The sequence below is a fragment of the Streptomyces sp. NPDC059534 genome (assembly GCF_042743475.1).
Classification (GTDB): Bacteria; Actinomycetota; Actinomycetes; order Streptomycetales; family Streptomycetaceae; genus Streptomyces.
The window spans coordinates 105,410-161,406 of record NZ_JBHWAQ010000019.1 but is presented as its reverse complement, the minus strand read 5'-3'; the positions used below and the strand labels follow the sequence as shown (position 1 = coordinate 161,406).

The window sequence follows — 55,997 nt, the reverse complement described above, 5'->3', positions numbered from 1 at the left end:
CGGCGGCGGGCGGCGGCTGCGGCTCGCACGGCTCGGCGGAGGGCACCGGCTGCGGCACGCAGACGTCCGCCGAGGGCGCGGGCTGCGGCTCGCACGCCGGTGGCGGCTGCGGCCCCTGCGGCGGTCACGCGGCGGAGCCGGCCGAGGCCCCCGCGGCCGAGGCGGACACCGCTCCGAACGGCGCCCGGCCCGATCTCGTGGCGGTACGCCGCCGGGGCGCCGGCACCGACCTGGCCCCGAATGCGTAACGACGAACTCCTCGCCCTGGACCGGGCGCACGTCTGGCACCCGTACGGCCCCATGCCGGGCCGCGCGGAACCGCTGGTCGTCGCGTCCGCGTCCGGTGTGCGTCTGCGGCTCGCCGAACCCGCCGAGGGTCAGGACGAGTTGGTCGACGGCATGTCGTCGTGGTGGTCGGCGATCCACGGCTACAACCATCCCGTGCTCAACGAGGCGGTACGCGGCCAGCTCGACCGGATGAGCCACGTCATGTTCGGCGGGCTCACCCACGAGCCCGCCGTCCGGCTCGCCGCCCGGCTCGTCGAGATCACCCCCGAGCCGCTGCGGCACGTCTTCCTCAGCGACTCGGGCTCCGTCTCCGTCGAGGTGGCGGCCAAGATGTGCCTGCAGTACTGGCGCTCCCTCGGCCGTCCCGAGAAGCAGCGGCTGCTGACCTGGCGCGGCGGGTACCACGGGGACACCTGGCAGCCGATGTCGGTCTGCGACCCCCAGGGCGGGATGCACGAGCTGTGGGCGGGGGTGCTCCAGCGGCAGGTCTTCGTGGACGCGCCGCCGACCGCGTACGAGGAGTCGTACGCCGAGCTGCTGCGGACGGAGATCGGGCGCCACGCGCACGAGCTGGCCGCCGTGGTGGTGGAGCCCGTGGTGCAGGGCGCGGGCGGGATGCGTTTCCACGACCCGGCCTACCTGCGGGTGCTGCGCGAGGCGTGCGACGCGCACGACGTGCTGCTCGTCTTCGACGAGATCGCGACCGGGTTCGGGCGCACGGGCAGCCTGTTCGCCGCCGATCAGGCGGGCGTCTCCCCCGATGTGATGTGCGTGGGCAAGGCGCTGACCGGCGGTTACCTGTCGATGGCGGCGACGCTCTGCACGGGCCGCGTCGCCGACGGGATCTCGCAGGGCGAGGTGCCGATCCTGGCCCACGGGCCGACCTTCATGGGCAACCCGCTCGCCTCGGCCGTGGCCCTCGCCTCGCTCGACCTGCTGCTCTCCCAGGACTGGGAGGTCGAGGTCAAGCGGATCGAGACCGGGCTGCGGGAGGGCCTCGCGCCGGCGGCCGACCTGCCGGGCGTGCGCGAGGTACGGGTGCTCGGCGCGATCGGCGTCGTCCAGCTCGACCACGAGGTCGACATGGCGGCGGCGACGCGCGCGGCGGTCCGGGAGGGCGTGTGGCTGCGCCCGTTCCGGGACCTGATCTACACGATGCCGCCGTACGTGACCGGCGGCGACGACCTGGCCCGGATCTGCGCGGCGGTCCTCGCGGCCGCGGCGGCGGGCTGACCGGCCCGCACGGGTTGAACCGCCCGCGCGGGCCGAACGGGTTGAACGGGTTGAACGGGTTGAACGGAAGGAGCGGGGCAGCAGTGGGAATCATCGTCGTCAGCGGTACGGGGACGGAGATCGGCAAGACCGTCGTCACCGCGGCGGTCGCCGCCGTGGCCACCGCCGCGGGGCGGTCGGTCGCCGTCCTGAAACCCGCGCAGACGGGAGTCGGGCCGGACGAGCGGGGCGACGCGGACGAGGTCGTCCGGCTTTCCGGCGCCGTGACCTCGGCCGAACTGGGCCGCTTCCCGGAGCCGCTGGCCCCGGGCACGGCCGCCCTGCGGGCCGGGATGGCCCCGGTCGGGCCCCGCGAGGTCGCCGACGCCGCCCGGAAGCTGGCCGCCGATCACGACCTGGTGCTCGTGGAGGGCGCCGGCGGGCTCCTCGTCCGCTTCGACGAGGAGGGCGGCACGCTCGCCGACGTGGCCGCGCTCCTCGGCGCCCCGGTCCTCGTGGTGGTCCCGGCCGGTCTCGGGACCCTCAACACCGCCGCCCTGACGGGCGAGGCACTGCGGGCGCGCGGCATCGACCAGCTCGGCGTCGTCGTCGGCAGCTGGCCGGCCGCGCCCGACCTCGCGGCGCGCTGCAACCTCGCCGACCTGCCGCTGTCGGCGGACGCGCCCCTGCTCGGAGCGGTTCCGGAGGGCTCGGGATCGCTCGCTCCGGCGGAGTTCCGGGCGGCGGCGGGCGGTTGGCTGGCCCCGGCGCTCGGCGGCGCCTGGGACGCGGCGGCGTTCGCCGACGCGGTCGGGGTCTGAAATCCGCACGGCCCCGGCGACGGTGACTCCGTAGGCTGGGGCCATGCGCGCTCACGTTCAGGAGATCGTCTTCGACTGTGCCGGTCCGGCCGCCCTCGTCCGGTTCTGGGCCGGGCTCCTCGGGGGCGATCCGGTCGACCGGAGTGACGACTGGTCGTACGTCGATCCGCCGGAGTTCGTCCGGCTCGCCTTCCAGCGCGTGCCCGAGGGCAAGGCGGTGAAGAACCGGGTCCATCTCGACCTGGAGGTCCCGGACCCGGACCGGGCGGCCGAGGAGGCGCTTGCGGCCGGCGCGGTCAGGGTCGGCGGGCTCGTGACCGACGAGCAGGGCTCCTTCCAGGTCATGCGGGACCCGGAGGGCAACGAGTTCTGCTTCGTGACCGGGTGAGGGGCGTACGGTGACCCCGCCACGGCCCGGAACCCGGGCACCCCGCGTCCATCACCCCCTGTTCGCCCGGTTCTACGCGCGCGTGAGCGTGTCGGCCGAAGGACGCGGCGGACTCGGCGCCCTGCGCGAGGAGCTGCTCTCCGGCCTCGCCGGCCGGGTCGTCGAGATCGGGGCCGGGAACGGACTGAACTTCGCGCACTACCCTGCCGGGGTCACCGAGGTCGTGGCCGTCGAGCCCGAGCCCCGTCTGCGGCGCCTCGCCGAGGAGGCCGCGCGGCGGGCCCCCGTCCCGGTGACCGTGCTGCCCGGCACCGCGGAGGCGCTCCCGGCGGAGGACGGTTCCTTCGACGCGGCCGTCGCCTCGCTCGTCCTGTGCACGGTACGGAGCGTGCCGCAGGCCCTCGGGGAGGTGCGCCGGGTGCTGCGGCCGGGCGGCGAGCTCCGTTTCCTCGAACACGGAGCGGCCGACTCCCCCGGGCTCGCACGGGTGCAGCGGGGTCTCGACCGCACGGTGTGGCCCCTCCTCTTCGGTGGCTGCCACACCTCGCGCGCCCCGCTCGCCGAGCTCGCGGCGGCCGGCCTCACCCTCGTGTCGTCCCGCTCCTTCGACCTGCCGGAGACCGGCCCGCGACTGCCGTCCTCACCCTGCTTCCTGGGCGTGGCACGGGTCTGAGGTCGTGTCCGGAAAGTCCCGCCCGGCCTGCGACGCCCGGCAGGCCACCGTGCGGCTGTCCCGCCACACGGAACTCCCTGGCACGACCTCGCTTCGCCATGGTGGGATCTCGCCATGATCGATCTGCAGATACGTGCCGCCACCTCCGCCGACGCCGAGGACGTCCTGACCTTCTGGAAGGAGTCGGCCGAGGGCACCTCGATCTCGGACGACGTGAACGGAGTGACCCGGCTCGTCGAGCGCGACCCGGAGGCCCTCATCCTCGCCGTGGCCGACGGCCGGATCGTCGGGTCGGTGATCGCCGGCTGGGACGGCTGGCGCGCCTCCCTCTACCGGCTCGCCGTCCTGCCCTCCCACCGCAGGCGGGGCATCTCCACCGCGCTCCTGCGAGCCGCCGACGAACGGTTCGTCGCGCTCGGCGGCCGCCGCGCGGACGCCATGGTCCTGGAGGCGAACGAGACGGGACAGCGGCTGTGGACGGCCGCCGGATACCAGCGGGAAGACCGCTGGCGCCGCTGGGTCAAGCCGCTCACGGGGTGAGCCCCGGCCGGGAGCGCGGGGGGCGACCACTGCGGTCCCTGCTGCGGCCCGGGCTGCGGTCCGGCCGCGGTCCCTGCTCCGGGAGCGCGGGGGTGATCGCCACCACACTCGGGTTCAGCCCACCGGGGTGATCACCCCGTGCTTTGCCCGTCCTTTACCATGGTGTCTCATCCCGACGACCGAAAGGTGTGAGCGTCCGCCCATGGGCGAGCCTCCCAGTAGCACTGGTTCCGACAGTTCCGGCTTCGACGGCCGACACCGAGCGATCCTTCTCCCCCTGGCTGATCATGGGACGGAGGTGAACCGATGACCGAAGTGCTCCTGCTCCTCCTAGCGCTCCTCCTCTCCCTCGCGTGCGGCGCCTTCGTCGCGGCCGAGTTCTCGCTCACCACCGTCGAGCGCGGCGAGCTCGAAGCCGCCGCGCGGCGCGGCGAACGCGGAGCGGGCAGCGCCCTGAAGGCCGTGCGGTCGCTGACCTTCCAGCTCTCGGGCGCCCAGCTGGGCATCACCGTCACCAACCTCGTGATCGGCATGCTCGCCGAGCCGTCGATCGCCAAGCTGCTCCGCGGCCCGATGGAGGCCATCGGCCTCTCCCCGACGGTCGCCTCCTCGGTGGCGCTCGTCCTGGGCACGGCGCTGTCGACCGTCGTCCTGATGGTGGTCGGCGAGCTGGTCCCGAAGAACTGGGCGATCTCCTCGCCCCTCGCGGTCGCGAAGGCGGTCGCCACCCCGCAGCGGGTGTTCACCGCCTCGTTCAAGCCGCTGATCAGCCACCTCAACAACACCGCGAACCGCATCCTGCACCGCCTCGGCATGGAACCGACCGAGGAGCTCGCCTCCGCGCGCTCCCCCCAGGAGCTGGTGGCGCTCGCCCGGCACTCCGCCAAGAAGGGCGCGCTGGAGGCGGACACGGCCGAGCTGTTCGTCCGTACGCTCAACCTGGCCGAGCTGACCGCCGAGAACGTGATGACGCCCCGCGTGCAGGTCACCGCCCTCGATGTGCAGGCCACCGCCGAGGACGTGGCGAACGCGACCCGCGCCACGGGTCTCTCCCGCTTCCCGGTCTACCGCGGCAGCCTCGACTCGGTCGTCGGCATCGCGCACATCAAGGACGTACTCGCGATACCGGCCGCCGAACGGCCGCGCCACCGCATCGCCGAGCTGCTGCGCGAGCCGCTGCTCGTCCCCGAGACCCTGACCGTGGACCGTCTCCTCGACCGGCTGTCGGGCAAGCAGACGATGGCCGTCGTCATCGACGAGTACGGCGGTACGGCCGGTGTCGTCACCCTGGAGGACATCGTCGAGGAGGTCGTCGGCGAGGTCCGCGACGAGCACGACCCGCACGAGACGCCGGACCTGGCACGGGCGGGCGAGGACGCGGACGGGCGCGAGCTCTGGTCCGCGGACGGCGCGGCCCGTACGGACCAGGTCGAGACGATCGGCCTGCGCGTGCCGGACGGGCCGTACGAGACCCTCGCGGGTGTCCTCGCGACCGAGCTGGGCCGCATCCCGGCCGTCGGCGACACCGTGGAGCTGGCCGGCTGGCGGCTCGACGTCGTGGACGCCTCGGGCCGGCGCGCCGCGCGCGTGCTGATGCACGCCCCCGCGCAGCACACCGCCGGCGAGGCCGGCGACGAGACCGGGGAGGCCCGCCGATGATCGCCGTCCAGCTGTTGATCGGTCTGCTCACGCTGGTCGTCAACGCCTTCTTCGTCGGCGCCGAGTTCGCCCTGATCTCGGTCCGCCGCAGTCAGATCGAGCCGCTCGCCGAGGCCGGGAACCGGCGCGCGCGCAGCGTCATCTGGGGCCTGGAGCACGTCTCCGCGATGCTCGCCGCCGCGCAGCTCGGCATCACGCTGTGCACCCTGGTGCTCGGCATCGTCGCCGAGCCGGCCATCGCGCACCTGCTCGAACCGGTCTTCGACACGCTCGGCGTCCCGGACGGCCTGGTGCACCCGATCTCGTTCGTGATCGCCCTGTCGGTCGCGACGTACCTGCACATGCTGCTCGGCGAGATGGTGCCGAAGAACATCGCGCTCGCCGAGCCGGCGCGCTCGGCCCTGCTGCTCGGCCCGCCGCTGGTGACCCTCGCGCGGGCGCTGCGGCCGGTGATCTTCACGATCAACTCGTTCGCCAACGCCCTGCTCAGGCTGTTGCGCGTGGAGGTCAAGGACGAGGTCTCGGCGACCTTCTCCGACGACGAGCTGGCCCGGATGGTCACCGACGCGGGTGACGCCGGACTCCTCGACGACCGGGCCGCCGAGCGGCTCCACGACGCGCTGGAGCTGGGCCGCCGTCCCGTGCGGGACGTCGTGATGCCGGCCGGGAAGGTGGTGTACGCGCAGGTGGGCACCACCCCTGAGGAGCTGGAGGCGCTCTCCGCGCGGACGGGCTTCTCCCGCTTCCCGGTGGTGGACTCCGAGCGCCGGATCCTCGGCTATCTGCACGTCAAGGACGCCCTGGACGTCTCCCCGCGCGACGAGCCGTTCCCCGTGTCGGCGCTGCGTCCGATCGCCCGCGTCCGGGCGGCCACGCTGCTGGACGACGTCCTGACGGCGATGCGTCGCAGCCGGACCCACCTGGCGGCCGTCCTCGACGAGGACGAGAAGCCGGCCGGCCTCGTGACGATGGAGGACGTCCTTCGCGAACTGGTGGGGCGCCCGGCGGCGCCGTGACGCCACACGACGGACCGAGGGTCTGTCGTCGTCGCGGGGCAGACGGGAAGGTGACGACAGGCCCGAGGGGCCCCGGGAGCGATCCCGGGGCCCCTCGGGCGTGTCAGAGCGCGGTGGCGGCCAGCCAGTCGTCGAGCAGGTCGCGGTCGCCGGTGAGCGTGAAGCGCGGGTCGTCGGCCGCGTACCGACGGTGCAGGAGCAGCAGCAGCTCCCCTGCGTCCGCCTCGACGACGGCGGTCGGCGTGCTCGGGCCGCTGCCCCGGGTCCAGGTGAAGCCGCCCCCGCCGAGGGTCAGGGTCCGTACGGCGCCGGTGTCGCGGGCCGCGAGGCGCAGGACGGCGCCCTCGCGGTCGAGGTGGGCGACGGGTTCGGCGACCCACGGGAGGTAGGGAGCGTCGGCGAGGAACTGGTCGATCGCGTCCGCTGCCGTGGCGGGGTCCACCGGGGTGGGCGCTCCGCCGAGGGCGATCTCGGCGTCGGCGAGGTGCACGACCGCCTCGTTGAGCAGGCGCCGCGGGTAGGACCGGGCGTGCGGGTCCGCTCCCGGCGACCAGACCGGGAGGTCCGGGTCGGTCGCGCGCAGGGTCGCGAGGACCTGTTCGGCGCCCTCGGTCAGCCATCCGGCGTACCCGGCGGGGTCCGCCGGCAGGTCGAGCGGAACGTCCTTCACGTGGACGCGGACGGTGGCCCGGGTGCGTACAAGCCGCTCGGTCCAGCGGTGCAGGGCGCCGACGTGCCGGGTCAGGTCCGCCAGGGTCCAGCCGGGGCAGGTGGGCACCGGGGTCGCCGGGTCGGCGTCCCTGACGAGCGCGGCGAAGCGCCGCACATGAGCGGCGACGGCGTCGCACGCGGCGGCGTGGGCGATGGCCGTGGCGGGGTGAGCGGTGGCCGCGGCTGCGTGGGCGCCGGGCGTGCCGGGATGAGCGGTGGCCGTGGCCGCGGGGGCCGCGTCGGACGTGGCGGCTCGTGCGGCAGCGGGTCCCGCGAGGGACACGGCGGGGACGACGACTGCGGCCGGGGCCTGCCGGACGACGACCGTGGTGGCGTCGAACTGGTCCGGGACCCGGAGCAGCGCGTCGCGACGGGGGCCTTCCGGGCGGCGCAGGGCGGCCTGGCGGACGAGGCCGTCGAGGGTGCGGCGGTCGGCCGGTGGAAGGACGGAAAGGGTGTGGGCCGTGGACTCCAGCCACGTCGTCGCCGTGTCGGGGTCGAGAACCTCGTCGCCGGAGGTCTCGACCGCCGCCACCAGCTCGGCCAGCGCTTCGGCCAGCGTGCCCAGCAGCGCGTCGCTCATCGGGTTTCCCCTCCCGGGTGCTCCACGGCATCCCGCGCATACCGCGCGGTATGATCACTCCGCCATGGAGATCAATGCCACGTACAACAGTCTCGTCGCCCTCGGCGACAGCTTCACCGAGGGTATGTCGGACCAGAAGCCCGACGGCTCCTACCGGGGGTGGGCCGACGTCCTCGCGGGCCGGCTCGCCGCCCGTACGCCCGACTTCCGCTACGCCAATCTCGCCGTGCGCGGGAAGCTCATCGGACAGATCGTCGAGGAGCAAGTCGGCCTGGCCGCAACGATGAAGGCCGATGTGGTGACCCTCGTCGGCGGGCTCAACGACACCCTGCGGCCCAAGGTCGACATGGTCCGCGTACGGGACCTGCTGACCGAGGCAGTGGAACGCCTCACACCGTCCTGCGGGCAGCTGGTCCTCATGCGCAGCCCCGGCCGCAACGGCCCCGTCATGGAGCGCTTCCGCCCCCGGATGGAGGAGCTGTTCGCCCACATCGACGGGCTCGCCGCCCGGCACGGCGCACTGGTCGTCGACCTCTACGGCGCTCCGCCGCTCGGCGATCCCCGGCTGTGGGACGTGGACCGGCTCCACCTCACCGCGGAGGGGCACCGGCGGGTGGCCGAGGCCGTCTGGCAGACCCTCGGCCTGGCGCCGGAGGAGGACTGGCGGACCCCCCTGGCGCCGTCCGCGCCGCCCGGGTGGGCGAGCCGCCGGCTCGCGGACGCCCGGTTCGCCAAGGAGCACCTGGGTCCGTGGATCGGCCGCCGGCTGACCGGCCGATCCTCCGGCGACGGCCGGGCGCCCAAGCGCCCCGAGCTGCTGCCGTACGAGTTTCCGGCCGCTCCGTGACGGACGCGGTCACGAGACGCGGCTGACCTGCTGCGGCTCACGAGACGCGGCTGACCGGCCGCGGCTCACGGGCGCGCGTGACCTGCGTCTCGTAGCAAGCTCCACATCGGACCGTGGCGCTGGCCTGCAGAAACCGCCAGTAGACTCTCTCCACGTGACTGCTGTGACTGCGAAGCCCCGCATCCCCAACGTTCTGGCCGGCCGCTACGCCTCCGCGGAGCTCGCCGTCCTCTGGTCCCCCGAGCAGAAGGTGAAGCTGGAGCGTCAGCTGTGGCTCGCCGTGCTCCGCGCGCAGAAGGACCTCGGGATCGAGGTTCCGGACGCCGCCCTCGCCGACTACGAGCGCGTGCTCGACCAGGTCGACCTCGGTTCCATCGCCGAGCGCGAGAAGGTCACCCGCCACGACGTGAAGGCCCGGATCGAGGAGTTCAACGCCCTCGCCGGCCACGAGCACGTCCACAAGGGCATGACCTCGCGCGACCTCACCGAGAACGTCGAGCAGCTGCAGATCCGGCTCTCCCTGGAGCTGATGCGGGACCGTACGGTCGCCGTCCTGGCCCGCCTCGGCAAGCTGTCCGCCGAGTACGCGGAGCTGGTCATGGCCGGCCGCTCGCACAACGTCGCCGCCCAGGCGACCACCCTCGGCAAGCGCTTCGCGACGGCGGCGGACGAGCTGCTCGTGGCCTACGCGCGCCTGGAGGAGCTGCTCGGCCGCTACCCGCTGCGCGGCATCAAGGGCCCGGTCGGCACCGCGCAGGACATGCTGGACCTGCTCGGCGGCGACGCCGGCAAGCTGGCCGACCTGGAGCAGCGGATCGCCGGTCACCTCGGCTTCGCCCACGCCTTCACCTCGGTCGGCCAGGTCTACCCGCGCTCGCTCGACTACGACGTGGTCACCTCGCTGGTGCAGCTGGCCGCCGCCCCGTCGTCGATCGCCAAGACGATCCGCCTGATGGCGGGCCACGAGCTGGTCACCGAGGGCTTCAAGCCCGGCCAGGTCGGCTCCTCGGCGATGCCGCACAAGATGAACACCCGCTCCTGCGAGCGCGTCAACGGCCTCATGGTCATCCTGCGCGGCTACGCGTCGATGACCGGCGAGCTGGCCGGCGACCAGTGGAACGAGGGCGACGTGTCCTGCTCCGTGGTCCGCCGCGTCGCGCTGCCGGACGCCTTCTTCGCGCTGGACGGTCTCCTGGAGACCTTCCTGACCGTGCTCGACGAGTTCGGCGCCTTCCCGGCCGTCGTCGCCCGCGAGCTCGACCGCTACCTGCCGTTCCTGGCGACCACCAAGGTCCTCATGGGCGCCGTGCGCGCCGGTGTCGGCCGCGAGGTGGCCCACGAGGCCATCAAGGAGAACGCCGTCGCCTCCGCCCTCGCCATGCGCGAGCAGGGCGCCGAGCGCAACGAGCTCCTCGACAAGCTGGCCGCCGACGAGCGCATCCCGCTCGACCGCGCGCAGCTCGACGAGCTGATGGCCGACAAGCTGTCCTTCACGGGCGCCGCCGCCGACCAGGTCGCGGTCGTGGTCGCACGGATCGAGGAGATCCTCAAGCAGCACCCGGAGGCCGCCGCCTACGCCCCCGGCGCGATCCTCTGACCCGGACTCCCCGGTTCACCCAGCAGCAGCTGGAGGCCGCCCGCGACCGCGTCGTTCCCGACGTGGCCGCGGGCGGCCTTTCCGTACTGTTCTGCGGGATCAACCCGGGTCTGATGACAGCGGCGACGGGCCACCACTTTGCCCGGCCGGGCAACCGGTTCTGGCCGGTGCTGCACCTGTCCGGGTTCACGCCGAGGCTGCTGCGGCCCGACGAGCAGGAGGAGCTCCTGACGTACGGCCTCGGGATCACGAACGTGGTGGCGCGGCCGACCGCACGGGCGGACGAGCTGAGCCGGGAGGAGTACGTCGAGGGCGGGCGGATCCTGGCCGGCAAGGTGGAGCGGCTCGCGCCGCGCTGGCTCGCGGTCGTCGGTGTCACCGCGTACCGGGTGGCCTTCGGCGAGCCGAAGGCCGCGATCGGGCCGCAGGAGCGCATGATCGGATCCACCCGGATCTGGGCGCTGCCCAATCCGAGCGGCCTCAACGCGCACTGGACGGCGGCGACGATGGCCGAGGAGTACGCCCGTCTCCGGGAGGCCGCCGAGGTGCCCGGCCCGTAGCGAAGGAGTGCCGTGGAGTGGGGTGACTACCGGCCGTTCCAGCCGCTGGAGGACGGCCCGATGGGGGACATGCCCCCGGTGACCGCCCACCGGGAGTACGAGCACCGGATGGCGACGAAGGACGAACGGCTCACGGCCCTCACCGCCCTGGTCGGGGCGAACGGACTGCGGCTCGGCACGACGGACGAGGATCTCGACGCGCTGGAGGGCTGGTACCTCGCCGAGGTCGAGCCGGACGCGGAGCGATCGGCCCGGCCGCGCCCGCTGTGGATCGCCGTCGCCTACGACCTGGGTCTGCACCTCGGGGACACGATCGTCGCGCGGGCCCCGGGACTCTCCTGGACCTTCTACCGGTCCCGGGCGGGGGCACGGGACGTCTCCCACCAGCATCCGGTGATCATGGGGTTCACCCGGCTCCGCAACAAGCGCTACAACGTCGATCCGTTCCTCTTCGCGGCCGGCACCGGCGGCAGCTCGCTCGGCGGCCATGACGCGCGCGGGAGCTTCCGTACCTTCGTCGACTCGGCGGTCGGCTACGCCTGAGGGCTGCCGTCCCCGTCCGGGAGCGGCTCCGCCGGCGGGTCGACCGTCGTGACCACGGCGAGGAGCTGGAACGGCAGTTCCTTGTCCCACTGGGAGACGCCCAGACCGATCCAGGCGCCGTCGGCCTCCCACAGGTACAGGTCCGGGGTGTGGCCGCTGAGCGTGGACCAGGGCTCGGGTATCGACTCGCCCTCCATGGACCGCTCCAGGACGGGCCCGAGGGGGAGCCGTCGGGGCGGGCCCCAGCGCGCGGCGAGGAGGACGGCGAGCCCCTCCCGTTCCGCTTCGTACTGGTCCCCGACGGCTTCCCGGCGCGTGCCGTCGTCCTCCCAGAACTCCTCGCTGGTCGCCAGTTCGGCCAGGTGGAAGCCCCGGCTCCCGTCGAAGCTGCGGGCGCGGAGTAAGTCGATCGTCGCCAGATGGCGGGCCGTGGTGGTCATGGGGCCAGTAAAGCGCGCGGCACTGACAGTTGGCGCCGTGTCAGGAGCGTCGGAGGGGTCGGGCCGGGGGCGGCGCTCGCCGCGACCCGGCCCATTGAGTACCATCCGCCGAAGAGGTGCACGAGCTGGGAGGACACACTGTGGGGCGGCTGACCGGCGGGGATCCGTCTCTGCTGCGGCGGATCAACTCCGCGGTGGTACTCCATGCGCTGCGTGGCGCCGACGCGCCCACGCTCACGGACCTGACCCGGATCACGGGGCTGTCGCGGCCCACGGTCGAGGGGGTCGTCGAGGGTCTCATGGAGGGCGGGCTCGTCGTCGAGTCGGCGCCCGAGGAGGGCGAGGCCAGGCGGCAGGGCCGTCCGGCGCGGAGGTTCCGCTTCCGTGCGGAGGCGGGTCATCTGCTCGGCATCGAGATCGGCCCGCACCGGGTGGCCGCGCTGCTCTCCGGTCTGGACGGGCGGATCATCGGCGCGGGGTCCCGCGAGGTGTCGGAGACGGCGCCCGAGGACGAGCGCCTGGACAAGGTGCGTACGGTCGTGGCCGACGTGCTGCGCAGGGCCGGGGTCGCCCGCTCCAATCTGCGGGCCGTCGGCGTCGGCACCCCCGGCATCGTGGAGGCCGACGGCACGGTGCGCCTGGGCACGGCGCTGCCGGGCTGGACGGGCCTCGCGCTCGGCGAGCGGCTGCGGCGGTCCTTCCGCTGCCCCGTGATCGTGGAGAACGACGCGAACGCGGCCGCCGTCGCCGAGCACTGGAAGGGCGCCGCGACCGACTCCGACGACATCGTCTTCGTGCTCGCCGGGCTGAGCCCGGGCGCCGGGTCGCTCATCGGCGGCCGGCTGCACCGGGGGTACGGCGGGGCGGCCGGCGAGATCGGCGCCCTGCACCTGCTGGGCCGCGGGGTCACCCCCGAGCACCTGCTGTCGACCACCGACGAACCGCTGCACCCGCTGGACGAGCAGGCGGTCGCCGAGGTCTTCGCGCTGGCCCGCAAGGGCGACGCACGCGCGGAGGCGGCGGTGGAGCGGTTCATCCAGCGGCTCGTGCACGACGTGGCGGCGCTGGTCCTGGCGATCGACCCCGAGCTGGTCGTGGTCGGCGGCTGGGCGGCCGGCCTCGACGGCGTCCTGCCGCCGCTCCGCGAGGAGCTGGCCCGGTTCTGCCTGCGTCCGCCGCGGGTGGTGCTGTCCCTCCTCGGCGAGGCCGCCGTAGGCACCGGCGCCCTGCGGCTCGCCCTCGACCACGTCGAGGAGCAGCTCTTCGCGGTCGACGGAACGGTGACGGCCCGCCGCTAGAGGGTGTCCTGCCCGGCCTGATCGGGCCGGCCGCAGCGGCCGGCCCCAAGGCCCCCCAACGGGTCCTCGCGGCGGGCCGGTGCGTACGCAACGGTGACGGCCCGCCGTCAGGACTTCCTGGCGGCGGGCCGGTGCGCACGGGGTGCGGTGGTGCGGGTGCTACGAGGCCATGACCAGGTCGCCGGAGTCGCCGAAGGTGAGGCGGCAGGTGTCGGCGCGGTAGGTGGCCACGGAGACGGCGGCGGTACGCCCTCCGGAGAGGTAGCGGGTCGTGACGACGAGGACGGGAGCGCCGGGCAGCCGGTCGAGCTCCTTGGCGTCGTCGGCGCGGGCGGAGCCGAGCTCCACGGCGCGGTCCTGGCCGTCGAGGGCGAGGTGCTGGAGTTCGCGCAGTACGGCGCGGGCGCGGGCCGGTCCGGCGGGCAGGTCGATCGCGGTCAGGCCGGGGACCGAGCCCGCGGGCACGTAGAGCAGTTCCGCGGCGACCGGCTGGCCCTGGGAGTTGCGGAGGCGGCGGACGACGTGCACCCGCTCCTCGGCGACCGTCTCCAGGACGCGCGCGACGGCGGCCGGGGCCACGTCGGAGGCCGAGTCCAGGGACTGCCAGGCGTCGTCGCCGACACCCGGCCAGACGTGCTGGGTGGTGGAGACGTCCACGCCGACGCGCGGCGGGGCGACCGTGGTGCCGACGCCGCGGCGGCGCTGGAGCCGGCCTTCCAGCTCCAGCTGCTCCAGGGCCTGGCGCAGCGTGGCACGGGCGACGCCGAAGCGTGCCGCGAGCTCGCGCTCGTTGGGAAGGATCTCCCCGACCGCGAAGTCCGAGTCGAGTGCTTCGCCGATCACTGTCTTGAGGTGCTGGTACTTCGGTTCCGGTACCGATGCCAGCTGCGTGGTCCCCACCCTGATCCTCCGCAATTCGCCGTGTCCCGCGGCGTTTCCGCGCCCTTGTTTATTAAAGGTTCCTGCACTAACTCTGCGACCATAAGGCGAGCCACCCCCTTGGTCAAGACCAATCCTCCGTCGAACGCCCCCGAATGTGACCGTCTGACCTGGATCGTTCACAGGACGTTCGCGCCCGCGTGAGGCCCGCGCAGCACGGTGCCCCGTCTCCCGGGGCGGGGGACGGGGCACGGGCGGTGCGGTCAGAGGCCGGCGAGGCCCTGGAACTTGTCGGGGTTGCGGAGGATGTATACGCACTGGATGTGTCCGTCGCGCACCTCGACCTGGAAGACCGTGTCGGGCCGTCCGTCGGCGAGGGCGACCACCGCGGGACCGCCGTTGAGCTCGGCGAATCGGATCTCGTACTGGGTGTCGTCGCCCTGGGCGATGGCGGCGAGGAAGCGGCCGACCTTGTCGGCGCCGTCGATGACCCGCAGCGGCGCCTTGGACTTGCCGCCGCTGTCGCCGACGAGACGCACGTCGGGGGCGAGCAGGGCGAGGAGCCCGCCGAGGTCGCCGCCGGCCGCGGCGGCGAGGAACCGCTCGGTGAGGTCGCGGCGCTCGTTCGGGTCGACGTCGTAGCGGGGCTTGCCCTCGTCGACGTGGCGGCGGGCCCGTCCGGCGAGCTGGCGTACGGCCGTCTCGGTGCGGTCGAGGGCGGTGGCGATCTCCCCGTAGGGGAAGCCGAACGCCTCGCGGAGCACGAAGACGGCCCGCTCCAGGGGCGAGAGGGATTCGAGGACGACGAGGACGGCGAGCGAGACGGAGTCGGCGAGCAGGGCGCGCTCGGCGGAGTCGGGGGCGGACGGGCCGAAGTCGGTGACGACGGGTTCGGGCAGCCACGGGCCGACGTAGGACTCGCGGCGGCTCTGGACGTGACGCAGCCGGTCGATGGCGAGCCGGGTGGTGATCCGTACGAGGAAGGCGCGCGGCTCGCGGACGGCCGCCCGGTCCTCGGCGGTCCAGCGCAGCCATGCCTCCTGGACGACGTCCTCCGCGTCGGCGGCTCGGCCGAGCATCCGGTAGGCGACGCCGAGGAGTATCGGGCGGTGCTCTTCGAAGAGAGCGGTCAGGGAGTCGGTCTGCGTATCGGTGGGCACGGGCCCATCCCAGCCGACGACCCTCCTCCTGTCCAGTTTCGGACACGGTCTTGAAGTACTGGCTACCGAACGGTAATTGTCTTGCTGACAAGGCGTCCAAGGAACCTCGCACGCCAGGTGTTCAGGACAGGGAGCCGGTATGCCCGCACGGATCGCGTTCACGATCGAGACCCCCATGGGTCCCCGCACGACGTCGATGACGTACGAGCGGAGGGGCGCGGGGGAACCGCTGCTGCTGCTCCACGGCATCGGGCACCACTGGCAGGCATGGGAGCCCGTCCTCGACGTCCTGGCCGCCGACCGTGACGTGATCGCCGTCGACCTGCCCGGCTTCGGCGCCTCCGAGGCCCTGCCGGACGGCTCCCCGTACGACCTGTCCACCGTGGTCCCGGTGCTCGGCGCCTTCTGCGAGGCCGTCGGCGCGGAGCACCCGCACGTGGCGGGGAACTCGCTCGGCGGGCTGCTCGCCCTGGAGCTCGGCCGGGAGAAGCGGGTCCGGTCGGTCACCGCCCTCTCCCCCGCCGGCTTCTGGTCCGAGGGCGAGCGCCGCTACGCCTTCGGGACGCTGCGCGCCATGCGGGGCGCCGCCCGGTCCCTGCCGGTGCCGGTGATCGAGCGCCTCTCCCGTACGTCCGCCGGGCGCACCGCGCTCACCAGCACCATCTACGCGCGGCCCGGCCGCCGGTCACCCGAGGCGGTCGTCGCCGAGACCCTCGCGCTGCGCGAGGCCACCGGCTTCCACCAGACCCTGGCCGCGGGCCGGGGCGTGCTGTTCCGCGACGACGTCCCCTCGGTCCCCGTCACGGTCGCCTGGGGCACCCGCGACCGGCTGCTCCTGCGCCGCCAGGGCGTCCGCGCCAAGCACACCCTGCCCGGCGCGCGGCTCGTCCGGCTGCCCGGCTGCGGTCACGTGCCCATGAACGACGACCCGGCTCTCGTCGCGCGCGTGATCCTGGACGGCAGCCGCTGACCCCGGCCGGCGTCCACGGCTGAACAGGCCGGTGCCCAGGGCCGCACCGGCCCCCACCAGCAGGCTGCCGGCCGCCTGGGGAAGGCCGAAGACGGCGTGCCCGACCAGGGCGGCGCTCAGCGCGGCCGCGACCGGGATCGCGCCGGTATAGAGAGTGGCCCTCTCCATGCCGACCCGCTGGACGCCCATGTAGAAGAGGACGAACCCGACGACGGTGGCCAGCGCCGCCTGCCAGACCAGGGCGCCCGCCTCCACGGCCGTCGGCATCCGCACCAGACCCGCCCCGTCCACCACGAGACCCACGAGCGCCGCCTCCGCCGCGCCCACCCCGCAGACGGCGGCCGTCAGCAGCTTCGGCCCGAGCAGCCTCAGGACCGGCACGGCGAGCACGGTGAACCCCACCTCGCCGGCGAGGGCCGCCACCGACCAGCCGATCCCGGCCGGGTCCGTCCGTCCCCAGCCCTGCACGGTGAACGCGCCGGCGGCGACGAGCAGCGCCCCGTACAGCACGGCCGGCGCGGGCCTGCGGCCCTCGGTCAGCGGGACGAGGACGGCGACGACCACCGGGGCGCAGCCCACCAGCACGCCCGGGACGGCCGGCTCGGCGGTCCGCTCGGCGGCGAGCACGGCGAGGTTGAACCCCACCATGCCGACCGCCGCGAGAGCCACGAGGCGCAGCCAGTGACGGACGGTCAGGAGCCGCAGCGGGGCGAGTCCTCCCCGGCCGAGCAACGGAAGAAGGAGCAGACAGGCGGCCCCGTAGCGCAGCGCCTGCCCACCCGCGTACGGATAGGCGCCGAGCAGGCTGTTCGCGGTGAAGGAGGCCCCGACGAGGGCGTAGGCGAGGGTGACGAGCAGGACCCCGCGCAGGGAGTTCGCGTTCATGCTCCCGACGCTAGGAAGCGGAGCGGTCCCCGTTAAGGTCCACTTCCGCGCCGTCATCGAGGACCACTTCGGGCGCCCCGTCCGGCCGGGGCCGGAGCTGTAGGTTCGCGTTTCCCATGTCCCTTTCTCCCTACGCCTGGCCCGTGTCCGGCCCAAAGGACAGCAGAGGCCCTGGGCACTTCGGGACAGCCGAAAGGGCGCCCGGCCTGGAACTTCAGGCCGGGCGCCCTTTCGTCGGGGCGTGCGCGTCAGGACGCGGAGGCGCTGTTCGCCGCGGGTGTGCCGGCCAGGATCGTCTCCTCCACCGCTTCGTACCGCATGCGCTGGTCGGCCGGGTCACGTTCGTGGAGCACCGTGCCGAGCCAGCCCGCGAGGAAGCCCAGCGGGGCCGAGAGAATGCCCGACGTGGTGAACGGGAACCAGTTGAAGTCCTGGTCCGGGAAGATCGCCTGGGGCGATCCGGACACCAGGTTGCTGCCGGTCATGAGGATGATCGCGGAGACGCTGCCCACGATGAGGGTGAGGAGCAGTCCCGTACGGGAGTAGCGGCGCCAGAAGAGGCTGTAGACGAGGGCCGGTGCGACCGCGGACGCGCCGATGCAGAACGACAGGGTCAGCAGTGCCTGAAGGTTCAGATGCCGTGCACCGGCGGCGATCGCGATCGCCACGAACCCGACGCCCGCCGCGGCGGTCCGGGCGATGGCCATCTCTGCGGAGCCCTTCAGTCGCGCCTTGCGGCGCAACCCGTGCGTGATGAGGTCGTGCGCCAGGGTGTTGGCACAGGCGAGGGTGATCCCGGCGACCGAGGCCAGCAGGGTGAGGAAGATGGCTGTCGACACGGCCGTGAACAGCAGTGTCTCGAAGGTCGTCTGGTCCGTGCCCATGACGGCCTGGCTGACCATGAGGAACGCTGTCTTGCCCTGCGGGTCGCCGGCGACGATCCCCTGGTGGCCGACGATCGCCGCCGCGCCGAAGCCGATGACGGCGATCAGCAGACAGGTCACGACGACGGTCGACACCGCCCAGGACATCGAGCGCCGCACGGCTGCCGCGCTGCGCGCGGTGAACATGCGCATGGTGATCTGCGGCAGCACCGCGGCGCCGAGCACGACCGTCAACTGAGTGCTGATCATGTCGAGTTCGTTGCCGCCGAACTGCAGACCGGAGGCGAGATAGGCGTCTCCCGCCCCGCTGCCACGCTTGGCTGCGTCCAGCAGGGAGGGCAGGCTGAAGTCGAAGCGGTTGAGGATGAGCGCGGCGATCGCGAGGGACGCGCCGAGCAGGGCGACGGTCTTGACGATCTGGATGAAGGCGGTGCCCTTCATGCCGCCGATCGCCGCGTACGCGATCATCAGCAGGCCCAGGAACACGATCGCCCCGGTCTTGAAGCCGTCGGAGTCGAAGCCGAGGACGACGGAGAGGAGATCGCCGGCGCCCGCGAGCTGGAAGACCACCAGCGGCAGCAGTGCGGTCAGGGTGACCGCGGCCGTGGTGATCCGCACGGCGGGGCCGGGGAGACGCCGGGTGAGGACGTCGCCGATCGTGAACCGGCCGGCGTTACGCAGCGGTTCGGCGAGCAGGAACATCATCAGGACCAGCGAGAGCGCGGTGCTCAGGGCGAGCGTGACGCCGTCGTAGCCGACGAGCGCGATGATGCCGATGGTGCCGAGCACGGTGCCGGCGGAGATGTAGTCGCCGGCGATCGCGAGGCCGCTCTGCACGGGGGAGAGCGAGCGGTAGCCGGTGTAGAAATCGCCCAGGTCGTCACGATCGGGGCCGGTCATCACGCACAGCAGCAGCGTGACGGTGATGACCGCGATGAACGCCATCAGCGACATGGTCTGGGCCTCGGAGCTGAAGCTGGTCATGCGCGCGCACCTTCGGTGGGCTGCTGCCACACGGGACGTCCGGAGCGGCTCTGGCGTTCCGGCCGGGGCGCGGCTGCCGCGGCCGCCTGCTCGGCGCGTTCGCGGATCGCCGCGGCGAGCGGGTCGACGTGGTTGCGCGCGATCCGCTCGTACAGCGCGATGGCAGCCAGCGCCACGGGCAGCTGGAGGAGCCCCAGGACCAGACCGGTGGTGAGGCCACCGGTGAGGGTGCCGGTCATCATCGAGGGGGCGTAGCCGGACAGGAAAAGGAAGATGACGAAGTAGCCGAGCGCGGTGAAGGTGGCGACGCGGCGGAGCCTGCGGTAAGCCGATCCGAGCCGGTGCAGGTCATCACGATCGTCGGTGGCGGCGGGCGGTTGCGGGGACGCGTCCCAGGGCTGCTGCGCGGAGTCCCAGCCCTGCGGCGAGGAGTCCCACGCTCGCGGGGCCGAGTCCCAGGCTGCCTGCGGATCGGTGTCCCAGGACGGCGATCCACCCTCCCAGGACTGCGACGCCGCCTCTTGGCGGTGCCGCCCGGCATTCCGGTGCTGGGGTACGGGCGGTGGGCCGGGGAAAGGCTGGTGGTACGACATCGATCTTGCTCCTTGCCACCCCGGGGGACGGGCGGTTGGCGCTGGTGGTCCGCGTACGTTACTCATGGGTATAGCCCCCGCGTAAGGGGGTTTCCGACCGCTCGGTATGTCGGTTCGGTGACGATCCTGTGTGCGCGGCGACGGAACCCGCGGTAACCCCGTCGTGGATCTTTCCGCAGGTCACGGGTGAGTCTCGGGCCACCCCTGGGGCCGGGCGGGCCTTGCCGGCACCCCGCGGCCTGATCGTGCCGGGCCTTGCGGGCCGGGGCGGTCCGGGGCCGCGGAGGTCGGCAGGCCGCGGGCCCCCCGGGTCGTGGCCCCGGTGAGGTCGGCCCCGGTCAGGCGAGCGCCGCGCAGGTCCGCGCGGGTGAGGTTCGCTCCCTTCAGGTCGGCTTCGGTCAGGTTCACTCCGCGCAGGTCGGCCTCCGTGAGGTCGGCTTCGCTCAGGTCGGCGCGGGTCAGGTCGGCGCTCTCGGTGACGGTGCCGGAGAAGATCCTCGCCTGGAGGGACGGATCCGCCGCGCTGAGCTTGGCGCCGCGGAGACGGGCCCCCGCCAGGGACGCGTCCGTCAGGTCGGCGTCGGCCAGGACGGCCCCCGTCAGGTTCGCTCCGGCGAGGCTCGCCCGGGTGAGGTCCGCGTCCCAGAGCAAGGCGCCGGACAGGTCGCACGGTGTCACGACCCGGTTGGGCAGTTCCAAGCGTCCCAGGGACGACTCCCGCAGGAGCGCGCCGCTGAGGTCCGCGCCGCTCAGGTCCGAGTCCAGGACGTTCGCGAGGGACAGGTCCGCCAGGCTCAGGTCGGCGTCGCTCAGGTCGACCCGCAGGAGCTGCGACTGGCGGAGGGTGGCCTCGGCGACGAACGCGTTCCTCAGGTCCACTCCCGTCAGGGAGGCGTGGCGCAGGTCCGCCCGTTCGAGGTTCACGTAGGCGAGCGGCACCCGCGCGCGCGGGAAGGCGCCGCCCTCGGGGAACTGCGCGAGGTCCCTGGAGGTCCAGGCGGTGAGGAACAGTCCCCGGAGGTCCGCCCCGTTCCAGTCGACCTGCGTGTCCCCGTCGCGGCCGGGCGAGCGGTGGGCCAGCACGTTCACCACCGCCGCCACGTCCGTGGCGGGGCGCACGATGGTCGGGTCCTGCCCCGACGGCGGTTCCTCCGGCTCCTTGACGAAGCCGGTCGCGGGAACGCTCGCGTGCCGCCGTACGTAGGCGGAGAGGACCAGGACGACCCTGGGCTGGTCCCGCCGCGAGTCCTGCATGATGCGTTCCAGCGCGTAGATCCCGCCGAAACGCACGTCGAGCGACGGCGAACCGAGGTTGGCGATCGCGTCGTTGAACCGGCTGGTGAGCTGGCCCTGCTCGGCGACCCGCACCTCCCGCCAGGTGAAGAGCAGCGCCACGAGGGCCGCGAGACCGGGCAGGATCGCCACGGCGAGCACGGGCCACTGCGACCGGCCGCGACCGTCGCCGCCGGGGGTGCCCGGGGCGCGGCGGAGCCTGCGCCGGGCCTCGCGCAGGTACGCGGTCCGGGGCGACCCTCCGCCGGGGGTTCGTCCGCTCACCCGTCCATCGGAGTCGACGCGGCTCGGAACGGGCCGACGCCACACCGCCGGTGCACCCGATCGCCGTAGATGCCGAATCATGGAGCTCCGCCGGGACGCACGGGGACCCGGCGCGAAGAGCGAGGGGGCCCTACCGAATGACGAGCCACGGAAAGGCGGCCTGGGAGCTGCTGCTCCCCGCCGCGGGAGCTCCTGCCCGGGGGCGCGGCCGGGCGCTCCAGGAGGCGCTGCGCGAGGCGGTGCGGTCGGGGCGGCTCGCGGCCGGGACCCGGCTGCCGTCGACCCGGGAGCTCGCCACCGACCTGGGCGTCTCGCGCGGCCTGGTCACCGAGGCGTACGAACAGCTCACCGCCGAGGGGTACCTGCGCAGCGACCGGGGCGCGGGAACCTGGGTGGGCGGCGCGGCCAGGGCGGCGGTGCGCGGTGTCCGCGATCCGGCGGCGGGCGCCTCGGGCGTACGGGTGGACTTCCGTCCGGGGACCCCGGACCTGTCGCTGTTCCCCCGAGCCGCGTGGGGGGCCGCGCAGCGGTCCGTTCTGGCTCGGCTGCCCCATCCGGCGCTCGGCTACCCCGATCCCCGCGGACTGCCCGAGCTGCGCGAGGCGCTGGCCGGGATGCTGGCGCGGCGGCGGGGCGTGGTGGCCGATCCGGAGCGGCTCGTGGTCTGCTCGGGCGTGGCGCAGGCGTCGACCCTGCTGGGCTTCGTCCTCCGGGCCCGGGGCCTGTCCGAGATCGGCGTCGAGGACCCCGGCAGTCCCGAGCACGCGCGGCTGTTCGCCTCCACCGGGATGGACACGGTCTGGCTCCCGCTGGACGAGGAGGGGCTGCGTCCCGGGCCGCTCGCCGCTTCGCGCGTGCGGGCGGTGGTGGTCACGCCCTCGCACCAGTTCCCCTCCGGGATCAGCTGGTCGGCCGGACGGCGCGCCGCGCTCCTCGACTGGGCGCGGGCGGTGGACGGGTACGTCCTGGAGGACGACTACGACGGCGACTTCCGGTACGACCGCGCGCCGGTGGGCGCGCTCCAGGGGCTCGATCCGGAGCGGGTCGTCTACACGGGCTCGGTCAGCAAGTCGCTGGCACCTGGGCTGCGGCTGGGCTGGATGCTCGTCCCGGCGGAGCTGCTCGGCGACGTCGTCGAGCGGAAGCGGACGATGGACCTCGGCAATCCGGTGCTCGACCAGGCGGTGCTCGCGGAGTTCGTGACGCGGGGCGGGTACGACCGGCAGCTGCGCCGCTGCCAACGCGCCTACCGGGAGCGGCGCGACGCGCTCCTCGGCGCCCTCGCGGAGCACCTGCCCGGCACCCGGGTGAGCGGCGTCGCCGCCGGACTCCACGTCATCGCGCGCGTACCGGGGCGGTTCGGGCCCCCGGAGCGCTTCCTGACCCGGGCGGCGGAGGCCGGGGTGGCCCTGCGCCGCCTGGAGGAGTACGGCACCGCGCGCCCGGAGGACGGGGACGTACGGCTCGTCATCGGGTACGCGCATCTGGCACCGTCCGCGATCGCGACCGGGATACGGCTGGCGGCGGAGGCGGCCGGGGCGTGACGCGACGGTGGGGCGGGATCGCGGGTGCGGCACACGCGGGCGCGTGCGCGCGTTCCTGCGTGCGTGCCCTGCGTGCCCTGCGTGCCCTGCGCGCTCGGGTGCCCGGGTGCCCGGGTGCCTCCGTGCCTCCGTGCCCGCGTGCGGGTGATCTGTTCACGCGGGGTTCGTGTGGGCGCCGTTCCCGGCCGTTAGGCATGGGGCGGCGCACCACGACCGCCCGGAAACGATCTCGGAGGCCACCCATGTCCCACCCCGTGCCCGACTCCCCCTCGCCCGCCCGGCGCGGTCTGCTGCGGGGCTCTCTGGCCGCCTCGGCCGCCCTCGCGCTCGGCGGGACCGGCCTCGCGGCGGCGCCGGCGTTCGCGCTCTCCGGCCGCCCCCGGGCCGGCTGGGGCGTCCAGACGGGCGACGTCACGGCCTCCTCCGGTCTGGTGTGGGTGCGGTCGGACCGGCCGGCGCGCATGGTCGTCGAGACCTCGGCGACCGAGTCCTTCCGACGGGTACGCCGCCACCACGGGCCGCTGATCGGCGCGGGCACGGACTTCACCGGTACCACCGCCCTGCGCGGTCTGCCGGCCGGCGAGCAGATCCACTACCGGGTCACCCTCGCCGACCCGGACGACCCGCGCCGCACCTCCGAGCCGGTCCTCGGCAGTTTCCGTACGGCACCGGACCGGCGGCGCGACGGGGTCCGCTTCCTGTGGTCGGGCGACATCGCGGGCCAGGGCTGGGGCATCAACCCGGACATCGGCGGCTTCCGCGCGTACGAGGAGATGCGCCGGCTCGACCCGGACTTCTTCCTGTGCAGCGGCGACTCGATCTACGCCGACGGGGTCGTCCAGCCGAGCGTGACCCTGCCCGACGGGCGGATCTGGCGGAACGTCACGACCCCCGAGAAGTCGAAGGTCGCCGAGACGCTCGACGAGTACCGGGGCAATTTCCGGTACAACCTCCTCGACCACAACGTCCGCGCCTTCCACGCGCAGGTGCCGTCGGTGGTGCAGTGGGACGACCACGAGGTGCGCAACAACTGGTACCCGGGGCAGATCCTGGACGACGCGCGCTACACGGAGAAGGACGTGGACGTCCTCGCCTCGCGCGCGCTGCGCGCCTTCGGCGAGTACACGCCGGTGTCCACCCTCCACGCGCGCGGTGGCGGGCGCGACGGCCGGATGCACCGGGTGGTGCGGTACGGGCCGCTGCTCGACGTGTTCGTCCTCGACATGCGCTCGCACCGGAACGCCAACTCCCCCGGCCGGCAGGCCGACGACACCACCGGCATCCTGGGCGCCGAGCAGCTGGCCTGGCTGAAGAGGGAGCTGTCGGCGTCCACGGCGGTGTGGAAGGTGCTCGCCGCCGACATGCCGCTCGGCCTGGTCGTCCCGGACGGCGCGGCGAACTTCGAGGCCGTCGCGCAGGGCGATCCGGGCGCACCGCTGGGCCGCGAGCTCCAGATCGCGGAGCTGCTGCGGTACATCAAGCACCGGCGCGTCACCGGCACCCTGTGGCTCACGGCGGACGTGCACTACACCTCCGCCCAGCACTACGCGCCGGAGCGCGCGGCGTTCCAGGACTTCGCCCCCTTCTGGGAGTTCGTGTCCGGGCCGCTGGCGGCGGGCGGCTTCCCGGCGAACGTGCTGGACGCGACCTTCGGGCCGGAGCGGGTGTTCGTCCGGGCGCCGGAGCGGGCGAACGTGTCGCCGATGGAGAGCCCGCAGTACTTCGGGGAGGTCGACATCGACGGGCACAGCGGCGAGCTGACGGTGCGCCTGCGGGCCGAGGGCGGCACGGTGCTGTTCACGAAGGTCCTGCGGCCGGGGCTCGTGGGGCAGTAGCGAGGCTGCCGGGGCCCGGCCCGCCCCGGGGAGCGCCGTCCGCGCGTCAGGAGTGGTCCGGAGGGCCCGGCACGGCCGAGTGTCAGTGCCGGGCCCTACCGTCGTTTCCATGACGCGATCCGTACAGGCGCTCGCCTACGCCCGCCCTTCCGCGCTGGAGTCCACGGACTCCGGCCGGAGGCTCGGCCTGGAGACGGCGCAAGGACTCACCCCCCGGGGTGCCGAGGCCCGTCCGGGCTTCTTCTCCGGCTTCCTGGCCGAGCCGCAGGCCGCCGCCGGAGGGCTGCTCGCCGTCGCCGACGTGGCCGCGGCCCGCTACCACCAGCGGACGCGGCCCGGTTCGCTGGACCCGGTGGTGACGGGGAACGGGGACCGGCTGCGGTTCGAGTCCTTCTCCGGCTGTGGCGGGGTGTACGCGCGCCTGGACGTGCTCGACGAGGGGCTCGGCGGTACGGAGACGGGTCACGGCACGACCCATGTGGACGTCAACGACCCGCTGCGCGAGGCCCTGTCCCGGATGACCGGGGACGAGCCGCTGCATCTGCGGGTCGGCCCGGAGGAGCTGGCGGTGACCACCCTCGCGGGTGCGGTCGTGGAGAAGAAGGTGCCGCTGCCGGACCGCTGGCTGCGGGGCTTCGCCGAGGCGCAGGTCGCCTCGGCCCGGTTCGATCTGCGGGCCGAGCTGACCGGCCCGGAGGCCGTCCGGTTCCTGCGCTCCCTGCCGCGCGCGCAGAGCCGGGGGCGCGCACCGCTGTGGATCGTGCCGTCGGGCCGGGCCCTGCGTCCGACGACGCGGCCGGGCCCGGGCGCGGTGTGCCTGCCGGGGCCGGACCGGCTGGTCGCCCTGGAGCGCGTCCTGCGGCACGCCACGGGGCTGCGGGTGTACGGGCCGGTGCCGGACGGCGCGGCCGCGGCGAGCGCCTGGGAGGTGACCCTGCCGGGCATGCGGCTCACCCTGACGCTGTCGCCCGACCCGGCGCGGGGCTTCTCCGGCGAGGGCGGGGTCCTGGAGGCCCTGGCGACGGAGGAGGCGGCACAGGACGCCGAACTGGTCGCGGTGCTGCTGGCGTGGGAGCCGAGGATCGACCCGGCGGAGCTCGCGGCGCGGGCCGGGCTCACGGTCGACCGGGTGCGCGCGGCGCTCACCCGGCTCGGCACCGCCGGCCGCGTGGGGTACGACGTGGCGGACGCGTCCTTCTTCCACCGCGAGCTGCCCTACGACGCGGACCGCGCCGAGCGGCACAACCCGCGCCTGGTGGACGCGCGGCGGCTGGTGGCAAAGGGCGCGGTCGAACTCGACGGCCGCCTGGCGACGGTGACGTCGGAGGAACGGCGGTACCGGGTAAGGGAGTCGGACGGCGTACTGAGCTGCACCTGCCGGTGGTGGGCCGACCACCAGGGGCGGCGCGGTCCGTGCAAGCACGCGCTCGCCGTGCGGATGGTCCGGAGCGGCGCGGTCGTCGCCGACACGGCGCCGGGAGCGGTGCGATGACCGGGGGCGGGATGGATCCGCAGGGCACAGGGCACGGGACGGAGCCTCAGGAGACGGGGCCTGAGGTGCGGACGCGGGGGACGGAGCCGCGGCCGACCGGGGACGGAGCGGGCGTGCGGGGGACGGAGAACGCCATGGGTACGGGCAAGGCCGAGGGGTCGGCAAGGGGCGAGGGAAGCGAGAGGGCCATGGGGACCGAGAAAGCTGTGGGGACCGAGAAGCATGTGGGGACCGAGAAGGCCGTGGGGACCGAGAAGGCCGTGGGCATCGAGAAGCTGATCGAGGCGGTTCGGGCGGGAAGCGCCGAGGAGGTGCCCGGCCTGCTGGAGCCGCTGGGGGCGGCCGAGCGGAAGGCGGCGCTGACGCGGCTGAAGGCACTGCGCACCGAGGTGAAGGGCTGGGACGGAGGACGCGAGAGGGAAGCGGTCCGCGTGCGGCGCGCGCTGTACGCCGCGGGGGCCGGCTGTCACCCGGGGGCGGCGGCCGCGGCGACCTGGCTCGGCGGGCGCGATCTGCTGGCCTGGCGCTCGCAGGACGGGCCGCTGGTCCTGCAGGTGCTGGCCGACCGCCCGCCGGAGTGGCTGGCCGAGCTGGCCGGCCGGCTCGCCGAGCGGCCGACCGTGGCCGAGGACGGCTACGGGCTGATCCGCGGCCTGGTGGAGCGGTCCGGCTGCGCGGTGCCGGCGTCCGACGGCTATGTCCGTGCCTGGGCGCGCGAGGTCACCCCCGGCAGCCGATGGATGCGGCGGGGCGACGGCTCTCCCCCGCTCCTGGAGCGGCTGCGGGCGGATCCGCAGACACCGGTCCTCGCTCTCCACGCCGTGACCATGCCGGAGCCCCCGGAGCAGGTGACCTGGACGGCCGAGGCGGACTCGCCGAGGCACTGGCCCACGGCGATCGCGACGCTCGTCGGCGAGGGCCGGCTGGACCGGAGCGAGGTCGTGGACGCCGCCGTCTCCCGGCTGCTGCGGGGCGGTCGCCTCCACGATCTGCGGTTCCCGCTGGACGTGCTGCGGCTGGTCGCACCGCCCCTGGACGAGTTCCGGGAGCGGGTCGCGGACCTGATCGGGATCGCGGCGGACGCTCCGTCGCCGGTCGCGGGGTACGCGCAGGAGGTCCTGGGGGACCTGGCGGCGGCCGGATCGCTGTCGGTCGCCGCGCTGGCCGAGCTGACGAGTGCGGTGCTCTTCCGTACCGAGAAGAAGCTGATGCAGGCGCAACTGGTCCTGGTCGGCAAGGTACTGGCGCGGGAGCCCGGCGCGGCCGACGCGCTGCTGCCCGCCGTGGCGGAGCTCTTCGGGCACGAGGACACCGCACTCCAGGGCCGGGCGCTGAAGCTGGTGGGCCGCCATCTGCCGTCGGTGGACGCTGCGGTACGAGGGGAGCTGGCCGGTCAGGCGGGTCTGCTGAGCCCGGCTCACCGCCAGGCCGCCGTGGAGCTGTTCGGGGAGGCCCTGGCCGCGGAGAGCCGCGAGCCGTACGAGGAGATCCTGCCGCCGGTGCCCGTGCCCCGGCCGGTCGAGCCGTCGGCGACGACGGTCGAGGCGCTGGTGGAGCAGCTGCTGGCGAAGGGGGTCTCCGACGATCCGGTGCGGTTCGAGCGGGCCCTCGACGGTCTGGTGCGGCACGCGCACCGTGACCGGGAGGGTGTGACGCGGGCCGTGCGGGAGGCGTTCACCACCACGGACTGGCAGCAGCCCTACCACTTCGCGTACGAGTCCCACGGGGTCCACGCGGTGCTCGCGGGGCTGCTCGGCCTGGTGGAGCGCTCGTGGATCGACGACCGCCTCGCGCGGGGTCAGGAGCCGCCGGCCTCCCTCCACCAGGCGCTGACGGAGATCACGGACACCCGGCTGTGGGAGGCCGCCGCGCTGATCGGCACGGACGCGCTTCCCTTCCTGCTCGCGGCGCCGACCCTGGAGACCGGCGCCGTCGACCCGCTCGTGCTCGTGGAGCGGCTGCGCGCCTATCGGGACGCGGGCGTCGAGCCCGCCGCTGCCGACCTGGCGCAGGCCCTGCTGAGGGTTCTGCGGACCGGCCCGGAGAGCGGGCGGGCGGCCATGGAGGCGGCGGCGCTGGACACCCGGGCCGGGCGGCGGCTCGCCGCGTGGCTGCGGACGGACGAGCCGATGGCGGCGACCGTACGGTTCCTGCCGCGGGAGGACGACCGGACGCTGCAGAGGTGGTGGGTGCGCGACCGGATGGTGGTCGACTTCGCCGACCGCGCCGTGCTGCGGGAGGAGTTCCCGCCCGCGTTCCGGTGGCTGGGCGGGGCGCCCGAGGTGACGTCCGTCCGCGACTACCGCCCGGTGCAGGGCCATGAGCACTGGGCCTCGGTCCTGCCGGCCGACCGTGAGGTGCTCGCGGCCTGCGTCCTTCCCTCGCTGGCGTCGGGCATCGGCAGCGGGCGGGAGTCGGCCGATCCGCTGACCGGGATGGCCGAGGGCGAGGGGCGGGTCGGACGTGCCGTGGCCCTCTCCCTGGCGCTCGCGCTGGGCGGCGGGCACGCGGACGACCGGCTGCGGGCGGTGGACGCGCTGCTCGTGCTCGCGGCCCGGGGCGATCTGGACACGCGTGGGGTGGGCGAGGAGCTGGGGTGGCTGGTCGCCGAGGGCTCGGCCCTGCCGAACCGGCTGGCGGACGCGGCCCGGACGGCGGCGGCCGCCGGGGCGTACGGGACGGTCTGGGAGGTGCTCGCGGCGACGCTGCCGGTGACGCTGGCCGTGGAGAAGCCGGTCCGGGGGCTCGGTGAGGTGCTCGCGGTGGCGGCCGACTGCGTGGAGCGGTGCGGTGCGGGTGGCGTACCGTCAGGGCTGGCCGGGCTGGTGGCGCGGGGCGGTTCCACGCAGCTCGCCACCCAGGCGAAGCGACTGCTGAACGCACTCCACGAGGGCACCGATCAGACCACGACAGAAACGACCCGAATCGGTCGTTAGGCCGCCAGATCGCCGCTTAACCCGTCAGTCACAAAGCGTTCGTGATCACGCAACACCGCTGGGTCACAGTGAAGGCATGACCGACGTGACGTCTTCGAAGAGCACCCGCCGCCCGCACCACTGGCGGCACGACCTGATCGAGCTGGCCGCCCTGTTCACCGCCGTGGTGGTGGCCGACACGATCGCCAAGTCCATCGTCAAGGGCCCCGACGGCCCCTACCTGCTGGTCTTCTCGGCGATCGCACTGGTCGCCACCGCCGCGTTCCACACCTGGTGGGCGCGGCGGCACGGCCATGCCAGTCATGCCCCGCCCGGCGATGACACGAGCGGTGTCACCGGCGGGCGCTCCACCACCGTCCCGTCGGCCGGCCACCGGGACGGCCGGGGCGCTGCGGACGGCGGCCCGGCGGCCGAGGCGCCGGAGGGATCCGGGACGCCGGCCGAGACGGTGCTGTGGCGGATGCGGACCACCGTCGCGGACACCCCGGGCAGCCTCGCCGCCCTGTGCACGGTCCTCGCCCGCCTGGGCGTGGACATCCTCACCCTGCAGACCCACCCGCTCGCCGACGGCACCGTCGACGAGTTCCTGCTCCGCGCCCCCGCCGGACTCTCCTCCCAGGCCCTCGCCCGCGAGACCTCGGCGGCCGGCGGCCGCGACACCTGGACCGAGCGGGCCGACGCCCACGACCTGGTGGACACACCCACCCGGGTCCTCGGCCTGGCCACCCGTACCGCCCTCGACGCGGCCGAACTCCCGCTCGCGCTGCGCCAGCTCCTCGGCCGCTGCACGCTCCACTCCGTGCCCGCCGTCTCGCTCACCGGCCGCCCCATCGGCGAACAGGCCCCGGTCGAAGGGGTCCTGGAGGAGACCGTGATGCGCCTGCGCGACCCGCACGGCGGCACGATCGTCGTCGAGCGGCCCTACCTGGCCTTCACCCCGACCGAGTTCGCCCGCGCCCGCGCCCTGGTGGAGCTCGACGCCCGGCTCGGCCCGCGCGTCCCGCGCAGCCAGGACGTGCTGACCCTGCCCGAGGGCAACGAGATCACCGTCCGCCGCGCCGACCAGCGCGACCTGGCCGCCGCGCGCGCCATGCACGACCGCTGCTCGGCCCGCACCCTGGGCCTGCGCTACCACGGCCCGGTCGGCGACGCGAACCGCTACCTGGACCACCTGCTCAGCCCCCGCTTCGGGCGCACCCTCGCCGTGCAGACGACCTCCGGCCGTCTCGTCGCCCTCGGCCACCTGCTGTGGGACGGCGACGAGACGGAGGTGGCCCTCATGGTCGAGGACGACTGGCAGCGCCGCGGCATCGGCTCCGAACTCCTCGGCCGGCTCGTGGCGATGGCCGAGGAGGCCGGCTGCGACAGCGTGTACGCCGTGACGCAGTCCTCCAACACGGGGATGGTGGCCGCGATGCGGGCGCTGAACCTCCCCCTGGACTACCAGATCGAGGAGGGCACCCTGGTGATCACCGCCCGGCTGGCCTCGGCGCCGCTGCCGGCCGGCCGGACGCAGCGGGAGCAGCCGCACGAAGGGGTTCGGCGGGCGGAGCGCTGAGCGCCTGCGTCAGGTCCCGCCACAGGTCCTCGACGTCCTCCAGACCGACCGACATCCGCAGCAGGCGGTCGCTGACGCCCGCCGAGCGACGGTCTCCCTCGGCCACGATCCGGTGGCTGATGGAGGCGGGGTGCTGGATGAGGGTGTCGACGCTGCCCAGGCTGACCGCCGGGGTGATGAGGCGGACGCCGGCTATCACGTCGTGCGGGTCCCCGTACACCTCGAAGGCGATCATCGCGCCGCCGATCCGCGGGTAGTGGACGCGGGCGATCCGGGGGTCGGTGGCGAGCCGCCGGACGAGCTCCGCGGCCGAGGCGGACGCCGCCCGCACCCGTACCGGCAGGGTCGACAGGCCGCGCAGCAGCAGATAGCCGGCGAGGGGGTGGAGCACCCCGCCGGTGGCGAAGCGGACCTGGCGGAGCGTCCGGGCGAACTCCTCGTCGCAGGCCACGATCCCGCCCATGACGTCGCCGTGGCCGCCCAGGTACTTGGTCGCGCTGTGGAGCACGATCCGGGCGCCCTGTTCGACGGGGCGCTGGAGGACGGGGGTGGCGAAGGTGTTGTCGACCAGGATCGGCACCGAGCCGCAGGAGTGGGCCAGGGCCCGGATGTCCGCCTCGGCGAGGGTCGGGTTGGCGGGCGACTCGACCATGACGAGGCCGGTGTCGGGACGGATCGCGTCCGCGATGCCCGCCGGGTCGGTCCAGGTCACCTCGGTGCCGAGGAGCCCGGCGTCGAGGAGGTGGTCGCTGCAGCCGTAGAGCGGGCGGACGGCCACGACATGGCGCAGTCCCTGGCTCGCCCGGGCCAGCAGGACGGCGGTGAGCGCCGCCATGCCGCTGGCGAAGGCGACGGCGGCCTCGGCGCCCTCCAGGCGGGCGAGGGCCTCCTCGAAGCGGGCGACGGTGGGGTTGTCGAGCCGGGCGTAGACCGGCGGCCCGTCGAGGCGGGCGCCGGTGGTGGCGAACTCGTCGATCCGGGCGGCTTCCGCCCGGGCGTCGTACGAGGGGTAGGTGGTGGACAGGTCGAGCGGCGGGGCGTGCAGCCCGAGCGCGGCGAGGTCCTCGCGGCCGGCGTGCACGGCTTCGGTGGCAAGGGCCCTCGGGGTGGCCGAGGGGCCGTGATCCATGACGTCCATGGCGGCACTGTGAACGGATACCGGGAAGTAGCGGAAAATCGCCGTGCTACGTTCGGCAGATGGCCGATTCTGTCGTACTGGACGCGGTCGATCTGCACATTCTTCGCCTCTTGCAGAACGACGCCCGGACCACCTACCGCGAACTCGCCGCCGACGTGGGAGTGGCGCCCTCGACCTGCCTGGACCGAGTGGCCCGGCTGCGCCGCACCGGCGTCATCCTCGGACACCGGCTACGACTGGATCCGGCCAAACTCGGGCGCGGCCTCGAAGCGCTGCTTCTCGTCCAGGTCCGCCCCCACCGGCGGGAACTGATCGGTCCGTTCGTCGACCGCATCCGGGCCCTGCCGGAGTCCCTGGCCCTCTTCCACCTGACCGGCCCCGACGACTACCTGGTCCACGTGGCCGTGGCGGACCCCGCCGACCTGCAACGACTCGTGCTCGACGAGTTCACCTCGCGCCGTGAGGTCGCCCGTGTCGAGACCCGGCTGATATTCCAGCAGTGGGAGTGCGGACCGCTCCTGCCACCCGGACCGAGCCCCTCCTTGTCAGCCGACTGAAGCCGGACGAGGGTGACGCGGGCCCGCCGTAGGCGCCAGGATGACCCCCATGCCAGAGACTTCCAGCAGCGCGCTGCCCCGCCAGGTCGCCGATGATCACGTCGACGCACTCATCGCCCTCGACCCGATCACCGGAACGTACCTGGGAGTCAAGGAGAGCGCCGGACTGCTGCCCGACTTCTCGCCCGCCGGGCAGCGGGCCGTCGCCGACCTCGCACGCCGCACCCTCGCCCGGCTCGACGAGGCGGAGCGCGCGCCCGGCGCGGACGACGAAGCCGAGCGCCGGTGCGCCCGTCTGCTGCGCGAGCGCCTGACCGCGGAACTCGCCGTCCACGAGGCCGAGGAGAGCCTCTGTACGGTCAGCAACATGCGCTCCCCCGCGCACAGCGTCCGCATCGTCTTCACGGTGATGCCCACCGAGACCGAGGAGGACTGGACGGCGGTGGCCGCCCGGCTGCGCGCGGTCCCCGCGGCCCTCGAGGGCTACCGCTCCTCCCTCGAACTGGGCCTGGAGCGCAAGCTCTTCGGTGGTCCCCGCCCCACCGCCACCTTCATCGGCCAGCTCACCGAGTGGTCCGGCGGACCGGCCGGAAAGCCGGGCTGGTTCGAGGAGTTCGCCGCCTCCGGACCCGACACGCTGCCCGCCGGGCTCCGCACGGAGCTCGCGGTGGCGGGCAAGGACGCCACCGGCGCCGTCGCCGCGCTGCGCGACTGGATGCGGGACGTGTACGCGCCCGCCGTCGCCGGCGCTCCCGACACCGTGGGCCGCGAGCGCTACCAGCGCTGGACCCGCTACTTCAACGGCACCGATCTGGACCTCGACCAGGCGTACGCGTACGGCTGGACCGAGTACCACCGGCTGCTCGCCGAGATGCGGACCGAGGCCGAGCGGATCCTGCCGGGCGCGGGCCCCTGGGAGGCGCTCGCCCACCTCGACGAGCACGGCACGCACATCGAGGGCACGGAGGAGGTCCGCGTCTGGCTCCAGCGTCTGATGGACGAGGCCATCGAGGCGCTGGACGGCACCCACTTCGAACTCGCCGACCGCGTACGGCGGGTGGAGTCCCGGATCGCCCCGCCCGGCGGCGCCGCCGCGCCGTACTACACCGGCCCGTCCGAGGACTTCTCGCGCCCCGGCCGCACCTGGCTCCCGGTCGACGGCACCACCCGCTTCCCGGTGTACGACCTGGTGTCGACCTGGTACCACGAGGGCGTGCCCGGCCATCACCTCCAGATCGCGCAGTGGGTGCACGTCGCCGACCGGCTCTCCCGCTACCAGGCCACGCTCGGCAAGGTCAGCGCCAACGTGGAGGGCTGGGCGCTGTACGCGGAGCGGCTGATGGACGAACTCGGGTTCCTGCCCGACGCGGAGCGGCGTCTGGGCTACCTCGACGGCCAGATGATGCGCGCGTGCCGGGTCATCGTGGACATCGGCATGCACCTGGGTCTCGAGATCCCGGCGGACTCGCCGTTCCACCCGGGCGAGACGTGGACCCCGGAGCTCGCCCAGGAGTTCTTCCAGCTGCACAGCAGCCGCCCGCCGTCCTTCGTGGAGAGCGAGATGACCCGCTACCTCTCGATGCCGGGCCAGGCGATCGGCTACAAACTGGGCGAGCGCGCCTGGCTCCTCGGCCGCGCCAACGCGCGGGCGGCGCACGGCGACGCGTTCGACGCCAAGGCGTGGCACATGGCGGCGCTCTCGCAGGGCCCGCTGGGTCTCGACGACCTGGTCGACGAGCTGTCGCGCCTCTGAGGGCGGGGCACGAAAGCCCTCCCGCATGACGAGAATCCCCGGCTGATCACTTGATCGGCCGGGGATTCCCTTGCAGTGTCTCCTTCATGAGCAACGATTACACTCCGGACGCCACCGACTGGCGCATCCTCGAAGCGCTCCAGGCCGAGGGCCGCGCCAGCTTCGCCGAACTGGCCCGCGCCGTGTCGATGTCGCCGTCCGCGGTGACCGAGCGGGTACGGCGGCTGGAGGAGGCCGGGGTGATCGCCGGATACGCCGCGATCGTCGACCAGGACCGGCTGGGGCTGCCCATCCTCGCCTTCGTGCGGCTGCGCTACCCGCACGGCAACTACAAGCCGTTCCACGACCTGCTCGACACCACGACGGAGATCCTGGAGGCGCACCACGTCACCGGTGACGACTGCTTCGTCCTCAAGGTCGCCGCCCGGTCGATGCGGCACCTGGAGGAGATCTCCGGGAAGATCGCCACGCTCGGCTCGGTGACGACGAGCGTCGTCTACTCCTCGCCGCTGGCCCGGCGCTCCATCAGCCGCTGAGCGCGTCCCCGCCGGTCCGCAGCCTCACCGCCGAGCCGTGCCGCGCCTTGACGACCTCCAGCTGGGCCGGGACGCGGCGGCGCAGGTCGCCGACGTGGCTGACGATGCCGACGCTGCGGTCGCGCTCGCGCAGCGAGTCGAGGACGTCGAGCACCTCGTCGAGGGTCTGCTCGTCGAGGCTGCCGAAGCCCTCGTCGATGAAGAGGGTGTCGAGCCGGACGCCGCCGGCCTCGTCCGTGACGACGTCGGCGAGACCGAGCGCGAGGGCGAGCGAGGCGAAGAAGGTCTCACCGCCGGAGAGCGTGGCGGTGTCCCGCTCGTTGCCGGTCCAGGCGTCGACGACGTGCAGTCCCAGGCCGGCCCGTTTGCCGCCGGCGCGGGCGTCGGAGTGGACGAGCGTGTAGCGGCCCGAGGACATCTTCTGGAGCCGGGCGGTCGCGGCGGCGGCGACCTGTTCGAGCCGGGCGGCCAGGACGTACGACTCCAGGCGCATCCGGCGCTCGTTCTCGACGGAGGTCCCGGCGGTGAGGGCGGCGAGCCGGGCCACCCGGTCGTACTCCTCGCGGAGCGGGCCGAGCCGGCGGACCTCGCCGGCGGCCTGCCGGGAGAGGTCGGTCAGCCCGGTGGCCCGTTCCCGCGCGGCGGACAGCGCGGAGGCGGCCGTGCGGAGGGCGCGTTCCGCCGCGGCGTGGGCGGTCTCGGCCGCGCCGGGATCCGCGGGCGGGCGGGCGGCGGCGGCCTCGGTGCCGGGCTCGGCGAGCCGGTCGGCGACGGCGGCGGCCTCGGCCTGCCAGGCGTCCACGCGCTGCTGGAGGTCGCGGCGCTCCCTCTCGTCGAGGAGCGCGTCGGATGCCTCGTCGGGCGTGGCGAACCCGGCGCGGTAGGCCGCGTCGGCGAGCCGGTCGTCGGCCTCCTTGAGCCGCTGGGCGGCGAGTTCGGCGGAGCGTACGGTCCCGGCGGCGTCCACCAGGAGCCCGATGCGCCGTTCCAGGACCGTGGCGTGTTCGGCCACGGTGGCGAACGCGCCGCGCCCCCGGGCGAGTTCCTCGTCGAGCGCGGCCTGCTCCTGGTCCAGGGCCTCGCGCCGCGAGGTCCGCGCGGCCACCCGCCGCTCGGCCTCCCGCTGCGCCCCCGCCCGCTCCTCGTACTCCCGCTCCGCCCGCGCGAGCGCCTCCCGAGCCTCGTGCGTCTGTCCGGCGAGCGCGTGCGCCTCGGCGTGGAGCCGGGCCAACTCATCGACCTCACACGCGAGTTCGTCGACGGTGGGCTCGCGCTCGACGCCGGATCCGGTCTCGGGGACGGCCTCGCCGGCCGCCTCGGCGCTCCCGGCCGCGGCGGTCCCGGCAGACGCCATCAGGACCTCCGCGCGGGCCGCCGACCACGCCTCCCGGGCACCGGCGACCTCGCGCTCGGCGTCCGTACGGGTCTCCTCGGCGGCGGTGTAGACCGCGTAGGCGGCGTCTTCCGTGGCGCGGTCGACGTGCCCGGCGGTGGTGCGGGCGGGGGCCGGGTGCGCGGTGGAGCCGCAGACCTGGCAGGGGTCACCTGGGACGAGGGTGACGGCGAGTTCGGCCGCGATGCCCTCCAGGCGGCGGGACTTGACGTCGAGCCAGCTCTCGTGGGCGGCGTTCCGGCGCTCGCGGGCGTCCGCGAGGCGCGCCTCGGCCGCCCGGGTGGAGTCGGCGAGGGCGTCGCGGCGGCGGGCGGCGGCGAGCCGGCGGCGGGCGGGGTCCAGTCGGCCGGCGAGGTGTTCGGCACGGGCGGCGGCGTCCGTCGCGGCCTCGACGCGCTCGACGAGCGCGGCCCTGCGCGGCTCCCAGCCGGCGAGCCAGCCCGCGGCGTCCTGGAGGGCGTCCTCGTCGGCGCGGGCCTCGCGGGCCAGGGCCGTGCGCTCGCCGGCGAGCACGGCGGCGCGGCGCTCGGCGCGGCGGGCGGCTTCGAGGCCGCCCAGGTCCTCACGGAGGCGGTTCTCGAGCGCCGAGAGGTGCTCGGCACCGGCGTCGGCGAGGTCGGGGGGAAGCAGGGCGCGGGAGCGGTCACGGGCGGCGCGCGCCGTGGCGTGCTCGCGCTCGGCGTCCCGGCGCAGGCCGAGGGCGGGGGCCACCCGGTCGGCTTTGAGGCTCCGGTCGAGCGCGGCCTGGTGGCGGTCGCGCTCCGGGGCGTGGGCGGTGAGCCGCTCGCGGCGGCGGAGCGCGTCGGCGTGCCGGGCCTGGCGGGCGGCGAGGTCGTTCTCGGCGTCGAGCGCGGCGCGCGCGGCGGCCTGTCCGGTCTCGGCGGTGGCGCAGCGCACTTCGGCGATGTCGAGGGCCTCCCGGGCCTCGGTGCGGGCGACGGCGGCCCAGGCGAGGGCCGCCTCGGCGAGGCCGGGGTCGCCGGGCCGTCCCTCGACGGGGGTGCGGGCGGCGTCGAGGCCGCCCGCGGCCTGCGTCATCCGCTGGCCGAGGGCGAGCAGCCGCCCGTCGCCCTGCTCCACCTGCTGGAGCGCGGCGCGCCGCAGATCGGCGAGGCGCTCCTCGACGGCGGCGAACCGGCGGGTGTCGAAGAGCCGCCCGAGGAGGCGGCCCCGGGCCTCGGCGTCGGCGCGCAGGAACTTCGCGAAGTCGCCCTGCGGGAGGAGGACGACCTGGCAGAACTGCTCGCGGCTCATACCGACGAGCTGGGTGATCTCCTCCCCTATCTCCTGGTGGGAGCGGCTGAGGCCGGTCCATTCGCCGGTGGCGGAGTCGTACTCGCGCAGCCAGGTCTGGGCCTTCTCGGTGGTGAAACCGCCGCCGCGCTTCTTGGGGCGCTGCTGGGCGGGGCGCCGGGTGATCTCCAGGCGCCGTTCCCCGACGGTCAGTTCGAGGAGGACCTCGGTGGAGGTGCCGACGGGGGCGTGGTCGCTGCGCAGCGAGGTGCCGGGCGACTGCCGGACGCCGGGGACACTGCCGTACAGGGCGAAGCAGACGGCGTCGAGGACCGAGGTCTTGCCCGCGCCGGTCGGTCCGTGCAGGAGGAAGAGTCCGGCCGACGACAGGGCGTCGAAGTCGACCGACTGCGTGGAGCCGAAGGGCCCGAACGCGGTGATGTCCAGCCGGTGCAGCCTCATCGGCCCGCCTCCCGCTCGGCCGAGTCGACCCGTACGTCGTCGAACGCCCCGTACAGGACCGTGCGTTCCGCGCCGTCGAGGGCCGCGCCACCGCGGACATGGGCCACGAAGTCCTCCGCGATCTGCTGGTCGCTGCGGTCCCGGAGCCGCTGGGCGTAGGAGTCGGCGGTGTCGTTTCCGGTCCGCTCGGGGTCGAAGACGAGGTGGAGGGTGTGCGGGAACCGCTCGGCGAGCCGGGTCATGGGCTCGGCCGGGCGGACCGGGTCGGTGAGGGTGGCCTCGACCCACGCCTGTTCGTGGGGGGTGAGCGCGGGGTCGGCGAGGAGGTCGTCGAGCCGGCCGCGGATCCGGGCGAGGGGGCGCGGGACGGGGCAGTCGAGGCGTACGGCGTCGGCGATCGCGCCGCCCGCGCCGAGGTCGATCAACCACATCGTCTTGCGGTGGTCGGCCTCGGAGAAGGAGTACGCGAGGGGGGAGCCGGAGTAGCGCACGCGCGGGGTGAGGGTCTGGCTGCCGTGGAGATGGCCGAGGGCGACGTAGTCGACGCCGTCGAAGACTCCGCTGGGTACGGCCGAGACGCCGCCGACGGTGATGTCCCGCTCGCTGTCGCTGGGCGCGCCACCGGCGACGAAGGCATGGGCGAGGACGACCGAGCGGGTGCCGGCGGGCCGGGTCGCGAGGTCGGCGCGGACCCGGTCCATGGCCGCGGCGAGCACGGCCTCGTGCCCGGCCTTCGCGGCGCCGAGCCGGTCGCGGACGAGGGCGGGTTCGAGGTAGGGCAGGCCGTAGAGGGCGACGTCGCCGTGCTCGTCGGCGAGGACGACGGGCGTCCCGATGCCGCCGGGGTCGGTGCGGAGGTGGACGCCGGCCCGCTGGATCAGTCCCGCGCCGACGCCGAGGCGGCGGGCGGAGTCGTGGTTGCCGGAGATCATGACGGTGGGGATCCCGGCCTCGGCGAGGCGGTGCAGGGCGGTGTCGAAGAGCTCGACGGCGGGCAGCGGGGGCACGGCCCGGTCGTACACGTCCCCGGCGACGAGGACCGCGTCGACCTCGTACTCCTCGACCGTCCTCACGAGGTGGTCGAGGAAGGCCGCCTGCGCTTCGAGCAGGCCGACCCGGTGGAAGGACCGGCCGAGATGCCAGTCCGAGGTGTGCAGGAGCCTCACGATGCCGTCCCACCCCGCATGTGCGCCGCTCCTCGCCCGCTCGTTCCCGTCGTGTGCGGCCTCCACGCTATCCCGGTCGGCGAGGTGGGCGGGGCCGTCCGGGAAACCCGCGCCGCGGCCGCCGCGCACCGCGATCGGGGCCCGGGCACGGCATGGCGGCCGACACGCCGAGCGGGTGGCGCCCTGGGCGGGTGGGGCGCATCACACGAAGACGGCCGTCACATCGCGACGGTGTCGGTGTCGGCGTGCGCGCGGGTGGCACACGTGGCCGCGGTCCGCGCCGGCGGCCGCCGCTTGGGCTCGTGGCCGCCGCTCGCGCGTCGCCGTCCGCACGCGTCGCCGTCCGCACGCATCGCCACCGTCCGGGCGAGCCGCCGCTGTCCGAGCGAGCCGCGTCACGCGCGTGGGCGCGCGTCGGCGGCGTCACGCGTCCTACGGTCCTACGGTCCTACGGCGTCACGCGTCGCCGTACGCCTCTCCGCCGAGTTCGACGGTGGCGGTGCCGGCCGTCGCGTCGGCGAGCCAGGCGCGGAAGGCGGGGACGTCGGTGTCGGGGAGGCCGATCTCGATGGTGACGGCGTCGGCGTAGCGGACGTCCCGGACGGCTCGCCCGGTCGCCCGCAGGTCGTTCTCCAGCTTGCCCGCCCGCTGGTGGTCGACGGTGACGGTGACGAGCCGGAAACGCTGTCGGGTCACCGTGCCGAGCGTGTCGAGGGCCTCGCCGACCACACCGCCGTACGCGCGGATGAGTCCGCCGGCGCCGAGCTTCACGCCGCCGTAGTAGCGGGTGACGACGGCGGCGACGTACCGCATCTCGCGGCGCAGCAGCATCTGGAGCATCGGGACGCCGGCCGTGCCGCCGGGTTCGCCGTCGTCGCTGGCCTTCTGCACGGAGGCGTCGGCGCCGATGACGTACGCGAAGCAGTTGTGGGTGGCGGTCGGGTGCTCCCGGCGGATGCGGGCGACGAACTCCTGCGCCTCCCGTTCGTCGGCGACGGGCGCCAGCGCGCAGAGGAAGCGCGAGCGGTTGATCTCGGTCTCGTGCACGCCCTCGCGGGCCAGAGTGCGGTACTGCTCCTGCATCCGGCCAGCCTACGTTCCGTCCGCGTCGCGCTGCCCGGCGGCCGGTTCGGGGGCGGCGGCGCGGCCGGCGTACGGCAGGGCGCGCAGGGCCAGGGCCCAGCCGAGCCGGGCCTCGCCCGACTCGCTGGAACGCCCGGTGAGCTCGGCGATCCGGCCGATGCGGTTGAGGACCGTGTTGCGGTGGCAGTAGAGCTCCTCGGCGGCCCGGGAGGCCGAGCACCCGTGGTCGAGCCAGGCCCGGAGGGTGGTGAGGAGCGCGGCACGCTCCCCGCCGGTGGCGAGGACGGGGCCGAGGTGGACGGTGACGATCCGCTCGGCGATGTCGGTGCGGCCGCTGAGCAGGACCTCGGCGAGCCGGGCGTCGAAGCCCGCGACCTCGCCGCTGCCGGCCCGCAGGGTGCGGAGGGTCTGCTCGGCGAGGCGCAGGGCGCGGCCCGCCTGGGAGAGCCGCTCGAACTCCGGGGAGACGCCGGCGGTCGCGCCGGTCCGCTCGCGCAGGGCGGCGAGGAGGTGGTGCGCCGCGGCGTCGGCCGCGCCGCCGGGGCCGGTCGCGGACCGGCCGGGGGGCGTGACGCGGCGGGGCAGCCGGACGATCCCGGCGTACCGGCCCGAGCGGGGCCGCCAGAAGGACCACAGGCCGTGGGCCTCCAGTACGGGCGCGAGGTGCGGCGGGGCGGCCGGGTCCTGGGCGGCGACCACGACCACGTACCGGTCGACCGCGGGGACGCCGAGCGCGGCGGCGGCGGCCGAGGCGACGGCGGGGTCGTCGGCGCGGCCGTCGAGCAGCGCCTCGAAGAGGGCGACGCGCCGGGTGTCCTGGCGGCTCTGCAGCTCCAGCTGGGCGATCCGGTACGCGTCGGCCATGGCGACCGAATAGCGGTCGATGGTCTCCCAGACGCCGCTCGCCATGTCGAGCTCGATGTCCCGGCTGTCGACCCCCCGGCCGGCCCGGACCCGCAGGTGCTCGGCCATGACCTGCCACAGGACCCGGCCGCCGCGCCGGTACGCCTGGAGCACCGTGTCGAGCGGCACGCCCTGGTCGGCGCGGCGGCGGCCGGTCTCGCGGGCCGCCCACTCGAAGTCGCCGCCGGTCGCCTCGAGGCCGCCGAAGTCCTCCAGGGCGCGCAGGAGGTTGTCCCGGCAGATCTCCCAGAGGTCCTCGCGGGTGACGGGGGCGCCGGACGCGTACGTACCGGAGTGGGCGCGGATGTCGTCGACGGCGCGGTCGGTGAGCCGGTCGACGTCGGCGAGTATGGCCGTGGCGAGGGAGCGGCGGAGCGCGCCGGAGCCGCCTGCGCCGCCCAGGGGGGTGTGGCTTCCCCCGGAGCGGGCCCCTGAGGGCTCGCCGGGTGCGGCCGAGCTGTGCGTCATGCGTCGCACCGTAGCGCCGGGATTTGGCGGATGCCACGGTTCGGGCCGGACGGTGGGGCCGCTGCCCAGCTCCGTCCGTCACATGGTGGGCGTCTGCACATGGTGCGCGGGCGGGGTCGCGGCGGATTCTGTGCCGTGTCAGCCGATGGTCGACGGCGCCGTCGACTCCGCTTCCCCCAGCGGTGTCCGCGGCGCCGCCGGCTCCATGTCCCTGGAGCGTGTCATGTCACTGAGCGTCGCCGGTGTGCTGGGCGAGTCCGCCCGCCACTTCCCCGACCGGATCGCGGTCGTCGAGGGGGCGACCCGGCTCACCTACGGAGAGCTGTGGACGGAGGCGCTGCGCTGCGCCGCGGGGCTGCGGGAGGCCGGGGTGAAGCCGGGCGACCGGCTGGCGGTGCTGCTGCCGAACACCGTCGAGTTCCTGCGCGTGTACTACGGGGCGCTCGCGGCCGGTGCGACGGTCGTGCCGGTGCACGCGCTGCTCGTCGCCGACGAGGTCCGGTACGTCCTGGAACACAGCGGCGCCGTCGGGATCGTCAGCGGCGGGCCGCTGTGGGCGGTCGCCGACGAGGCCGCGCGGGCCGCCGGGGTCCGCGCCTTCCAGGGGGCTCCGTCGGCCGCGGGGCCACTGGCCGCGCCGGAACCGGCCGAGGCCGACGGCATCGCCGTGATCCTCTACACGAGCGGGACCACGGGCCGCCCCAAGGGCGCCCTCCTGACCCATCTCAACATCGTCATGAACGCCTCCGTGACCTCCCAGGACCTGTTGGGCCTGGGCGAGGGCGACGTGGTCCTCGGCTGTCTTCCGCTCTTCCACAGCTACGGCCAGACCTGCGCGATGAACGGAACCCTCCGCCAGGGCGCGACGCTCGTGCTGATGCCCCGGTTCAGCGGCCCCGCGGCCCTGCGGGTGCTCGCCGACGAGGGCGTCACGGTCTTCATGGGGGTGCCGACGATGTACCACGCGCTGGTGCAGGCCGCGGCGGGCTCGGAGCTGCGCCCGGCCGCCCTGCGCGCCGCCGTGTCGGGTGGCGCGGCGCTGCCGGTCGCCGTCCTGGAGCGCTTCGAGGAAGCCTTCCGCACCCAGGTCCTGGAGGGGTACGGCCTGACGGAGACGTCGCCGGTCGCCACCTTCAACCAGCCCCACCTGGGCCGTCGGCCGGGGACGGTCGGTCATCCGGTGTGGGGTGTCGAGGTGGGGATCGCGGACGCGGCGGTCGAGGGGGAGATCCGGCTGCTCGCGGACGGCGAGGTCGGCGAGGTCGTGGTGCGCGGGCACAACGTCTTCGCCGGATACCTCGACGACCCGGCGGCGACCGCGGCGGCGGTCGTGGACGGCTGGTTCCGCACGGGCGACCTGGGCGCCCGCGACGACGACGGCTTCCTGCGGATCGTGGACCGCAAGAAGGACCTGGTCATCCGCGGCGGGTTCAACATCTACCCGCGCGAGGTCGAGGAGGTGCTCGTCCGCCACCCGTCGGTCTCGGAGGTCGCGGTGATCGGCGTCCCCGACGAGGAGAAGGGCGAGGAGGTCTGCGCGGTGGTCGTACGCCGGGAGGGTGCCCCGCTCTCCGAGGACGAACTCGTCGACTGGTCCCGGGAGCGGCTCGGCCGCCACAAGTACCCCCGGATCGTCCGCTTCGTCGACGAGCTGCCGCTCGGCCCGACGGGCAAGGTCCTCAAGCGGGCACTGGTGGCGCGGGGGTAGGTCCGGTCCGTACGGTCTCGTCACCCGCGCGTCAGAGAAACGACAGGAAAGGCCCGAATCGATGTCGGAGTACGGTCCGGAGGTCCGCACCGGGAGCGGCGCACTGCGGGGCGCCTTGAAGGACGGGGTGGCCTCCTTTCTCGGAGTGCCTTACGCGCAGGCCCCGGTGGGCGCGCTGCGTTTCCGGGGGCCGGAGCCGGCCGTGCCCTGGGAGGGGGTGCGGGAGGCCACGGCTTTCGGCCCGACGGCGCCGAAGCGCCCGTACGCACCACCGCTCGACGCGCTCCTTCCCGACCCCGAGGTGGCGGGCGACGACTGTCTGAACCTCAACGTGTGGGCTCCCTGGGAGGGGTCGGCGCCGGCCGCGCCGCCGGAGGGCGGGCGGCCGGTGATGGTCTGGATCCACGGCGGTTCGCTGGTCCACGGCTCCTCGTCGGTTCCCGTCTACGACGGCACGGCCTTCGCCCGCGACGGCGTGGTGCTCGTCTCGGTCAACTACCGCCTCGGGATCGAGGGCTTCGGGGTCTTCCCCGACGCCCCGGCCAATCTGGGCCTGCGCGACCAGATCGCCGCGCTGACCTGGGTGCGGGAGAACGTCGCGGCCTTCGGCGGCGACCCTGAGCGGGTGACGGTGTTCGGCGAGTCGGCGGGCGCGATCTCGATCGCCGCGCTCCTCGCCTCCCCGCTCGCGGAGGGTCTGTTCCGACGAGCGGTCCTGCAGAGCGGGGCGCCGATGGCGCTGCCGCTCGCCGGGGCGCGCCGGACCACGGAGGCGGTGGCCGCGCGGCTCAAGGTGCCGGCGACGGCGGAGGCACTCGCGCGCGTGGACCGGGAGCGGCTCCTCGCGGCGCAGACGGAGGTGACGGGGAAGGGCTCGCCGCTGACCGGCGGGAACTCCTTCCAGATCGCGGTGGACGGCGAGGTCCTGCCGCGCGATCCGGCGGAGGCGCTGGCTGCCGGGGCGTCGGACGGGGTGGACGTCCTGATGGGCACGACCACCGAGGAGTACCGGCTCTGGTTCGTTCCCGGCGGGGTCGTCGACCGGGTGGGCTCCTTCACGCAGCGGCTCGTGCTGTGGAAGACGAAGGTGCCGTCGCGGACGGCACGGGTGTACCGGGCGGGCCGCGCTCGGGAGAAGCCGGGCGAGGTGCTCGGCGCGCTCGCGACGGACAAGCTGCTGCGGATCCCGCTCAACCGGCTCGCGGACGCCCGGCTGCGTTCCGGGGCTCCGGGCGGGACGTATCTCTACGAGTTCGGCTGGCGCTCTCCGGTCCTCGGGCTCGGCGCCTGCCACGCGCTGGAGCTCGGCTTCGTCTTCGACACGCTCGGCCTGTCGGAGACGCGTGCCCTGACGGGGCCGGACGCGCCGCAGGAGCTGGCGGACGCGATGCACGCCGCCTGGGTGTCGTTCGCCGTGACCGGCGACCCGGGCTGGCGGGCCTGGGATCCGGCCCGCCCGGTCATGGCCTTCGGCCCGGGCACCCCGTCCCTCGTCGAGGCCCCGCGCGAGGCCGAACGGCTTGCCTGGGACGCCTGAGAGGCTCGCGGGGGACGGCCTGAGAGGGCTGCCGGGAATCACCGCGCCGCGCGGCTCGTTCACCTCGTGGACGGGCCGCGCCGAGGAAAGGCAGCAGTAACGATGAGCGTCGACACCACGACCACCGAGCCGACCGGCTCCTCCGCGTCGGAGACGGTACGGCGGATCCTCACGTCCACGGGCGACACCTGGGCCGTGGTGGGGCTCTCGTCCAACCAGGGGCGGGCCGCGTACGGCGTGGCGGCGGTCCTCCAGCGCTACGGGAAGCGGATCGTCCCGGTCCACCCGAAGGCGGAGACGGTCCACGGCGAGCAGGGGTACGCCTCCCTCGCCGACATCCCGTTCCCGGTGGACGTCGTGGACGTGTTCGTCAACAGCGACCAGGCCGGCGGGATCGCCGACGAGGCGGTCGCGATCGGTGCCAAGGCCGTCTGGTTCCAGCTGGACGTCGTCGACGACGAGGCTTTCGCCCGGACCCGCGCGGCCGGCCTCGACATGGTCATGGACCGCTGCCCCGCCATCGAGATCCCCCGCCTCGGCTGACCGGGCCACCGCACGAGCGCCTCGGCGGGCCCGGGTCGGAGCCGGGGCCTGCGCTCAGCCGACCGGGACGCCGAGGCCCTCCAGGACGACCACGCCCGGCAGTTGGGCGAATGCCTTGCCGGGCAGGATGAGCTTGCCGCGGCGGCGGCCGCTGCCGATCAGGACCCACTCGGTGTCCAGGACGGCGGCGTCCACGAGCAGAGGCCAGGCGGCCGGGAGGCCGACGGGGGTGATGCCGCCGTACTCCATGCCGGTCTCGCCGGTCGCGGAGTCCATCGGCGCGAACGACGCCTTGCGGGCGCCGAGGTGCTTGCGGACGACTCCGTTGACGTCGACCCGGGTCGCCGACTTCACGACGCAGGCGGCCAGGGTCGTCGTCTCGCCCCGCTTGCCCGCGACGACCACGCAGTTGGCGGACGCGTCGAGCAGGTCGGGGCCGTGGTGCTCGACGAAGTCGGCGGTGTCGGCGATGGCCGGGTCGGTGTCCACGTACAGCAGCCGGTCGGCCGGGACGGGACCCGTCCAGGCGCGGACGGCCGCGGCGACGGGGTCGGTCAGCAGGTCGAGGCAGTCGGGGGCGGACCGGGCGTCGTCGAAGTCTCCGATGGGTGCGCGCATGACCTCCACGCTAACAACCCGGAGCCGGGGTGCGGGCGTTCGTCTCAGCGTGCGGGCGGGATGGAGACCGCCATCGTCATCTCGGTCGGCTCGTCGCCGTCGTTGCGGTAGACGTGCGCCACGTTCGCCTCGAAGACGGCGGAGGTGCCGGCCGGAAGCGTGTGCTCCTCGCCGTCCACGACGAGGGTGAGGACTCCGGCGGTGACGTGCAGGAGCTCGGTCGTGCCGTCCGGGTGCGGGTCGGAGGCGCTGCCGTCGCCCGGCATGAGGGTCCAGGACCAGAGTTCCAGGGGGCCGCGGGCCTCGGTGCCGACCAGGAGGGTGGTGTGGCTGCCGGTGGAGGTGGACCACATGCGGACGGCCTGGCCGGGCGGGACGAGCCGGACCTGGGGGCCCTGCTCGTAGTCGAGGAGGGTCGTGATGGAGACGCCGAGGGCGTCGGCCAGCTTCACGGTGGTGCCCACGCTGGGGTTCGTCCTGGCCTGCTCGATCTGGATGATCATTCCCCGGCTGACTCCCGCCCGCGCCGCGAGCGCGTCCAGGGTGAAGCCCCGCTCCTTGCGCCAGCGCTTCAGGTTCCGGGCGAGCGACTGCGTGAGCTGGTCGAGGTCCGACACGTTCCGTCCAATATTCTGGATGACAGAGTTCAATAAACTGAACTACGGTGGGGTGTACCCGATTGTTCACTGCACTGTACTGCGTCCCGCCGTACGCGACTGCGAGGCTCCATGACCGCCCTGTTCGCCCTGGCCACCAGCCTGCTCTGGGGCCTCGCCGACTTCGGCGGCGGGCTGCTCACCCGTCGGATCCCCGCCCTCACGGTCGTCGTGGTCTCCCAGGTCCTCGCGGTCCTCGTCCTCGGCGCGGTCGTCCTCGCCACCGGAGCCTGGAGCGAGGCCGGACCGCAGCTCTGGTACGCGGTCGGGGCCGGCGTCGTCGGCCCGGCGGCCATGCTCGCCTTCTACAAGGCGCTCGCCCTCGGCCCCATGGGCGTGGTCTCCCCGCTCGGCTCGCTCGGCGTGGTCGTCCCCGTCTCCGTGGGCCTCCTCGTCGGCGACCGGCCGGGGCTGCTCCAGTTCGCCGGCATCGGCGTGGCGATCCTCGGCGTGATGCTCGCGGGCGGCCCCGAACTGCGCGGCGCGCCCGTCCAGCGCCAGGCGGTCCTGCTGACCCTGGTCGCGGCCTTCGGCTTCGGCTCGGTGATGGCGCTCATCGCCGAGGCGTCCACCACGCTCACCGGCCTCTTCCTCGCCCTGTTCGTCCAGCGCGTCACCAACGTCCTGGTGGGCGGCGGCGCCCTGTACGCCTCCGTCAGGCGCGGCGGCCGCGCCCTCCCCGAAGGCGGCCCCGCGGTCGTCCGCGCCGCACTCCCGGCCCTCGCCTTCGTCGGCCTCGCCGACGTCGCCGCCAACGGCACCTACGCCATCGCCGCCCAGCAGGGCCCGGTCACCGTCGCCGCGGTCCTCGCCAGCCTCTACCCGGTCGTCACGGCCCTCGCGGCCCGCGGCGTCCTCAAGGAACGCCTCCGCGCCGTCCAGGCGGCGGGCGCGGGCCTCGCCCTGGTGGGCACGGTGCTCCTGGCCGCCGGCTGACGTGCCGTTCCGGGCCGGCGAGTCGGGCGAAGGCCCCCGACGGCCGGACACTCCGGCCCCCCGGGCGCCGGCATCCAGGGTGCTCGACTCCCGGTGACGTGCCGGGTCAGCCGGTCCGTTCGACCTCCCACGCCGCGAGGGCGGCGAGCTGCTCCGGGGTGACGTGCTCGGGGATCGGCACGGGGGCGGGCGTGCGGAGCGGGGGCTGCCAGCCCTTCTCCGGGTCCCAGCTGCGGACGACCCTGGCCGGGGCGCCCGCGACCACCGAGTGGTCGGGCACGTCCCCGCGTACCACCGCGCCCGCGGCGACGACGACGTTCCGGCCGAGCCGCGCGCCGGGGAGGATCACGGCGCCGGTGCCGAGCCAGCAGCCGGGGCCGATGGAGACGGGCGCGGAGCGGGGCCACTGGCGGCCGACCGGTTCGTCGGGGTCGTCGTAGCTGTGGTTGGTCGACGTGATGTAGACGTACGGACCGCAGTAGGTGTCCGATCCGATGGAGACCCGCGCGTCGGCGATGACGTGGCTGCCGCGGCCGAGGACGACCCCGTCGCCCAGCGTCAGGACGGTGTCCGCCCCGAGGTCGAGGTCCGGCAGCATGCCCGCCGTCAGCGTGACCTGCTCGGCGATGATGCAGCACTCGCCGATCTCGATCCACCGCTCGCCGAAGACCGTGCCCTGCGGGAAGGCGAGCCGGGTGCCCGCGCCGAGGCGGCGGAAACGCAGCCGCCCGGGGTGCTCGGCGGTGACGGAACCGGCCTGCTGCACCCAGCGCCAGCCGCCCTGCACGGCACGGGCGACGACCCGGCGCCGCCAGGCGGCGAGGGATGAGAACGTGTTTCTGTTCCTGGGCACCCGGCCACCGTAGTCGGCGCCTTCGTGCCTGATCACCGCGGTGCGCTGTGATGTCCGTCATGAGCACGCAATAGGCTGCGGCCGGGGGCGTCCCCCGGGCGCGACACGACGGCTGACGATCAGGAGCGAACCATGACAGAGGCGTTGATCAAGGGTGTGGGCGGCAAGGAGCCGCTGATCGACCCGACCGCCTTCACCGCCCCGACCTCCGTGGTGCTCGGCGAGGTCACACTCGGCGCCCGCGCGAGCATCTGGTACCACGCCGTACTGCGCGCGGACTGCGGCCCCATCACCATCGGTGAGGACTCCAACATCCAGGACAACTCGACCGTTCACGTCGACCCGGGCTTCCCCGTCTCCATCGGTGACCGGGTGACCGTCGGCCACAACGCGACCGTGCACGGCTGCGTCATCGAGGACGACGTCCTCGTCGGCATGGGCGCGACGGTCCTCAACGGGGCCCGGATCGGCGCCGGCTCGCTCGTCGCCGCCCAGGCGCTCGTCCCGCAGGGCATGGAGATCCCGCCGGGCTCCCTCGTCGCCGGCGTCCCGGCGAAGGTCCGCCGCCCGCTGACCGACGAGGAGAAGGAGGGCATCAAGCTGAACGCCGAGATGTACCTGCTGCTCGCCAAGGGCCACGCCGAGGCGTTCGACGCCTAGGCGGCGTCTTGCCCTACCCGGGCCCGGTATGCCGGAGGGGGGGCACCCGGCACGGGTGGCCCCCCGCCGCGCCGTCGTAAGGGGGGCAGTCCGGGGCCCCCGTCAGGGGGTGCCGCCCTCCGGCGCGTACGTACGGGGCTCAGTCCGCGACCGGGACCGGATCGGCCTCGGGGGCGGCGGCGCGCGCGGCGGCCGCCTTCTTCGCGCGGTTGCGGACGACCAGCATCGAGGCGATGCCGATGAGCACGGCGAGGACGAGGCCGAGCCAGGAGAAGCGCTTGAGCCACGCCTCGGCGACGACGCCGACCGAGTAGATGACGGCCGTGGTGCCGCCGGCCCACAGGATGCCGCCGAGGACGTTGGCGATGAGGAACTTCCAGTACGGCATGTGCAGGACGCCCGCGAGCGGACCGGCGAAGATGCGCAGCAGGGCGATGAAGCGGCCGAAGAAGACCGCCCACATGCCCCACTTCTGGAAGGAGTTCTCGGCGAGCCCGATGTTGGCTTCGCTGAAGTGCTTGGGGAATCTCCTGCCGAGCCGCGCGAGGAGCGGCCGTCCGCCCTTGCGGCCGATGGCGTAGCCGATCGAGTCGCCGATGATCGCGCCGGCGGTGGCGCAGGCGCCGAGGATGTACGGGTTGATCTCGCCGTGCTGCGAGGCGAGCAGCGCCGAGCTCACGAGCACGATCTCGCCGGGCAGCGGGATGCCCAGGCTCTCCAGGCCGATCACCAGGCCCACCAGCGCGTAGATCGCGACCGCCGGGATCGTCTCCAGCCACTCCTGCACGTGCAACGCGGTTCCTCCCGTGTCGGCCGCCCGGCGTGCACCGCGTCGGGCACGCCCGGGAAGCCTAACCGGTCAGGAGGGACCGACCTCGACGTCGGTGGTGAGTCCTGGGTCACCCGAGGACGCGCCGACGCGGAGGTTCCGCCGTCCGGTGCCGAGGATCCAGCCGTGCCGGGCGGTGTCCCAGGAGAAGAGGCTGCGGGCGGTGCCGGCGAGGGTCACCCGTCGCGTGACGCTCCGTCGGTTTCCCGACTGGCCGACCGCCGTCACCGCGACGATCCCGGGCAAGGGCGGCCGCCCCGGTGTCACAGATAGCGGATGGGCGGCGGCGTACCTCCGGTCTCCGGCTCCGCGGTCTCCCCCTGGGGCTCCTCGCTCGCGCGCGGCGGCAGGGGCAGGTCCTGGAACGGCAGCCATACCCGATGCTTCGCGTCCGTGTCGCAGCATTCGTCGTAGTGGATGCCGACCTTGAAGTCGCTCGCCTTCACTGACTCGGGGAAGGTGGCGTCGATGCGGCAGCTCATGATCAGCGAGCCCCGCTGGGGGAAGTTGGTCCCGTCCCCGTCGTTCCGCAGCTGCTCGCAGCCGGCGTAGAACGGGCCGGAGGACAGCTCGCACAGGCCGACGCTTTCGTGGGGCAGGCAGTCGGGGGACTTGGAAGGCTTCACGAAGAAGCCGAAGCCGTAGTTGTGCCCCACCCACAGGCTGTTCGGCGAGGGGATGGCCGGCCGCCGGTCGTCGGTGGCGGTCATCTGCACCGTCAGCGTGACGTGCACTTCGCCGGGCTTGTCGTACTGCCCTCCGTCGCCTTCGACGTCGGTGGAGAAGCCCCGCCAGGCGTACCCGTAACGCCAGTCGTCGATGGTGACCGAGGTGAGCTCGGGCGTGACCGGCTTCGGGGACGGTGTCGCCTCGGGCGCGGGTGCGGCGGTGGTCGGCGTTCCGCTGGAGGCGGGTGCGGGAACCGCCTGCGTGAGCGTCACCGAGGGCTTCGCGTCGGCCCTCTCCCCGGACGGGACCGCGCACGCGGTGGCGGTGACGGTGACGAGCAGGGCGACGGCCGCGAGGAAGCGGTGACGCACGATGACCCCCCTGGGTGCGGACTTCACGGTGGCTGTCGGCTCTCTCAAGGAGTCCGAAGCCGGTTCTCGGGGTGCACGAAGGGGAGCCCACCGGAGGTGTAGACGGTCTCCGTGAAGGTCTGGAAGCCCAGGGTGTCGAACGCCTTCATGGCGCGCGGGGAGTCGACGTTCCCGAGGTCGTCGTTGCCGATGACGGTCCGGAGCAGGTCCTTCGGGGCCCAGAGGACGGATCCGACGAGTACGCCGTGCCGCCGAGGGCGGACGCTCGGGCGAGCGTCGGCGGCGGCCAGGAGGACGGTCTCCTTGGTGAGGGTGATCTGCTCGCCGTTGACGGTCAGGGTGTGGGTCACGTGGTTCCTTCCTACGCAACGATGCCCGGCCGCCGACAGGGCGGCCGGGGCGATCGTAGGACAAGGTGCTCCTCGTGGGACGCCTTCCCCTTCACTCCGCCGCGCGCGGGGCCGCGGCGGGTCACCGAAGAGGGAGGCAGCGGCGGGTCACCGGGAGGGGATGGGGACCGGTGCGGGTCCCGCGCCCGTCGTGCGGGCTACTTCCCCGGGTCGTTGGGGCGGAGCGTCCACAGGACGGTCATCTCGCCGGTGACGGCGCCGTCCTCGCGGGTGATGTCGATGCGGACGGGGAACTCGGGGCGCAGGCCGGCGTCGAGGTCGGCGACGACGTCGGCGGCGGGGCGGCCGAGGGTGGCGGTGGCGGTGACGGGGCCCATGGCAAGCTTCTTGTAGCCGATCTCGGCCTTGACGGCGAGGGGCACGGCGCGGCCGAGCTGGTCCCCGAAGGCGGCGAGGACGATGGCGCCGCTGGCGGACTCGGCGAGGGTGAACATCGCGCCGGCGTGGGGGCCGCCGAGGTGGTTGTGGTAGGCGGGCTGGTCCGGCAGGCGCACGACGGCGCGCTCGGCGGTGGTCTCCAGGAACTCGAGGTTGAGGGTTCCGGCCATGGGGACCGTGGCGGCGAGCATCTCGCCGACGGTCATCTGGTCTGCGCTCATGGCCGTGATGTTACCCACCAGTAGCAGCCTTGGCCATCCCTCTCGTGGTCCGGCCGCCCCCACACCTCTATGGTTACTGGCCATGTGGCCAGGACAGCAGCCGCCCGGGGGCGAGCAGAACCCGCAGGACCAGAATCAGAACCCCTACCAGCAGTCGGGGTACCAGCAGCCGAACCCGTACCAGCAGCCACCGACGCAGCCCGGCTACCCGCAGCAGCCGCCGCCGCAGCCGGGGTATCCGCAGCAGCCGCCGCCGGCGGGGCCCGGTTACCCGCAGCAGGGTTACGGACAGCAGCCCGGTTACGGGCAGCCGAACCCGTACCAGCAGCCGACGGTTCCGCAGCAGTACGCGGTACCGGGCCCGGGGCAGCCCGGCGGCCCCGGCGACGGGAAGAAGAAGCAGACGACCCTGGTGGCGATCGTCGCCGCGACGGCCGTGGTCGTCGCCGCCGGCGTCACCGGCTATCTGGTGCTCGGCAAGGACGACGACACGACGCCGAAGGCCGACGACCAGAAGCCGTCCGTGCCGGCCACCGCTCCGGCGACCCCTTCCGGGGACGCGACGCCCAGCACGTCGCCGTCGCTCGACAACCCCCGGGACGGCGCCGCCCAGCAGCCGACGATCCCGGGCTGGAAGGTCGTCTACAACCCCAAGTACGGCACCCTCTTCGACGTACCGCCCGAGTGGGAGGTGCTGAAGCCGGGGACGATCACGTACTTCGACGACGAGAAGAAGAACGACGGCACGCCGCTCGTCACCATGTCCAGCCCCACCCGCCTCAAGAGCAAGTGGTGCACCTACGACACCGACAAGAACGGCACCGAGGAGACCTGGGGCCTGAGCACCGCCGGCACCAAGGGCGGCCAGGGTGCCAAGAACACGTCGGACGCCGCGTACAGCGAGGCCGGCACGTGGGTGTGGGGCGGCTACGCGCAGCACATGCCGCAGAGCACCATCAAGATCACCAAGGCGGTGCCGTACACCACCAAGTCGGGGCTCACCGGCAGCATGTCGACGGCCACGGCGCCGAACGTCAAGAAGCGCAACAAGTGCGAGACGGACGGCAAGGCGATCGCCTTCACCTTCAAGAACGCCGCCGGCGACTTCAGCACCTGGGTGCTCTACGGGGCGGACGGCGTCAAGGACGAGCTGCCCGACGCGACCATCCGTCAGATCCTCTCCACGGTCCGGCTCGCCTCCGGTTCCTGACGGGACCCACCGATATCCGGCCGACTCGGCTCACATCAGGCCGACTCGACCCACATCAGGCGGACTCGGCTGATATCCGGCCGGCCCGTCCGGATATCGGTTTGGCAGGAGGGGGAGGCGACAGGGATAGTCCCGGGGTGAACAATCCCGCCGACTCCCCCGCCTCCCCCGGCCGCGCCCCGCTCCCCTCCCGGCGTCCCGAGTGGGCGGGCCGCAACTACGTGCTGCTGACCGCCGCCACGATCGTGACCAACCTCGGCGCGCACGGCGCGCTGATCGCCACGACGTGGGCGGTCTTCGAATCCGGCGGCAGCGCGGGTGACGTGGGGCTCGTCGCGATGGCGCGCTTCCTCCCGCTCGTCCTCTTCCTGCTCATCGGCGGCGCCGTCGCGGACCGCATACCCCGGCACCGGGTGATGGTCGCCGCCAACGCCCTCAACTGCGTCTCGCAGGCCCTCTTCGCGGTGCTCGTCATCTCCGGCGAGGCCCGGATCTGGCAGATGATGGTGCTCACCGCGCTCTGCGGCACCGGACAGGCGTTCTTCAACCCGGCGGCCGAGGGCATGCTCATGGCCAGCGTCAGCGGCGAGCAGGCCAGCCGGGCCTTCGCCGTGTACCGGATGGCCATGCACGGCGCCGGAATCGGCGGAGCCGCGCTCGGCGGCGCGCTGGTCGCCTTCGTCGGCCCCGGCTGGGTCCTCGCGGTCGACGCGCTGGCGTTCGCCGTGGCGGGCGGCCTCCGCGCCTTCCTCGACGTGGACGGCGTTCCGGACCGCGCCCCCGGCGGCGGCCTCTTCGCCGATCTGCGCGAGGGCTGGCAGGAGTTCGTCAGCCGGCCCTGGCTGTGGTCGATCGTCGCCCAGTTCTCCGTGGTGGTGGCGCTGATCGGCGCGGTCGAGGCGGTGTTCGGACCGCTGGTCGCCCGGGACCAGCTGGGCGGAGCGCGCCCCTGGGGCATCGCGCTGGCCGCGTACGGCGTCGGGACCGTCGCGGGCGCCGTCCTGATGACCCGCTGGAAGCCGCGCCGGCTGCTGTTCGTCGGGACCCTGTGCGTGTTCCCCATCGCGCTGCCCTCGGCGGCGCTCGCGGTACCGCTGGACGCGGCGGGCCTGACGGGCATGATGTTCGTCAGCGGCGTGGCCATCGAGGTCTTCGGCGTCTCGTGGATGACGGCCATGCACCAGGAGATCCCGGAGGACAAACTCTCCCGGGTCTCCGCCTACGACTGGTTCGGCTCGACGGCGCTGCTCCCCCTCTCGACGGCCCTCGCGGGCCCGGCGGAGAGCGCGTTCGGCCGCAGCGAGGCGCTCTGGGGCGCCGCCGCCCTGATGGTCGTCGTCACCGCGCTCGTCCTCCTCGTGCCGGACGTGCGGAACCTGACCCGGCGTCCCTCCGCGAAGGAGGCCGCGGGCGCTCCGCCCGGTCCCTCGACCGAACCGGAGCCCACGCGCACCCCGCAGGGAGCCTGAGCGGGAGGCGGCGGGGCACCGGGCCCGAAGGGCGCGGCGCCCCGCCGTGAAAGGCCGGGCCGGCGTAGGGCCGGCGCCGCGCGGACGCTCAGCCGATACCGAAGGCGCCGTCCGGAGGAACGGGTGACGGTACGGCTCCGGCGTCCTGGACCGGTGCGGCGCCCGCGGTGAACCGGTCCAGGCTCCCGCCGTGCTCCACGCGCGCGGGGAAGGCGTCCGCGGCCGCGCGCCGCGCGAGACGGGCGATGTCGATCTCGCGGGCGGAGGCGACAAGGACGGCGTTCCCGAAGCGGCGGCCGCGCAGGACGGCCGGCTCGGCGACGAGGGCCAGCTCGGGGAAGACCCCGGCGAAGGTGGCGAGCTGGGAGCGGAGGAAGTCGAAGGGTGCCCCGTCGGCCAGGTTGGCGGCGTAGAGGCCGCCGGGCCGCAGGACCCGCCGTACCTCGCGCGCGTACTCGACGGAGGTGAGGTGCGCGGGCACCCGCGAGCCGCCGAAGACGTCGCCCACGATCAGGTCGGCGGAGGCGGCGGGCGCGGCCTCCAACCAGGCCCGGGCGTCCGCGCCGTGCACGGTGACCCCCGAGTCGTCGGGCAGCGGCAGGTGCTCGGCGACGAGGTCGAGCAGTCCGCGGTCCGCCTCGACGACGTCCTGGCGCGAGCCGGGGCGGGTGACGGCGACGTACCGGGGCAGGGAGAGTCCTCCGCCGCCCAGGTGCAGGACGTCCAGGGGCTCGCCCTCGTCGGCCGCGCCGTCGACGACATGGGCGAGTCGCCGTGCGTACTCGAATTCCAGGTACGCCGGATCGTCCAGGTCCACGTACGACTGGGGCGCGCCGTCGACCGTCAGGAGCCAGGCCCGCTCCCGGTCCACGTCGGGCATGAGGCGCGCGGTGCCCTGGTCGACCTCGCGGATGACGGGGATGTGCTCGTTCACGCCTTCATTGTGCCGGTGCCGGGGGTACGGGCCGTCAGCCGGTCCGTACCGGCCGCGGGCTCGGCTTCTCCGCCGCCCGAAAGCCGTTCCGCGTACGCGTCCTCACCCGTTCCAGACGGCGGCGACCTCCTCGGCATGGGCGGCGGCCTGCGCCCGTACGCCTCCGGGGTGCGGGAGGTGAGGACGGCGAGCCGTCCGCTTCTCCGCCTGTGTCATGTACCCACTCTGGAGTAGGAGTGGGGGCGGAGGGCGGTGGGGTCAGAGGTTCTTGAGGGCTTCGCGGACGGAGAGCGGGGAGAGCCGGGAGGTGTGCGCGGCGACGAAGGCGCGGACCTCTCCGGGAGCGGTCTTGCCGTACTCGCGCAGGCTCCAGCCGATCGCCTTGCGGAGGAAGAAGTCGGTGTCGGCGGAGCGCCGCAGGCAGTACGCGAAGAGCCGGTCGGCGTCGGTGGCCTCCTTGAAGCGGAGCTGGTGCAGGAGCGCGGTGCGGGCGACCCACAGGTCGTCGTCCTCGATCCACTCGTCCATACGGGCCGCGAGCGGCGGGTCGGCGGCGACGAGAGCGCCGACGACGTGGGCGGCGAGGTGGTCGACCGTGTCCCACCAGGAGACGGTGGTGACGAGCCGGCGGGCGACGGGGAGGAAGTCCGAGGAGCAGCGCTTCGCGTGGCGGCGGAGGTAGTCGACGGCGAAGTAGTGGTACTCGCGCTCGGGGAGCGCGAAGCAGCGCAGGGCGATGGCCGCGCAGTCGCGTTCGTCGGGGCGCAGGGTGCCGTCGAGGACGGTGCGGGACAGGGCGCGGCGCTCGGGGGTGCGTACCCCCAGGAAGGGAGCCACGCCCTTCATGTAC

Annotated in this window: 51 protein-coding genes and 1 pseudogene (2 of these 52 running past the window's edge); 29 read left to right on the top strand and 23 right to left on the bottom strand. The window is 74.1% G+C overall.

Going from position 1 to position 55,997, the window contains the following annotated elements; genetic code table 11:
* The 8 genes from bioB to ACFVZH_RS23125 all read left to right on the top strand — a co-directional run.
* Positions 1-248, top strand: the 3' end of a protein-coding gene (gene bioB, locus ACFVZH_RS23160) for a biotin synthase BioB (protein ID WP_384899784.1). The gene continues 1,015 nt to the left of window position 1, outside the view; 248 of the gene's 1,263 nt are visible here — the last part of the coding sequence; the start codon falls outside the window, past its left edge; the stop codon is at positions 246-248.
* Positions 241-1,521 carry an adenosylmethionine--8-amino-7-oxononanoate transaminase gene (locus ACFVZH_RS23155; RefSeq protein WP_384899783.1) on the top strand — a complete coding sequence of 427 codons (1,281 nt, stop codon included), beginning with the start codon at positions 241-243 and terminating at the stop codon, positions 1,519-1,521. The genes bioB and ACFVZH_RS23155 overlap by 8 nt, the downstream gene beginning before the upstream one ends.
* Positions 1,522-1,604: 83 nt before the next feature.
* The gene (gene bioD / locus ACFVZH_RS23150) at positions 1,605-2,321 is read left to right on the top strand and encodes a dethiobiotin synthase (RefSeq protein ID WP_384899781.1); all 717 of its coding nucleotides are present in this window, start codon (positions 1,605-1,607) and stop codon (positions 2,319-2,321) included.
* Positions 2,322-2,364: 43 nt separating this feature from the next.
* Positions 2,365-2,709 (top strand): VOC family protein, encoded by a 345-nt coding sequence (locus tag ACFVZH_RS23145; RefSeq protein ID WP_384899779.1) that lies wholly within the window; start codon positions 2,365-2,367, stop codon positions 2,707-2,709.
* 10 nt (positions 2,710-2,719) lie between these two features.
* Entirely contained in the window at positions 2,720-3,382 is a 663-nt protein-coding gene (locus ACFVZH_RS23140; protein WP_384899776.1) for a class I SAM-dependent methyltransferase, read from the top strand.
* Between the two features lie 114 nt (positions 3,383-3,496).
* Positions 3,497-3,922 carry a GNAT family N-acetyltransferase gene (locus ACFVZH_RS23135; protein ID WP_384899774.1) on the top strand — a complete coding sequence of 142 codons (426 nt, stop codon included), beginning with the start codon at positions 3,497-3,499 and terminating at the stop codon, positions 3,920-3,922.
* A gap of 306 nt (positions 3,923-4,228) precedes the next feature.
* Positions 4,229-5,581 carry a hemolysin family protein gene (locus tag ACFVZH_RS23130; protein ID WP_384899772.1) on the top strand — a complete coding sequence of 451 codons (1,353 nt, stop codon included), beginning with the start codon at positions 4,229-4,231 and terminating at the stop codon, positions 5,579-5,581.
* Positions 5,578-6,597, top strand: coding sequence for a hemolysin family protein (locus ACFVZH_RS23125; RefSeq protein WP_384899770.1), 1,020 nt, complete (start codon positions 5,578-5,580; stop codon positions 6,595-6,597). Before ACFVZH_RS23130 ends, ACFVZH_RS23125 begins: the two co-directional genes overlap by 4 nt.
* A 103-nt stretch (positions 6,598-6,700) precedes the next feature.
* On the opposite strand, the gene ACFVZH_RS23120 is transcribed toward ACFVZH_RS23125, so the two are convergent.
* Positions 6,701-7,891: a maleylpyruvate isomerase family mycothiol-dependent enzyme gene (locus ACFVZH_RS23120; protein WP_384899769.1), complete on the bottom strand. Its 1,191-nt coding sequence runs from the start codon at positions 7,889-7,891 to the stop codon at positions 6,701-6,703.
* A gap of 64 nt (positions 7,892-7,955) precedes the next feature.
* Between ACFVZH_RS23120 and ACFVZH_RS23115 the strand changes: the two genes are divergently transcribed.
* From ACFVZH_RS23115 to ACFVZH_RS23100, 4 genes are all read left to right on the top strand, one after another.
* On the top strand, positions 7,956-8,738 hold the full coding sequence (locus tag ACFVZH_RS23115) for an SGNH/GDSL hydrolase family protein (protein WP_384899767.1): 783 nt from the start codon (positions 7,956-7,958) through the stop codon (positions 8,736-8,738).
* A 154-nt stretch (positions 8,739-8,892) separates the two neighbouring features.
* On the top strand, positions 8,893-10,335 hold the full coding sequence (gene purB, locus ACFVZH_RS23110) for an adenylosuccinate lyase (RefSeq protein ID WP_384899764.1): 1,443 nt from the start codon (positions 8,893-8,895) through the stop codon (positions 10,333-10,335).
* A 62-nt stretch (positions 10,336-10,397) separates the two neighbouring features.
* A complete protein-coding gene (gene mug, locus ACFVZH_RS23105; RefSeq protein ID WP_384899762.1) occupies positions 10,398-10,895 on the top strand; it encodes a G/U mismatch-specific DNA glycosylase in 498 nt (165 codons plus the stop codon).
* A gap of 12 nt (positions 10,896-10,907) precedes the next feature.
* The gene (locus tag ACFVZH_RS23100; RefSeq protein WP_384899760.1) at positions 10,908-11,438 is read left to right on the top strand and encodes a hypothetical protein; all 531 of its coding nucleotides are present in this window, start codon (positions 10,908-10,910) and stop codon (positions 11,436-11,438) included.
* On the opposite strand, the gene ACFVZH_RS23095 is transcribed toward ACFVZH_RS23100, so the two are convergent.
* A complete protein-coding gene (locus ACFVZH_RS23095) occupies positions 11,429-11,878 on the bottom strand; it encodes a hypothetical protein (protein ID WP_384899758.1) in 450 nt (149 codons plus the stop codon). The two genes, ACFVZH_RS23100 and ACFVZH_RS23095, sit on opposite strands and share 10 nt — an antisense overlap.
* A gap of 140 nt (positions 11,879-12,018) precedes the next feature.
* Between ACFVZH_RS23095 and ACFVZH_RS23090 the strand changes: the two genes are divergently transcribed.
* Positions 12,019-13,176: an ROK family transcriptional regulator gene (locus ACFVZH_RS23090; RefSeq protein WP_366301013.1), complete on the top strand. Its 1,158-nt coding sequence runs from the start codon at positions 12,019-12,021 to the stop codon at positions 13,174-13,176.
* Positions 13,177-13,335: 159 nt separating this feature from the next.
* Here the strand turns inward: ACFVZH_RS23090 and ACFVZH_RS23085 are convergent, their stop codons facing one another.
* Both ACFVZH_RS23085 and ACFVZH_RS23080 read right to left on the bottom strand, forming a co-directional pair.
* Positions 13,336-14,076, bottom strand: a complete 741-nt coding sequence (locus ACFVZH_RS23085; protein WP_384899756.1) for a GntR family transcriptional regulator — start codon at positions 14,074-14,076, stop codon at positions 13,336-13,338.
* Positions 14,077-14,318: 242 nt separating this feature from the next.
* The gene (locus ACFVZH_RS23080; RefSeq protein WP_384899754.1) at positions 14,319-15,215 is read right to left on the bottom strand and encodes an RNA polymerase sigma-70 factor; all 897 of its coding nucleotides are present in this window, start codon (positions 15,213-15,215) and stop codon (positions 14,319-14,321) included.
* Positions 15,216-15,354: 139 nt separating this feature from the next.
* On the opposite strand from ACFVZH_RS23080, the gene ACFVZH_RS23075 reads away from it, so the two are divergent.
* Positions 15,355-16,185, top strand: a complete 831-nt coding sequence (locus ACFVZH_RS23075; RefSeq protein ID WP_384899752.1) for an alpha/beta fold hydrolase — start codon at positions 15,355-15,357, stop codon at positions 16,183-16,185.
* Between the two features lie 48 nt (positions 16,186-16,233).
* On the opposite strand, the pseudogene ACFVZH_RS23070 reads toward ACFVZH_RS23075, so the two are convergent.
* The 4 genes and pseudogenes from ACFVZH_RS23070 to ACFVZH_RS23055 all read right to left on the bottom strand — a co-directional run.
* Positions 16,234-17,070 (bottom strand): annotated as a pseudogene (locus ACFVZH_RS23070) (EamA family transporter); the annotation flags it as partial.
* Positions 17,071-17,318: 248 nt separating this feature from the next.
* Complete coding sequence (locus tag ACFVZH_RS23065) at positions 17,319-18,938, bottom strand: cation acetate symporter (RefSeq protein WP_384899751.1); 1,620 nt, start codon at positions 18,936-18,938, stop codon at positions 17,319-17,321.
* Complete coding sequence (locus ACFVZH_RS23060; RefSeq protein WP_384899749.1) at positions 18,935-19,531, bottom strand: DUF485 domain-containing protein; 597 nt, start codon at positions 19,529-19,531, stop codon at positions 18,935-18,937. Before ACFVZH_RS23060 ends, ACFVZH_RS23065 begins: the two co-directional genes overlap by 4 nt.
* Positions 19,532-19,711: 180 nt before the next feature.
* Positions 19,712-21,088 carry a pentapeptide repeat-containing protein gene (locus ACFVZH_RS23055; RefSeq protein WP_384899747.1) on the bottom strand — a complete coding sequence of 459 codons (1,377 nt, stop codon included), beginning with the start codon at positions 21,086-21,088 and terminating at the stop codon, positions 19,712-19,714.
* A 137-nt stretch (positions 21,089-21,225) separates the two neighbouring features.
* Between ACFVZH_RS23055 and ACFVZH_RS23050 the strand changes: the two genes are divergently transcribed.
* The 5 genes from ACFVZH_RS23050 (at position 21,226) to ACFVZH_RS23030 (ending at position 30,453) form a co-directional block, all read left to right on the top strand.
* Positions 21,226-22,632 (top strand): PLP-dependent aminotransferase family protein, encoded by a 1,407-nt coding sequence (locus ACFVZH_RS23050; RefSeq protein WP_384899745.1) that lies wholly within the window; start codon positions 21,226-21,228, stop codon positions 22,630-22,632.
* Positions 22,633-22,874: 242 nt separating this feature from the next.
* Positions 22,875-24,467, top strand: a complete 1,593-nt coding sequence (locus ACFVZH_RS23045) for an alkaline phosphatase D family protein (protein ID WP_384899743.1) — start codon at positions 22,875-22,877, stop codon at positions 24,465-24,467.
* Positions 24,468-24,576: 109 nt separating this feature from the next.
* Positions 24,577-25,959 carry an SWIM zinc finger family protein gene (locus ACFVZH_RS23040; RefSeq protein WP_384899741.1) on the top strand — a complete coding sequence of 461 codons (1,383 nt, stop codon included), beginning with the start codon at positions 24,577-24,579 and terminating at the stop codon, positions 25,957-25,959.
* A 188-nt stretch (positions 25,960-26,147) separates the two neighbouring features.
* Positions 26,148-28,895 (top strand): DUF6493 family protein, encoded by a 2,748-nt coding sequence (locus tag ACFVZH_RS23035; protein ID WP_384899739.1) that lies wholly within the window; start codon positions 26,148-26,150, stop codon positions 28,893-28,895.
* A gap of 76 nt (positions 28,896-28,971) precedes the next feature.
* Positions 28,972-30,453: a GNAT family N-acetyltransferase gene (locus ACFVZH_RS23030; protein WP_384899737.1), complete on the top strand. Its 1,482-nt coding sequence runs from the start codon at positions 28,972-28,974 to the stop codon at positions 30,451-30,453.
* Here the strand turns inward: ACFVZH_RS23030 and ACFVZH_RS23025 are convergent.
* Positions 30,365-31,591: a trans-sulfuration enzyme family protein gene (locus ACFVZH_RS23025; RefSeq protein WP_384899735.1), complete on the bottom strand. Its 1,227-nt coding sequence runs from the start codon at positions 31,589-31,591 to the stop codon at positions 30,365-30,367. The genes ACFVZH_RS23030 and ACFVZH_RS23025 overlap by 89 nt on opposite strands.
* A gap of 59 nt (positions 31,592-31,650) precedes the next feature.
* Here ACFVZH_RS23025 and ACFVZH_RS23020 point away from each other — a divergent pair, with 59 nt between their 5' ends.
* The 3 genes from ACFVZH_RS23020 to ACFVZH_RS23010 all read left to right on the top strand — a co-directional run bounded on the left by ACFVZH_RS23020 (position 31,651) and on the right by ACFVZH_RS23010 (position 34,437).
* Positions 31,651-32,148: an Lrp/AsnC family transcriptional regulator gene (locus ACFVZH_RS23020; RefSeq protein WP_384899733.1), complete on the top strand. Its 498-nt coding sequence runs from the start codon at positions 31,651-31,653 to the stop codon at positions 32,146-32,148.
* A gap of 49 nt (positions 32,149-32,197) precedes the next feature.
* Entirely contained in the window at positions 32,198-33,901 is a 1,704-nt protein-coding gene (locus ACFVZH_RS23015; RefSeq protein WP_384899732.1) for a DUF885 domain-containing protein, read from the top strand.
* Between the two features lie 86 nt (positions 33,902-33,987).
* A complete protein-coding gene (locus tag ACFVZH_RS23010) occupies positions 33,988-34,437 on the top strand; it encodes an Lrp/AsnC family transcriptional regulator (RefSeq protein ID WP_384899730.1) in 450 nt (149 codons plus the stop codon).
* Here the strand turns inward: ACFVZH_RS23010 and ACFVZH_RS23005 are convergent.
* The 4 genes from ACFVZH_RS23005 to ACFVZH_RS22990 form a co-directional block, all read right to left on the bottom strand.
* The gene (locus tag ACFVZH_RS23005) at positions 34,427-37,525 is read right to left on the bottom strand and encodes an AAA family ATPase (protein ID WP_384899728.1); all 3,099 of its coding nucleotides are present in this window, start codon (positions 37,523-37,525) and stop codon (positions 34,427-34,429) included. The genes ACFVZH_RS23010 and ACFVZH_RS23005 overlap by 11 nt on opposite strands.
* Positions 37,522-38,691: an exonuclease SbcCD subunit D gene (locus ACFVZH_RS23000; protein WP_384899727.1), complete on the bottom strand. Its 1,170-nt coding sequence runs from the start codon at positions 38,689-38,691 to the stop codon at positions 37,522-37,524. The genes ACFVZH_RS23005 and ACFVZH_RS23000 overlap by 4 nt, the downstream gene beginning before the upstream one ends.
* Positions 38,692-39,147: 456 nt before the next feature.
* The gene (locus tag ACFVZH_RS22995) at positions 39,148-39,774 is read right to left on the bottom strand and encodes a YigZ family protein (protein WP_384899725.1); all 627 of its coding nucleotides are present in this window, start codon (positions 39,772-39,774) and stop codon (positions 39,148-39,150) included.
* Between the two features lie 9 nt (positions 39,775-39,783).
* Positions 39,784-41,145: a PucR family transcriptional regulator gene (locus tag ACFVZH_RS22990; protein WP_384899723.1), complete on the bottom strand. Its 1,362-nt coding sequence runs from the start codon at positions 41,143-41,145 to the stop codon at positions 39,784-39,786.
* A gap of 223 nt (positions 41,146-41,368) precedes the next feature.
* On the opposite strand from ACFVZH_RS22990, the gene ACFVZH_RS22985 reads away from it, so the two are divergent.
* The 3 genes from ACFVZH_RS22985 to ACFVZH_RS22975 all read left to right on the top strand — a co-directional run bounded on the left by ACFVZH_RS22985 (position 41,369) and on the right by ACFVZH_RS22975 (position 44,933).
* On the top strand, positions 41,369-42,853 hold the full coding sequence (locus ACFVZH_RS22985) for a long-chain fatty acid--CoA ligase (RefSeq protein WP_384899802.1): 1,485 nt from the start codon (positions 41,369-41,371) through the stop codon (positions 42,851-42,853).
* Between the two features lie 61 nt (positions 42,854-42,914).
* Positions 42,915-44,390, top strand: coding sequence for a carboxylesterase/lipase family protein (locus tag ACFVZH_RS22980; RefSeq protein WP_384899722.1), 1,476 nt, complete (start codon positions 42,915-42,917; stop codon positions 44,388-44,390).
* Between the two features lie 102 nt (positions 44,391-44,492).
* Positions 44,493-44,933, top strand: a complete 441-nt coding sequence (locus ACFVZH_RS22975; RefSeq protein ID WP_384899720.1) for a CoA-binding protein — start codon at positions 44,493-44,495, stop codon at positions 44,931-44,933.
* A 54-nt stretch (positions 44,934-44,987) separates the two neighbouring features.
* Here ACFVZH_RS22975 and ACFVZH_RS22970 read toward each other — a convergent pair whose 3' ends face one another.
* Both ACFVZH_RS22970 and ACFVZH_RS22965 read right to left on the bottom strand, forming a co-directional pair.
* Positions 44,988-45,551: a YbaK/EbsC family protein gene (locus ACFVZH_RS22970; protein ID WP_384899718.1), complete on the bottom strand. Its 564-nt coding sequence runs from the start codon at positions 45,549-45,551 to the stop codon at positions 44,988-44,990.
* A gap of 44 nt (positions 45,552-45,595) precedes the next feature.
* Entirely contained in the window at positions 45,596-46,168 is a 573-nt protein-coding gene (locus ACFVZH_RS22965) for a helix-turn-helix domain-containing protein (RefSeq protein WP_384899800.1), read from the bottom strand.
* A gap of 111 nt (positions 46,169-46,279) precedes the next feature.
* Between ACFVZH_RS22965 and ACFVZH_RS22960 the strand changes: the two genes are divergently transcribed.
* Positions 46,280-47,143 (top strand): EamA family transporter, encoded by an 864-nt coding sequence (locus ACFVZH_RS22960; protein WP_384899716.1) that lies wholly within the window; start codon positions 46,280-46,282, stop codon positions 47,141-47,143.
* Positions 47,144-47,249: 106 nt separating this feature from the next.
* Here ACFVZH_RS22960 and ACFVZH_RS22955 read toward each other — a convergent pair whose 3' ends face one another.
* Positions 47,250-47,996: an acyltransferase gene (locus ACFVZH_RS22955; RefSeq protein ID WP_384899714.1), complete on the bottom strand. Its 747-nt coding sequence runs from the start codon at positions 47,994-47,996 to the stop codon at positions 47,250-47,252.
* A 132-nt stretch (positions 47,997-48,128) separates the two neighbouring features.
* On the opposite strand from ACFVZH_RS22955, the gene ACFVZH_RS22950 reads away from it, so the two are divergent.
* A complete protein-coding gene (locus ACFVZH_RS22950) occupies positions 48,129-48,656 on the top strand; it encodes a gamma carbonic anhydrase family protein (protein ID WP_384899712.1) in 528 nt (175 codons plus the stop codon).
* Positions 48,657-48,795: 139 nt separating this feature from the next.
* On the opposite strand, the gene ACFVZH_RS22945 is transcribed toward ACFVZH_RS22950, so the two are convergent.
* The 5 genes from ACFVZH_RS22945 to ACFVZH_RS22925 form a co-directional block, all read right to left on the bottom strand.
* Entirely contained in the window at positions 48,796-49,449 is a 654-nt protein-coding gene (locus tag ACFVZH_RS22945) for a DedA family protein (RefSeq protein WP_384899710.1), read from the bottom strand.
* A 66-nt stretch (positions 49,450-49,515) separates the two neighbouring features.
* Positions 49,516-49,665, bottom strand: a complete 150-nt coding sequence (locus ACFVZH_RS22940; protein ID WP_384899708.1) for a hypothetical protein — start codon at positions 49,663-49,665, stop codon at positions 49,516-49,518.
* An 83-nt stretch (positions 49,666-49,748) separates the two neighbouring features.
* Entirely contained in the window at positions 49,749-50,525 is a 777-nt protein-coding gene (locus tag ACFVZH_RS22935; protein ID WP_384899707.1) for a hypothetical protein, read from the bottom strand.
* Between the two features lie 44 nt (positions 50,526-50,569).
* Entirely contained in the window at positions 50,570-50,875 is a 306-nt protein-coding gene (locus ACFVZH_RS22930) for a hypothetical protein (RefSeq protein ID WP_384899705.1), read from the bottom strand.
* A 197-nt stretch (positions 50,876-51,072) separates the two neighbouring features.
* Positions 51,073-51,534: a DUF4442 domain-containing protein gene (locus ACFVZH_RS22925; RefSeq protein WP_384899703.1), complete on the bottom strand. Its 462-nt coding sequence runs from the start codon at positions 51,532-51,534 to the stop codon at positions 51,073-51,075.
* Between the two features lie 82 nt (positions 51,535-51,616).
* Here ACFVZH_RS22925 and ACFVZH_RS22920 point away from each other — a divergent pair, with 82 nt between their 5' ends.
* Together ACFVZH_RS22920 and ACFVZH_RS22915 are read left to right on the top strand one after the other, a co-directional pair.
* Positions 51,617-52,744, top strand: coding sequence for a hypothetical protein (locus ACFVZH_RS22920; protein ID WP_384899701.1), 1,128 nt, complete (start codon positions 51,617-51,619; stop codon positions 52,742-52,744).
* A gap of 137 nt (positions 52,745-52,881) precedes the next feature.
* Positions 52,882-54,213 (top strand): MFS transporter, encoded by a 1,332-nt coding sequence (locus ACFVZH_RS22915; protein ID WP_384899699.1) that lies wholly within the window; start codon positions 52,882-52,884, stop codon positions 54,211-54,213.
* Positions 54,214-54,301: 88 nt separating this feature from the next.
* Here the strand turns inward: ACFVZH_RS22915 and ACFVZH_RS22910 are convergent, their stop codons facing one another.
* Positions 54,302-55,147 (bottom strand): spermidine synthase, encoded by an 846-nt coding sequence (locus ACFVZH_RS22910; protein WP_384899697.1) that lies wholly within the window; start codon positions 55,145-55,147, stop codon positions 54,302-54,304.
* Positions 55,148-55,405: 258 nt separating this feature from the next.
* A protein-coding gene (locus ACFVZH_RS22905; RefSeq protein ID WP_384899695.1) for a DNA alkylation repair protein crosses the window boundary here: on the bottom strand, positions 55,406-55,997 show its 3' portion. Its footprint extends 110 nt past the window's final position; 592 of the gene's 702 nt are visible here — the last part of the coding sequence; its start codon lies off the right edge, out of view — the gene reads right to left on this strand; it ends in the stop codon at positions 55,406-55,408.

Excerpts from the sequence above, each read along its gene's own strand:
- ACFVZH_RS23060 (WP_384899749.1), bottom strand. The coding sequence starts at position 19,531 with ATGTCGTACCACCAGCCTTTCCCCGGCCCACCGCCCGTACCCCAGCAC.
- ACFVZH_RS23125 (WP_384899770.1), top strand. The coding sequence starts at position 5,578 with ATGATCGCCGTCCAGCTGTTGATCGGTCTGCTCACGCTGGTCGTCAAC.
- ACFVZH_RS22980 (WP_384899722.1), top strand. The coding sequence starts at position 42,915 with ATGTCGGAGTACGGTCCGGAGGTCCGCACCGGGAGCGGCGCACTGCGG.
- ACFVZH_RS22920 (WP_384899701.1), top strand. The coding sequence starts at position 51,617 with ATGTGGCCAGGACAGCAGCCGCCCGGGGGCGAGCAGAACCCGCAGGAC.
- ACFVZH_RS23130 (WP_384899772.1), top strand. The coding sequence starts at position 4,229 with ATGACCGAAGTGCTCCTGCTCCTCCTAGCGCTCCTCCTCTCCCTCGCG.
- ACFVZH_RS23050 (WP_384899745.1), top strand. The coding sequence starts at position 21,226 with ATGACGAGCCACGGAAAGGCGGCCTGGGAGCTGCTGCTCCCCGCCGCG.
- ACFVZH_RS23040 (WP_384899741.1), top strand. The coding sequence starts at position 24,577 with ATGACGCGATCCGTACAGGCGCTCGCCTACGCCCGCCCTTCCGCGCTG.
- ACFVZH_RS22950 (WP_384899712.1), top strand. The coding sequence starts at position 48,129 with ATGACAGAGGCGTTGATCAAGGGTGTGGGCGGCAAGGAGCCGCTGATC.
- ACFVZH_RS23145 (WP_384899779.1), top strand. The coding sequence starts at position 2,365 with ATGCGCGCTCACGTTCAGGAGATCGTCTTCGACTGTGCCGGTCCGGCC.
- ACFVZH_RS23120 (WP_384899769.1), bottom strand. The coding sequence starts at position 7,891 with ATGAGCGACGCGCTGCTGGGCACGCTGGCCGAAGCGCTGGCCGAGCTG.
- ACFVZH_RS23135 (WP_384899774.1), top strand. The coding sequence starts at position 3,497 with ATGATCGATCTGCAGATACGTGCCGCCACCTCCGCCGACGCCGAGGAC.
- ACFVZH_RS23005 (WP_384899728.1), bottom strand. The coding sequence starts at position 37,525 with ATGAGGCTGCACCGGCTGGACATCACCGCGTTCGGGCCCTTCGGCTCC.
- ACFVZH_RS22975 (WP_384899720.1), top strand. The coding sequence starts at position 44,493 with ATGAGCGTCGACACCACGACCACCGAGCCGACCGGCTCCTCCGCGTCG.
- ACFVZH_RS23045 (WP_384899743.1), top strand. The coding sequence starts at position 22,875 with ATGTCCCACCCCGTGCCCGACTCCCCCTCGCCCGCCCGGCGCGGTCTG.
- ACFVZH_RS22960 (WP_384899716.1), top strand. The coding sequence starts at position 46,280 with ATGACCGCCCTGTTCGCCCTGGCCACCAGCCTGCTCTGGGGCCTCGCC.
- ACFVZH_RS23075 (WP_384899752.1), top strand. The coding sequence starts at position 15,355 with ATGCCCGCACGGATCGCGTTCACGATCGAGACCCCCATGGGTCCCCGC.
- ACFVZH_RS23065 (WP_384899751.1), bottom strand. The coding sequence starts at position 18,938 with ATGACCAGCTTCAGCTCCGAGGCCCAGACCATGTCGCTGATGGCGTTC.
- ACFVZH_RS23025 (WP_384899735.1), bottom strand. The coding sequence starts at position 31,591 with ATGGACGTCATGGATCACGGCCCCTCGGCCACCCCGAGGGCCCTTGCC.
- ACFVZH_RS23015 (WP_384899732.1), top strand. The coding sequence starts at position 32,198 with ATGCCAGAGACTTCCAGCAGCGCGCTGCCCCGCCAGGTCGCCGATGAT.
- ACFVZH_RS23020 (WP_384899733.1), top strand. The coding sequence starts at position 31,651 with ATGGCCGATTCTGTCGTACTGGACGCGGTCGATCTGCACATTCTTCGC.
- ACFVZH_RS23035 (WP_384899739.1), top strand. The coding sequence starts at position 26,148 with ATGGGGACCGAGAAAGCTGTGGGGACCGAGAAGCATGTGGGGACCGAG.
- ACFVZH_RS22990 (WP_384899723.1), bottom strand. The coding sequence starts at position 41,145 with ATGACGCACAGCTCGGCCGCACCCGGCGAGCCCTCAGGGGCCCGCTCC.
- ACFVZH_RS23095 (WP_384899758.1), bottom strand. The coding sequence starts at position 11,878 with ATGACCACCACGGCCCGCCATCTGGCGACGATCGACTTACTCCGCGCC.
- ACFVZH_RS22925 (WP_384899703.1), bottom strand. The coding sequence starts at position 51,534 with ATGAGCGCAGACCAGATGACCGTCGGCGAGATGCTCGCCGCCACGGTC.
- ACFVZH_RS23030 (WP_384899737.1), top strand. The coding sequence starts at position 28,972 with ATGACCGACGTGACGTCTTCGAAGAGCACCCGCCGCCCGCACCACTGG.
- ACFVZH_RS22985 (WP_384899802.1), top strand. The coding sequence starts at position 41,369 with ATGTCACTGAGCGTCGCCGGTGTGCTGGGCGAGTCCGCCCGCCACTTC.
- ACFVZH_RS23155 (WP_384899783.1), top strand. The coding sequence starts at position 241 with ATGCGTAACGACGAACTCCTCGCCCTGGACCGGGCGCACGTCTGGCAC.
- ACFVZH_RS22995 (WP_384899725.1), bottom strand. The coding sequence starts at position 39,774 with ATGCAGGAGCAGTACCGCACTCTGGCCCGCGAGGGCGTGCACGAGACC.
- ACFVZH_RS23010 (WP_384899730.1), top strand. The coding sequence starts at position 33,988 with ATGAGCAACGATTACACTCCGGACGCCACCGACTGGCGCATCCTCGAA.
- ACFVZH_RS22970 (WP_384899718.1), bottom strand. The coding sequence starts at position 45,551 with ATGCGCGCACCCATCGGAGACTTCGACGACGCCCGGTCCGCCCCCGAC.
- ACFVZH_RS23115 (WP_384899767.1), top strand. The coding sequence starts at position 7,956 with ATGGAGATCAATGCCACGTACAACAGTCTCGTCGCCCTCGGCGACAGC.